The organism is Fructobacillus sp. CRL 2054, from assembly GCF_028764065.1.
Classification (GTDB): Bacteria; Bacillota; Bacilli; order Lactobacillales; family Lactobacillaceae; genus Fructobacillus.
The window spans coordinates 1-57,671 of record NZ_JACOFN010000008.1; the positions used below are offsets into that span (position 1 = coordinate 1).

General features: G+C 44.4%; 57 protein-coding genes, 1 pseudogene and 4 riboswitches. Of the genes and pseudogenes, 51 read left to right on the forward strand and 7 right to left on the reverse strand.

Going from position 1 to position 57,671, the window contains the following annotated elements:
- The first annotated feature begins 332 nt into the window (after positions 1-332).
- The 22 genes from H7198_RS04460 to H7198_RS04565 all read left to right on the forward strand — a co-directional run bounded on the left by H7198_RS04460 (position 333) and on the right by H7198_RS04565 (position 18,396).
- Complete coding sequence (locus tag H7198_RS04460; RefSeq protein ID WP_274458585.1) at positions 333-737, forward strand: MarR family winged helix-turn-helix transcriptional regulator; 405 nt, start codon at positions 333-335, stop codon at positions 735-737.
- Positions 738-882: 145 nt separating this feature from the next.
- Positions 883-1,470, forward strand: a complete 588-nt coding sequence (locus H7198_RS04465; RefSeq protein WP_274458586.1) for a hypothetical protein — start codon at positions 883-885, stop codon at positions 1,468-1,470.
- 80 nt (positions 1,471-1,550) lie between these two features.
- On the forward strand, positions 1,551-2,726 hold the full coding sequence (locus H7198_RS04470) for an MFS transporter (protein ID WP_274458587.1): 1,176 nt from the start codon (positions 1,551-1,553) through the stop codon (positions 2,724-2,726).
- Between the two features lie 107 nt (positions 2,727-2,833).
- Positions 2,834-3,022 carry a 30S ribosomal protein S21 gene (gene rpsU, locus H7198_RS04475; protein ID WP_010690912.1) on the forward strand — a complete coding sequence of 63 codons (189 nt, stop codon included), beginning with the start codon at positions 2,834-2,836 and terminating at the stop codon, positions 3,020-3,022.
- Positions 3,023-3,116: 94 nt separating this feature from the next.
- Positions 3,117-3,563, forward strand: coding sequence for a GatB/YqeY domain-containing protein (locus tag H7198_RS04480; protein ID WP_091501802.1), 447 nt, complete (start codon positions 3,117-3,119; stop codon positions 3,561-3,563).
- 83 nt (positions 3,564-3,646) lie between these two features.
- Positions 3,647-4,534 carry a CvfB family protein gene (locus tag H7198_RS04485; RefSeq protein WP_274458588.1) on the forward strand — a complete coding sequence of 296 codons (888 nt, stop codon included), beginning with the start codon at positions 3,647-3,649 and terminating at the stop codon, positions 4,532-4,534.
- 14 nt (positions 4,535-4,548) lie between these two features.
- Positions 4,549-5,421, forward strand: a complete 873-nt coding sequence (gene xerD / locus H7198_RS04490) for a site-specific tyrosine recombinase XerD (RefSeq protein WP_274458589.1) — start codon at positions 4,549-4,551, stop codon at positions 5,419-5,421.
- 8 nt (positions 5,422-5,429) lie between these two features.
- Positions 5,430-5,786 carry a riboflavin biosynthesis protein RibT gene (locus H7198_RS04495; protein ID WP_274458590.1) on the forward strand — a complete coding sequence of 119 codons (357 nt, stop codon included), beginning with the start codon at positions 5,430-5,432 and terminating at the stop codon, positions 5,784-5,786.
- Positions 5,761-6,552: a segregation and condensation protein A gene (locus H7198_RS04500; RefSeq protein ID WP_274458591.1), complete on the forward strand. Its 792-nt coding sequence runs from the start codon at positions 5,761-5,763 to the stop codon at positions 6,550-6,552. The genes H7198_RS04495 and H7198_RS04500 overlap by 26 nt, the downstream gene beginning before the upstream one ends.
- On the forward strand, positions 6,530-7,189 hold the full coding sequence (gene scpB, locus H7198_RS04505; protein ID WP_274458592.1) for an SMC-Scp complex subunit ScpB: 660 nt from the start codon (positions 6,530-6,532) through the stop codon (positions 7,187-7,189). Before H7198_RS04500 ends, scpB begins: the two co-directional genes overlap by 23 nt.
- 14 nt (positions 7,190-7,203) lie before the next feature.
- On the forward strand, positions 7,204-7,953 hold the full coding sequence (locus H7198_RS04510) for a pseudouridine synthase (RefSeq protein ID WP_274458593.1): 750 nt from the start codon (positions 7,204-7,206) through the stop codon (positions 7,951-7,953).
- 96 nt (positions 7,954-8,049) lie between these two features.
- Positions 8,050-8,185, forward strand: a riboswitch (FMN riboswitch).
- Positions 8,186-8,261: 76 nt separating this feature from the next.
- Entirely contained in the window at positions 8,262-8,846 is a 585-nt protein-coding gene (locus H7198_RS04515) for an ECF transporter S component (protein ID WP_274458594.1), read from the forward strand.
- Between the two features lie 71 nt (positions 8,847-8,917).
- Entirely contained in the window at positions 8,918-9,436 is a 519-nt protein-coding gene (locus H7198_RS04520; protein ID WP_274458595.1) for a peptidoglycan-binding protein LysM, read from the forward strand.
- Between the two features lie 20 nt (positions 9,437-9,456).
- Positions 9,457-10,137, forward strand: a complete 681-nt coding sequence (cmk, locus tag H7198_RS04525) for a (d)CMP kinase (RefSeq protein WP_274458596.1) — start codon at positions 9,457-9,459, stop codon at positions 10,135-10,137.
- 192 nt (positions 10,138-10,329) lie between these two features.
- Positions 10,330-11,520: a 30S ribosomal protein S1 gene (gene rpsA, locus H7198_RS04530; RefSeq protein WP_091501786.1), complete on the forward strand. Its 1,191-nt coding sequence runs from the start codon at positions 10,330-10,332 to the stop codon at positions 11,518-11,520.
- Positions 11,521-11,582: 62 nt separating this feature from the next.
- Positions 11,583-12,893, forward strand: a complete 1,311-nt coding sequence (gene der, locus H7198_RS04535) for a ribosome biogenesis GTPase Der (RefSeq protein ID WP_274458597.1) — start codon at positions 11,583-11,585, stop codon at positions 12,891-12,893.
- A gap of 180 nt (positions 12,894-13,073) precedes the next feature.
- Entirely contained in the window at positions 13,074-13,349 is a 276-nt protein-coding gene (locus H7198_RS04540) for an HU family DNA-binding protein (RefSeq protein ID WP_010690891.1), read from the forward strand.
- Between the two features lie 145 nt (positions 13,350-13,494).
- Entirely contained in the window at positions 13,495-14,835 is a 1,341-nt protein-coding gene (locus H7198_RS04545; protein WP_274458598.1) for an FAD-dependent oxidoreductase, read from the forward strand.
- Positions 14,836-14,978: 143 nt separating this feature from the next.
- The gene (locus H7198_RS04550) at positions 14,979-15,500 is read left to right on the forward strand and encodes an HdeD family acid-resistance protein (protein WP_274458599.1); all 522 of its coding nucleotides are present in this window, start codon (positions 14,979-14,981) and stop codon (positions 15,498-15,500) included.
- Positions 15,501-15,569: 69 nt separating this feature from the next.
- Positions 15,570-15,659, forward strand: a riboswitch (TPP riboswitch).
- Between the two features lie 93 nt (positions 15,660-15,752).
- Positions 15,753-16,328: an ECF transporter S component gene (locus H7198_RS04555; RefSeq protein WP_274458600.1), complete on the forward strand. Its 576-nt coding sequence runs from the start codon at positions 15,753-15,755 to the stop codon at positions 16,326-16,328.
- Between the two features lie 11 nt (positions 16,329-16,339).
- Positions 16,340-17,734 (forward strand): ABC transporter ATP-binding protein, encoded by a 1,395-nt coding sequence (locus tag H7198_RS04560; RefSeq protein ID WP_274458601.1) that lies wholly within the window; start codon positions 16,340-16,342, stop codon positions 17,732-17,734.
- Positions 17,731-18,396, forward strand: coding sequence for an energy-coupling factor transporter transmembrane component T family protein (locus H7198_RS04565; RefSeq protein ID WP_274458602.1), 666 nt, complete (start codon positions 17,731-17,733; stop codon positions 18,394-18,396). Before H7198_RS04560 ends, H7198_RS04565 begins: the two co-directional genes overlap by 4 nt.
- 40 nt (positions 18,397-18,436) lie before the next feature.
- On the opposite strand, the gene H7198_RS04570 is transcribed toward H7198_RS04565, so the two are convergent.
- On the reverse strand, positions 18,437-19,312 hold the full coding sequence (locus H7198_RS04570) for a LysR family transcriptional regulator (protein WP_274458603.1): 876 nt from the start codon (positions 19,310-19,312) through the stop codon (positions 18,437-18,439).
- Positions 19,313-19,438: 126 nt separating this feature from the next.
- On the opposite strand from H7198_RS04570, the gene H7198_RS04575 reads away from it, so the two are divergent.
- The 8 genes and pseudogenes from H7198_RS04575 to H7198_RS04610 all read left to right on the forward strand — a co-directional run bounded on the left by H7198_RS04575 (position 19,439) and on the right by H7198_RS04610 (position 29,671).
- Positions 19,439-20,782, forward strand: a complete 1,344-nt coding sequence (locus H7198_RS04575) for an amino acid permease (protein ID WP_274458604.1) — start codon at positions 19,439-19,441, stop codon at positions 20,780-20,782.
- A gap of 317 nt (positions 20,783-21,099) precedes the next feature.
- Positions 21,100-22,008, forward strand: a complete 909-nt coding sequence (locus tag H7198_RS04580) for an ROK family protein (protein ID WP_274458605.1) — start codon at positions 21,100-21,102, stop codon at positions 22,006-22,008.
- Positions 22,009-22,062: 54 nt separating this feature from the next.
- A complete protein-coding gene (locus H7198_RS04585) occupies positions 22,063-23,412 on the forward strand; it encodes a glucose-6-phosphate isomerase (protein ID WP_274458606.1) in 1,350 nt (449 codons plus the stop codon).
- 112 nt (positions 23,413-23,524) lie between these two features.
- On the forward strand, positions 23,525-24,295 hold the full coding sequence (locus H7198_RS04590; RefSeq protein WP_274458607.1) for a pyrroline-5-carboxylate reductase family protein: 771 nt from the start codon (positions 23,525-23,527) through the stop codon (positions 24,293-24,295).
- 106 nt (positions 24,296-24,401) lie between these two features.
- Complete coding sequence (locus tag H7198_RS04595; RefSeq protein ID WP_274458608.1) at positions 24,402-24,872, forward strand: PH domain-containing protein; 471 nt, start codon at positions 24,402-24,404, stop codon at positions 24,870-24,872.
- A complete protein-coding gene (locus H7198_RS04600) occupies positions 24,862-26,391 on the forward strand; it encodes a PH domain-containing protein (protein ID WP_274458609.1) in 1,530 nt (509 codons plus the stop codon). The genes H7198_RS04595 and H7198_RS04600 overlap by 11 nt, the downstream gene beginning before the upstream one ends.
- Before the next feature lie 339 nt (positions 26,392-26,730).
- Positions 26,731-28,068: pseudogene (locus H7198_RS04605) on the forward strand (MFS transporter).
- 259 nt (positions 28,069-28,327) lie between these two features.
- A complete protein-coding gene (locus H7198_RS04610; protein WP_274458611.1) occupies positions 28,328-29,671 on the forward strand; it encodes an MFS transporter in 1,344 nt (447 codons plus the stop codon).
- A gap of 43 nt (positions 29,672-29,714) precedes the next feature.
- Here H7198_RS04610 and H7198_RS04615 read toward each other — a convergent pair whose 3' ends face one another.
- Entirely contained in the window at positions 29,715-30,152 is a 438-nt protein-coding gene (locus H7198_RS04615; protein WP_274458612.1) for a MarR family winged helix-turn-helix transcriptional regulator, read from the reverse strand.
- 129 nt (positions 30,153-30,281) lie between these two features.
- A riboswitch (TPP riboswitch) is annotated at positions 30,282-30,372 on the forward strand.
- A 92-nt stretch (positions 30,373-30,464) separates the two neighbouring features.
- On the opposite strand from H7198_RS04615, the gene H7198_RS04620 reads away from it, so the two are divergent.
- From H7198_RS04620 to H7198_RS04640, 4 genes are all read left to right on the forward strand, one after another.
- A complete protein-coding gene (locus H7198_RS04620; RefSeq protein WP_274458613.1) occupies positions 30,465-31,127 on the forward strand; it encodes a TenA family protein in 663 nt (220 codons plus the stop codon).
- Positions 31,111-32,658 (forward strand): bifunctional hydroxymethylpyrimidine kinase/phosphomethylpyrimidine kinase, encoded by a 1,548-nt coding sequence (gene thiD, locus H7198_RS06950; protein WP_345945866.1) that lies wholly within the window; start codon positions 31,111-31,113, stop codon positions 32,656-32,658. The genes H7198_RS04620 and thiD overlap by 17 nt, the downstream gene beginning before the upstream one ends.
- Complete coding sequence (locus H7198_RS04635; protein ID WP_274458614.1) at positions 32,648-33,439, forward strand: hydroxyethylthiazole kinase; 792 nt, start codon at positions 32,648-32,650, stop codon at positions 33,437-33,439. The genes thiD and H7198_RS04635 overlap by 11 nt, the downstream gene beginning before the upstream one ends.
- A gap of 90 nt (positions 33,440-33,529) precedes the next feature.
- Positions 33,530-33,922, forward strand: a complete 393-nt coding sequence (locus H7198_RS04640) for a tautomerase family protein (RefSeq protein WP_091501708.1) — start codon at positions 33,530-33,532, stop codon at positions 33,920-33,922.
- Between the two features lie 62 nt (positions 33,923-33,984).
- Here the strand turns inward: H7198_RS04640 and H7198_RS04645 are convergent, their stop codons facing one another.
- Complete coding sequence (locus H7198_RS04645; protein WP_274458615.1) at positions 33,985-35,670, reverse strand: glycoside hydrolase family 13 protein; 1,686 nt, start codon at positions 35,668-35,670, stop codon at positions 33,985-33,987.
- 85 nt (positions 35,671-35,755) lie between these two features.
- Complete coding sequence (locus H7198_RS04650; RefSeq protein WP_274458616.1) at positions 35,756-37,096, reverse strand: SLC45 family MFS transporter; 1,341 nt, start codon at positions 37,094-37,096, stop codon at positions 35,756-35,758.
- A gap of 579 nt (positions 37,097-37,675) precedes the next feature.
- Between H7198_RS04650 and H7198_RS04655 the strand changes: the two genes are divergently transcribed.
- The 14 genes from H7198_RS04655 to H7198_RS04720 all read left to right on the forward strand — a co-directional run bounded on the left by H7198_RS04655 (position 37,676) and on the right by H7198_RS04720 (position 51,645).
- On the forward strand, positions 37,676-38,536 hold the full coding sequence (locus H7198_RS04655; protein ID WP_274458617.1) for an alpha/beta hydrolase: 861 nt from the start codon (positions 37,676-37,678) through the stop codon (positions 38,534-38,536).
- A 115-nt stretch (positions 38,537-38,651) separates the two neighbouring features.
- Entirely contained in the window at positions 38,652-39,374 is a 723-nt protein-coding gene (locus H7198_RS04660) for an ABC transporter ATP-binding protein (RefSeq protein WP_274458618.1), read from the forward strand.
- Positions 39,371-40,468: an ABC transporter permease gene (locus tag H7198_RS04665; protein WP_274458619.1), complete on the forward strand. Its 1,098-nt coding sequence runs from the start codon at positions 39,371-39,373 to the stop codon at positions 40,466-40,468. The genes H7198_RS04660 and H7198_RS04665 overlap by 4 nt, the downstream gene beginning before the upstream one ends.
- Before the next feature lie 33 nt (positions 40,469-40,501).
- The gene (locus tag H7198_RS04670) at positions 40,502-41,137 is read left to right on the forward strand and encodes a TetR/AcrR family transcriptional regulator (protein ID WP_274458620.1); all 636 of its coding nucleotides are present in this window, start codon (positions 40,502-40,504) and stop codon (positions 41,135-41,137) included.
- A 100-nt stretch (positions 41,138-41,237) separates the two neighbouring features.
- Positions 41,238-41,336: riboswitch (TPP riboswitch) on the forward strand.
- A gap of 76 nt (positions 41,337-41,412) precedes the next feature.
- Positions 41,413-41,985 (forward strand): energy-coupled thiamine transporter ThiT, encoded by a 573-nt coding sequence (gene thiT / locus H7198_RS04675; protein WP_274458621.1) that lies wholly within the window; start codon positions 41,413-41,415, stop codon positions 41,983-41,985.
- A gap of 284 nt (positions 41,986-42,269) precedes the next feature.
- Positions 42,270-43,613 (forward strand): branched-chain amino acid transport system II carrier protein, encoded by a 1,344-nt coding sequence (brnQ, locus tag H7198_RS04680; protein ID WP_274458622.1) that lies wholly within the window; start codon positions 42,270-42,272, stop codon positions 43,611-43,613.
- A 315-nt stretch (positions 43,614-43,928) separates the two neighbouring features.
- The gene (gene brnQ, locus H7198_RS04685) at positions 43,929-45,272 is read left to right on the forward strand and encodes a branched-chain amino acid transport system II carrier protein (protein WP_274458623.1); all 1,344 of its coding nucleotides are present in this window, start codon (positions 43,929-43,931) and stop codon (positions 45,270-45,272) included.
- Positions 45,273-45,412: 140 nt separating this feature from the next.
- The gene (locus H7198_RS04690; protein WP_274458624.1) at positions 45,413-45,754 is read left to right on the forward strand and encodes a PadR family transcriptional regulator; all 342 of its coding nucleotides are present in this window, start codon (positions 45,413-45,415) and stop codon (positions 45,752-45,754) included.
- Positions 45,744-46,586 carry a hypothetical protein gene (locus tag H7198_RS04695; protein ID WP_274458625.1) on the forward strand — a complete coding sequence of 281 codons (843 nt, stop codon included), beginning with the start codon at positions 45,744-45,746 and terminating at the stop codon, positions 46,584-46,586. The genes H7198_RS04690 and H7198_RS04695 overlap by 11 nt, the downstream gene beginning before the upstream one ends.
- A 121-nt stretch (positions 46,587-46,707) precedes the next feature.
- Positions 46,708-47,988 carry an MFS transporter gene (locus H7198_RS04700; RefSeq protein ID WP_274458626.1) on the forward strand — a complete coding sequence of 427 codons (1,281 nt, stop codon included), beginning with the start codon at positions 46,708-46,710 and terminating at the stop codon, positions 47,986-47,988.
- 166 nt (positions 47,989-48,154) lie between these two features.
- Positions 48,155-49,186, forward strand: a complete 1,032-nt coding sequence (locus H7198_RS04705; protein ID WP_274458627.1) for a zinc-binding dehydrogenase — start codon at positions 48,155-48,157, stop codon at positions 49,184-49,186.
- Positions 49,187-49,325: 139 nt separating this feature from the next.
- Complete coding sequence (locus tag H7198_RS04710; RefSeq protein ID WP_274458628.1) at positions 49,326-50,630, forward strand: MFS transporter; 1,305 nt, start codon at positions 49,326-49,328, stop codon at positions 50,628-50,630.
- Complete coding sequence (locus H7198_RS04715) at positions 50,627-51,016, forward strand: MerR family transcriptional regulator (protein WP_274458629.1); 390 nt, start codon at positions 50,627-50,629, stop codon at positions 51,014-51,016. The genes H7198_RS04710 and H7198_RS04715 overlap by 4 nt, the downstream gene beginning before the upstream one ends.
- Entirely contained in the window at positions 51,013-51,645 is a 633-nt protein-coding gene (locus H7198_RS04720) for an NAD(P)H-binding protein (protein WP_274458630.1), read from the forward strand. The genes H7198_RS04715 and H7198_RS04720 overlap by 4 nt, the downstream gene beginning before the upstream one ends.
- 52 nt (positions 51,646-51,697) lie before the next feature.
- Here the strand turns inward: H7198_RS04720 and H7198_RS04725 are convergent, their stop codons facing one another.
- Positions 51,698-52,435, reverse strand: a complete 738-nt coding sequence (locus H7198_RS04725; RefSeq protein ID WP_274458631.1) for a DUF1003 domain-containing protein — start codon at positions 52,433-52,435, stop codon at positions 51,698-51,700.
- 75 nt (positions 52,436-52,510) lie between these two features.
- On the reverse strand, positions 52,511-55,036 hold the full coding sequence (locus H7198_RS04730) for an excinuclease ABC subunit UvrA (protein ID WP_274458632.1): 2,526 nt from the start codon (positions 55,034-55,036) through the stop codon (positions 52,511-52,513).
- Positions 55,037-55,199: 163 nt separating this feature from the next.
- On the opposite strand from H7198_RS04730, the gene H7198_RS04735 reads away from it, so the two are divergent.
- Complete coding sequence (locus tag H7198_RS04735) at positions 55,200-55,448, forward strand: type II toxin-antitoxin system Phd/YefM family antitoxin (RefSeq protein WP_274458633.1); 249 nt, start codon at positions 55,200-55,202, stop codon at positions 55,446-55,448.
- The gene (locus H7198_RS04740) at positions 55,448-55,708 is read left to right on the forward strand and encodes a Txe/YoeB family addiction module toxin (RefSeq protein WP_274458634.1); all 261 of its coding nucleotides are present in this window, start codon (positions 55,448-55,450) and stop codon (positions 55,706-55,708) included. Before H7198_RS04735 ends, H7198_RS04740 begins: the two co-directional genes overlap by 1 nt.
- Before the next feature lie 63 nt (positions 55,709-55,771).
- Here H7198_RS04740 and H7198_RS04745 read toward each other — a convergent pair whose 3' ends face one another.
- The gene (locus H7198_RS04745; RefSeq protein ID WP_274458635.1) at positions 55,772-57,325 is read right to left on the reverse strand and encodes a multicopper oxidase family protein; all 1,554 of its coding nucleotides are present in this window, start codon (positions 57,323-57,325) and stop codon (positions 55,772-55,774) included.
- Positions 57,326-57,499: 174 nt separating this feature from the next.
- Here H7198_RS04745 and H7198_RS04750 point away from each other — a divergent pair, with 174 nt between their 5' ends.
- The gene (locus H7198_RS04750; RefSeq protein ID WP_274458636.1) at positions 57,500-57,631 is read left to right on the forward strand and encodes a hypothetical protein; all 132 of its coding nucleotides are present in this window, start codon (positions 57,500-57,502) and stop codon (positions 57,629-57,631) included.
- The last annotated feature ends 40 nt before the right edge of the window (positions 57,632-57,671 follow it).

Sequence of the window (57,671 nt, forward strand, 5' to 3'; positions counted from 1 at the left end):
GAGTAAATTTGAGCTGGTTACGCGAATATCACGCTATATCCATCGATATAATCATGAACGGATTCATACCTATGAATCGAACCTAGTGATGTAAAAAAAGTGTCTAACTTATTGACATACGAGCATAGGCCTCTTTATCGGTTGCGTCCAGGTCAGAATACTTGATCCCTTGTTCGACCACGAAAGTATCGAGGCGTAGCTTTTCACAAGCGTAAAATTCGTCGACCGTTAGTTCTTCAAAAGATTTTGCTATCCACATATTTCTACATCCTTTTCATTTTTTAGTATACTGGTGGTTGCAGATGCAACATTAAATCACCGAGGTAAGCATAATGCTTGAATATGATATCTTCCGTCAGATGGGTGCCATTTCCCGTCGTGCCATGATGATGATGAACCATGAGGTCCAAGAATTTGGATTAGCGAATAATCTTTTCTTGTACCTGGTTCGTATCGTCGAGCATGAGGGATTGACACAGTCGGAGTTGGCGACGCTCATTCAAATTGATAAAACCACGTTGAGTCGGGCTTTGAAGAAGCTCGAGGACCGGGGCTACATTGAAAAAGTCGCTGGCGAAGCCAACCGTAATTTCAAACGGCTCTATCCCACCGAAGCGGGGAAGATGATCTACCAAAAAGTTATTCAGATTGAACACGACGATGTCTTTGATAAGTTAGCCGCTCTGAACTCGGAAGAGAAGGAGCAACTGATGGCCTTGCTCTCAAAAATAAATTAATGGTTAAAAATAGTTTAACACAAACAGTTGCAAATGCAACTGTTTGACTTTATACTTGTTCATTATCAAGAAAAGTTTGGGAGACGAAGACGTGAAGAATCGATTAATAACAAGGTACTGCTTTTTTCTACTGGGCCTCTTTTTAGTGACACTTGGGAATTCCTTTACCATTTTGTCAGGAGCAGGCAATGGTATCTGGACCGCTGCTTCGCTTGGTATTGACCGGGTTACGGATTTACCATTGAACGTGATTTTGTTCAGTATTGGCTGTCTTGTTATTTTGGCAAACATCCTATTGCAGGGCCATTTTTCCTGGTTCTATTTGGCTGGTGAACTACTCTTTGTTTTCTTCTTCAGTGAATTGATTCAGTTCTTTGTTCGTCATTTATCTTTTTTGCATGGTTATATGACGAGTGAAGGCGCCAGAATTGTATTAGTTGTTTGTGGTATTGTCGTTGTTTGTCTGGGAACTTCCTTTTACCAGCGGGCTAACCTCTGGATGTACCCAACGGATTCGTTAACCGATATTTTGGCTCTTCGATTCTTTGCTGGTAACGTCTGGAAGGGGCAGTTACTGGCCTTTCTCCCGGCAGTGTTGATCATTGTTCTGGTCTTCTTTAAAGAGGGGCAGTGGGTTGGTATTCAAATTGGAACGGTGCTGGCACTGATTGCGAACGGTGAGTTAATTGCTTTCTTCCACAAGCATGCTTTCCCATTTTTGAAACACAATTAAATATTGAATGAATATAAATTAGAACTTTTCCAAAGTAGCGTTACAATAAAAGTGATGAATACTTTGGAGGAGTTTTTTTAATGTCGAATAAAAATAAAACTTGGGATCCAAAAAAAGTCTCACATCGTTTTTGGATTTTAGCTGTTTCCTTAGTGATTACATCGGGAACAGCGATTTCGCCGGCTTTACCCGCTATGCACGAAGCCTTTATGGACTATCCAACGACGCTAATCGACATGGTGGCGACTGTTCAGCAGATTCCAGCCTTTATTGTCCTCTTATTTTCTAGTCGGTTGGCCAACCGTTTTGGCATTAAGCGGATTGTTTTAAGTGGAATGCTTTTGATGGCCATTGCCGGTGTGGCACCTGTCATGATGGATAATATTTGGTTAATTTTACTGGCACGAATCGTCTTTGGTATCGGAATTGGAATGACGAACTCCTTGGCCATCACACTGGTTAACCTTTACTACGAAGGGGACGATCAAGCACAGATGCTTGGGAACCGTTCCGCCTTTGAGCCAATTGGTGTTTGTGCCATTAACTTGCTAGCTGGGTTCTTGCTGAACATTAATTGGCAGGCAGCCTTCTTGGCATATGGCTTTATCTTTATTGTTTTGCTTGGTTTCTGGAAAGTCGTGCCCGAATACCACATGCCAAAGCAGGAGAAAAAGAAGAAGGCCAAGTCCAAGCTCTCTTGGAAAATCATTTGGCCCGCTCTCTTCTGTGGCTTTTTGACGATTGGAATGGCCATTGTCAACGTGCTCACACCATCGGTCGTTGTGATGAATGACATCGGAGATGGCACAACGGCCTCCTTAATTATTACGGGATACACGATTGCTTCGATGTTAATGGGCTTCCTCTTTGGGGCAGCCTTTAAGGCTTTTAAGCAGTATGTTTTAGTTGCTGGTCTTCTTTGCATGTCTGTTGGAACGATTTTGATGAACTTTGCCACGGATATTTGGTCTTTGAGTTTGGCAGTTGGTATTATTGGATTGGCCTATCCACTGGCTGGTACCTATATCTTTGATATGGTGGACAGCCATGTGGCCAAGTCTGAAGACGGCCTGGCTAATTCGATTTTGCTAGTCGGTTGTAACGTGGGAACGGCCTTTGCGCCAGCCATTGTGTCCTGCTTGGAAGGGTTTGCCCCATTTTCCGGTAGCCAACCTGGAATTGGTGTCTATGGTTTGATTACAGCAGTTCTCACGGTGTTGACTTTGGCAGTCTTGCTTTTGAAGAAGAAAAGCTAAAAATATTCTGTGAAATTCTTGACTTTTACAGATGCCCTTGAGATAATATTAAGGTTCAAGTGCATATCGTATTGACGAAATAAAATGCCGGAAAGGAGGGGAATCGCATGGCAAAGGTCATTGTTCGTAAGAACGAATCTTTGGATGATGCATTGCGCCGTTTCAAGCGTGGTGTTTCTAAGGACGGTACTCTCCAAGAATACCGGAAGCGTGAATTTTACGTAAAGCCTTCAGTTGAACGTAAGTTGAAGTCTGAAGCTGCACGTAAGCGCAACAAGAAGAAGAACAAGCGTTAATTCGTTTGTAAAAACGCCACTTTGTGGCGTTTTTTTTGTGCCCTCGTGGTAAACTATAAATAACTATAGATACTTTTTAAAAGGAGTGGGTGTAATGAGCTTATTAGCACAAGTACAAGAAGATATGAAGACGGCGATGAAGGCCAAGGATAAGAAGACTTTGGCCGTTGTCCGCCAGATTAAGTCCGCTGTGATGAACGAACAAATCAACTTGGGTCACGACTTGACTGAAGAGGAAGAATTGAGCGTTTTGTCACGTGAAGTGAAGCAGCGTAAGGAATCAATTGCTGAATTCAAGGAAGGTGGCCGTGAAGATTTGGCTGCTGATACGCAAGCTGAATTGGACGTTTTGGCAAAGTACTTGCCAGCCCAACTCTCAGAAGATGAAATCAAGGAAGTGGTTGCAGCTGCCATCGAAAAGACTGGTGCTACTTCACCTAAGGACATGGGTAAGGTTATGGGCATTGTTTCTGCTCAGACTAAGGGTCGCGCCGATGGTAAGGTTGTCGCCGACACAGTAAAGAAGGCATTGGCCAACTAAGGCCCGCCTCGAGGAGTCAGACGGAAAAGCAGGGGAGACCCCGCTTTTTTGACTTTTATAGAATAAGAAGTTTGGAGAAAATCATGAACGAACAATTAGGACAGATTATTAAGGCCAAAGTGACCGACGAAAACGGTGAGTATTTCTACGCTCAAACCGACGGTGGTCATACTTATGAAATCGATAAGGACGAGTTGATGAAGCCTTTGAAGATTGGTGGCTACGTCACTGGTTTTGCTTATCAAAACGAAGACCACCGCTTGCAGATTACAAAAGCGGTACCAGACGTTCAAAAGGATCAGTATTCTTGGGGAAAAGTCGTGCAAGCACGATCTGACCTTGGTATCTTCGTTGATATCGGTTTGGCCAACAAGGACCTAGCTGTTTCGTTGGATGATTTGCCAACGATGAAGGAACTCTGGCCAAAGAAGGGCGACCGTCTGCTTCTTTCAATCAAGGAAGACAACAAGGGCCGTCTCTGGGGAAAGCCAGCCCAACAAGACATCATCCAGGCTGTTTCCCGCCAGGCCCGTTTGGGTGCTGGTATTAAGAAGGGTGATAAGATTAAGGCAACCGTTTACCGGAACAAGCTGGTGGGAACGCTGGTCATTACTGATGACTACTGCCTGGGCTTTATCCATCCTTCCCAGCGTGAAGTGGAACCTCGTTTAGGTGAAGTGGTTGAAGCCCGTGTCTTGGGTGTTAACGACCGCGGCATCATCAACCTCTCCTTAAAGCCTTTGGCTTACAAGGTGATGGACGAAGACGCCCAGTTCCTACTCTTGCAGTTGCAACGTAAGCCTGAACACTTCCTGCCATTTAACGATAAGTCTGCTCCTGAAGACATCAAGATGCAGTTTGGCTTCTCAAAGTCCCAGTTCAAGCGTGCCTTGGGCCGCCTGTACAAGGACCACCTAATTGAGATGGTGGATGGCGGAATCAAGTTGACCGATAAGGGATTGGGCAAGTAATGTTACCCCAGGAAATGGCCGACTACTTACGGGTCATTCAGGTAGAACGAGGGCTGTCCCAAAACACGGTCAAGGCCTACCAGCAGGACTTAACGACTTTTACAAAGTTCTTAGAGGAACAAAAAAAGTCGGTCCAGCAGGTCGACCACGTTTTGGTTTTGACTTTTTTGAACCAATTACGTGCCAAGGGGCGTGCGAACACTTCGGTTGCTCGGATGGTCACCACCTTGCGGAAGTGCTTTGCCTATTTGAAAAAAGAAGGCATCGTTGCACATGATCCGATGCAAAATATTAAGCCACCTAAGAAGGCTCAGCACTTGCCAGCGGTCTTAACGATTGAAGAAGTTGACCGTTTATTGGATGTGCCGGATTTGACCAAAACACTGGGAATTCGTAACAAGGCCATGTTGGAGTTAATGTACGCAACGGGACTACGTGTCTCGGAACTGGTGAACTTGACTTTAGCGAACCTGCACCTGGATCTGGCCTTAATTCAAACGATTGGAAAAGGGGACAAGGAACGGATTATTCCGGTGGGTGAAGTGGCCGTTGACTGGTTGAAGACCTACCTACGTGATTCACGTCCGAAATTGTTGAAAGACCAAAAGGCTGACCAAATCTTTTTAAATGACCACGGTCGTCCGATTAGTCGTCAGGGTGTCTGGCAGTTGATTAAGAAGTTGGTGAAAGAAGCGGGGATTGAAAAGGATGTCTCACCCCACACGCTGCGCCATTCCTTTGCCACGCACATCTTAGAGAACGGTGCAGACCTACGAATCGTTCAAGAACTCTTGGGCCACTCCGACATTTCAACCACACAAATTTACACCCACATTTCAAAGGGACGTCTGACTCAAGTTTACGATCAGTACCACCCACGAGCATAGGAGGACATATGTTAGTTCAGCCAAGACCAGATGATGAAAAGACCATTATGGGTCTCTTTTCATTGGTACCAGACTTAAGGAACGTGAAGTACCTTAACGAGACCATGGAAGCTTACAAGCAGGATGGCTACTATCTCTATTTCTTTCAAGATGAACCACATGATCCAATTACTGGTTTGTTGGGCTACGAATTGTATGAGGAAAAAGTCGTTTTGGTCCGTCACGTGGTGGTGACCCCTGGCTCGCCAAAGAAGGCAACGCAGGCCCAAATGCTATCCGACCTCCAGGAGCGTTATCCTGACCGTACCTTAGTTGGAACTTTTGATACACAGACTGCCATTGATAAGTGGAGAAAACATTATTAAGCCGGCTGATTTAACAATTAAAATCACAGACTTTGAGGGACCACTGGACCTGCTCTTGCACCTGATTAAAAAGCATGAGATGGATATTCTATCCTTGCCAATTGCCCAGGTGACCGAACAGTACCTGGATTTCATTAAAAAGCAGCAGGCCATGCAGTTGGATGTGGCTGCTGAATACCTGGTCATGGCGGCGAAGTTGATTCGAATTAAGTCCAACGATCTCTTACCTCAACCAGAAATTGAGGATGAGTTAACGGATGAAGGCGAACTTGACCCAAAGCAGGAACTGATTAACCGTTTGTTGGTTTACCAACGTTATCAGCAGGCGACCGGTTTCTTTGATGAACGGCAGGAAGTGGGGATGAAGTCCTTTGGGCGACCAGCCCTGGTGGATGAAACGCCGGAAGAAGAGCGTCAACTGACTTTGGCACCGGGATTGTCTTTGGTTGATTTGCAGTTGGCCTTTGACAACGTGATTGCTCGTCAAAAGGACTTAGTGCCTCGAACCCGTCAAGTCCGTTCGGACAGTTATACGATTGGGGATGGGATTAAAACCATTGAGTCCAAGTTGGCGGTATTGCCAGATGATGAGTCCTTGACTTTTACAGAGCTATTTGACGGTTTGTACTATGCCGACCGATTAGTGATGACCTTCTTGGGACTGTTAGAAATGTCCAAAGAGAAGAAGTTAGTAATTTGGCAGGCGGATTTAGAAGACGAAATTTTAATTAAAGCGGTGAAACATGAACGCGATATCGCAAATTGAAGCCCTGCTCTTTGTAGCAGGTGAAGATGGCCTTTCAGCAGCTGAATTGGCTAAGTTAACTGATTATGAAAAGGGTGCTATTCCAGGATTAGTGGATGAACTTTGGCAGAAGTTAAATGATGCTGAGGACCCCTTAACGATTCGCTCGGCCGATGGACGTTATGTCTTGGTGACGAAGCCGGCCTACGGCAAGTTAGTATCGAAGTACTTTGATTTACCTGTTAACAGTAAATTGACCCAGCCTCAGCTCGAAACCCTGGTAATTGTTGCTTACCAGCAACCCATTACCCGAGTGGAAATTGATCAGATACGTGGTGTCCGTTCAGCCGGAACACTTCAGAAGCTGCAGCTCCACCAGTTGATTGAGGCGGTTGGCCGAAAGGAAGAAGTGGGACGTCCCATTTTGTATGGAACAACAGCAGACTTCTTGGACTACTTTGGTCTTGGTTCGCTTGCCGATTTGCCAGAACTCCCAGATATTCACGATGTGATTCTTTCAGATGAACAGCGAGATGAATTGGCACTCTTTGATGAAATTGATGAAGAGGGCGATACGGTTCATGATGAGAATGAAAGCGAAGATGGCGAAGTTGCCGGTCAAAAGCGCGTTGATTTAAACGATAAAGAAGATAAATAAGAAAGAGGAACAACATGGCAGAAAATGGTGAACGATTACAAAAAGTAATGGCCCAAGCCGGTGTTGCTTCACGACGAGGGGCTGAAAAGATTATTCTTGAAGGCCGAGTAGAAGTGAACGGTGAAATCGTTTCAAAACTTGGGACGAAGGTTCAACCAGGTGATGAAGTGAAAGTCGACGGGGTTCCAATTGATGGCTCTGAAAAGAAGGTTTATTACCTGTTGAATAAGCCCCGTGGCGTTGTGACGACTGCCTCAGATGATAAGGGCCGTCAGACGGTTGTGGATCTTTTGAGAGACGTTGACGCTCGTGTTTATCCGGTTGGCCGTTTGGATTACGACACAACAGGTGTCCTAATCATGACTAATGATGGGGAATTAGCTAATCAGTTGATGCACCCTAAGGGTCGTGTCGATAAAGTCTATACGGCGAAGGTCAAGGGAATTGCGAACATGGCTGACTTGGCTCCTTTGAAAAAAGGAATCATGTTAAAGGGCCGTCGTACGGCACCGGCCAAGGTGGCGATTGAACAAGTTGATCACGATCGTAAGGTATCCTTTATCACATTGACGATTCACGAAGGACGTAACCATCAAGTGAAGGACATGCTCTTTAAGATGGGTTATCCAGTTGAAAAGTTACGCCGTGATCGTTATGCTTTCCTTGATTTGGTTGGTTTACAGCCTGGAGACTACCGTGATATTTCACACGACGAGGTGAGGCGCTTGAAGGCAGGAGATTACCGTTTCCTACGTCGCAAGTAATTGATATTTTAGATTGGAGCGCTGACAGCGTTCCTTTTTATTTGATTTTGTATTGTAATTACGACTACCTGTGCTAGAATAAAAAACGTTAACTTAATAAAACTTCGGGGTCGGGTGAAAATCCCAACCGGCGGTGAAGCAGTTTTTCTGATAAGCCCGTGACCTGTTTTCTAACAGCTGATTTGGTTCGAATCCAAAGCCGACCGTAAAGTCGGGTATAAAGAAGTTTAAAGACAGCTCTTTTTAGCTGGCCTTTATTTTGCCCCGCGTGAGATATCGGCCTTTTTTTATGGCCAAAAGGAGTAAAAATGACACATCACGCGACAAAACGTTTAACAATCTTATCGGTTCTCACAGCAATTTCCTTTGCTTTGACGATTTTTCCTAAGATTGCGATTTTACCAGCAGCATCCTTTTTGAAAATCGACTTCTCCATTGTGCCGGTTTTCTTGGCACTATCCTGGTATGGATTCGGATCGGCCGTTTTAGTTTTGGTGGTTCGAACTTTATTGAAGATTATCCTTTTCAACGAGGGGGTTAATACCTACATCGGGATGCCGGTGAACCTAATGGTGGCGATTGCCTTTGTTCTGGCTGTTACGATTGCTTGGCAGGTTGACTGGTTTAAGCGTTATCCGCTTGTTAAGCAGGGTCTGGCCCTTGTCTTAGCGATGGGCTTGATGACTTTGGTAGCTATTTTAATGAATATTATTTGGGCAATCCCACTCTATTCATCAATGGCACATTTTGACATTGAAAAGTTCATTGGAATTAAAACGTATTTGTGGGGCATGGTGCTGCCATTTAATTTGATTGAAGGTGCGGTTTGGTATTTGGCTAGCCTTGCGACTTTATCGGTTTTAGCACCTTTTAAGAAAGTCTTTCAACCTTAAGAAAAGGTTATCAATTTACCTCGTTGATTCGTGTTAGACTGAAAATACGAATGAAATTGGAGGCATACCCAATGAATAACGAAGGTGTCGTTCTATCACGTAAGAATCGTTTTGATGGACCTAAAAAAGAAAATAAGCCAAAGCAGGAGAAGAACCATGGTGGCCTTGTCGTCTTCTTGGTTTTCCTTTCCTTGTTCTTGTTGGCCTCTGCGCCAGTCTACGGTATGATGAAGAATCAGCCAAAGTTGACGAAGACAAGTACTTCTTCTTCAGATAAGACGAAGCATAGCAAGCAGGCAAGCACAGCCAGCTCTTCATCCGATACAGCTAGCCAGGCTACGTCAGATACTGCTGATAGCAGTTCATCAACTGCAAGCTCAGCTTCATCATCTGCTGCAGCTGCTTCATCTGATCAACAGGCTGCTGCAACCGCAGCGAATGCTGATACTGCTGTTCTAGCAGCTAATCAGACTTTGTACAACTTTGCGATTACACACAATACGTCACCAGCCAACATTTGTGCATTGAACCCTGGCGTAACCACGACTAATTATTCTCAATATGCTGGACAAGCATTGAAGATTAAGTAATTGAAGGTAGTAAATTAATCATGACAAAACCCGCTTTTTTCCAAGTTGCCATTGACGGACCAGCATCAGCCGGAAAGTCGACAATTGCAAAGATTTTGGCTAACCAGTTACATTACGTTTACGTTGATACTGGTGCCATGTACCGAGCAATTACCGTCGCTGCTAAGAAGGCGGGTCTTTCTTATGATGACGAAGCCGGAATTACGGCTTTACTGCCTGGTATTAGCATTGACTTCAAGCCGGGTACACCCGTTCAAAGGGTGTTCTTAAACGGCGAAGAAGTAACGGAAGAGATTCGTTCAACTGAAATTACCAATAACGTTTCTTTGGTTTCTTCTTACGCAGACGTTCGAGAGGACTTGGTGAACAAGCAGCGTGAAATGACCGAATCAAACCCAGTGATTATGGATGGCCGTGACATTGGAACAACCGTTCTTCCAAACGCCCAGGTTAAGATTTTCTTGATTGCATCGGTTGCTGAACGTGCCGAACGTCGTTACAAGGAAAACAAGGCTAAGGGCATGGATGTTGATCTTGAAACGCTCAAGAAAGAAATCGAAGAGCGTGATTACAAGGATTCACACCGTGCCATTTCACCACTGGTAAAGGCAAAGGATGCCATTGAAGTTGATACAACCGGTATTAGCATTGACGGTGTCGTTTCTAAAATCAAAACAATTATTGAAGAGCACCAAGCATAAAGCTTGGGGCTTTTTTTCTTGCTAAAACAGAGAAAAATCTGCTAAAATGTAAGTAATAAGTGTGTGGTTCGAGCACGAGTTTTGATGAATTATTACGAATCAGTTAATTTTTTTCTAATTAATACTAGGAAAAGTCTCGAAGCTCTGATAAAATACCCTTATAAGTGTAAATGTAGGAGGACGTTTGACGTCATGAGTGATACAAACAGCGAATTACTAGCAGCTCTTGAAAGTGCTGATCAAATTAAGGTAGGGGATGTCGTAACTGGTGAAGTTTTGGCCATCGACAACGATAACCAAGCAGTTATCGGTTTGCATACCGGTGAAGAAGGAGTTGTGCCAGCGCGTGAGTACTCTGACGATCGTAGCGTCAACTTGGCCGACGACTTGAAGGTTGGAGACACAATTGAAACTGTTGTTGTTTCTAACGTAACGTCAGACAAGGAAGGGGTTGCATACCTCTTGTCAAAGAAGCGTTTGGAAGCCCGCAAGGCATGGGAAAAGCTCTCATTTGCTGAAGGCGATGTAGTTGATGCAACTGTTTTGAACGCCGTTCGCGGTGGTTTGATTGTTGATGTACAAGGAATCCGCGGATTCGTTCCAGCATCAATGGTTGCAGAACGCTTCGTTTCTGATTTGAACCAATTTAAGGGACAAGACATCAAGGCCGAAGTTATCGAAATCGACCCAGCCAAGGCTCGTTTGATCTTGTCACGTAAGGCTGTTGCCGCACAAGAACGTGCTGAAAAGTTGCAAGAAGCCTTCTCACGTTTGACTGTTGGTGAAGTTGTTGAAGGTACTGTTGCTCGTTTGACTGACTTCGGTGCATTCGTTGATTTGGGTGGCGTTGACGGTTTGGTTCACGTTTCTGAAATCTCACACGACCGTGTTAAGAACCCAGCTGACGTATTGTCAAAGGGTGAAAAGGTTAACGTTAAGATTTTGGCCTTGGATACTGAACGTGGACGTATTTCATTGTCAATCAAGGCCACTCAACCAGGACCTTGGGATGAAGTTGCTGAAAAGGCCCCAGCTGGTACTGTTCTTGAAGGAACTGTTAAGCGCGTTAAGGACTTCGGTGCTTTCGTTGAAATCTTCCCTGGTATCGAAGGTTTGGTTCACGTTTCACAAATTTCACACAAGCGTGTTGAAAACCCAGCTGACGTTTTGAAGTCAGGTGACAAGGTTAAGGTACAAGTCTTGGACGTTAAGCCACAAGAAGAACGTATCTCATTGTCAATGAAGGCTTTGGAAGAAAAGCCTGCTAACAAGCGTGAAGATAACCAAGATTCAAACGGTGCTTCACGTGCCGATGTTGCAGCTTACCAACAAGAAGATGAAGGTGCCGCTACTTTGGGCGACCTCTTCGGTGACAAGTTGTAAGATGACATAAAAAGGCTGGCTTGCCAGTCTTTTTTTATATTTAAAAAAGAAAGGAGCAGATTATGGCAGCACCAATTGTAGCTGTTGTCGGCCGACCAAACGTCGGTAAGTCAACGCTCTTTAACCGTATTGTAGGGGAACGAATGGCAATCGTTGAAGATTTGCCCGGCGTTACCCGTGATCGTTTATACGCTCGTGCAGAATGGTTAAACTATGACTTCCGTGTCATTGATACGGGAGGTTTGGAAATGGGGAATGCCCCATTCCTTACAGAAATTCGTGGTCAGGTTGAAGTGGCCATTGATGAAGCCGATGTGATTATCATGGTGGTTTCTGGTCGTGAAGGATTAACAGCCGATGATCAGGCCGTCGCTAACTTGCTTTACGGAACGGATAAGCCCGTTGTTTTAGCAGTTAACAAGGTTGATAATCCCGAGATGCGTTCGGACATCTATGACTTTTACTCCCTTGGATTAGGCGATCCTTACCCAGTTTCTGGTTCCCACGGAATCGGATTGGGTGACGTCTTGGATCAGGTTGTTAAGCACTTCCCAGACGAAGCCGCCGTACAAGATGATGAAGCCGTTCGTTTCTCAATTATTGGGCGTCCTAACGTTGGGAAGTCTTCAATCGTTAACGCTATCTTAGGCGAAGACCGAATGATTGTGTCAAACATTGAGGGAACAACCCGTGACGCCATTGATACACGCTTTATGACTCCTGATGGTGACGAGTTCGTGATGGTTGATACGGCCGGAATTCGTAAGCGTGGTAAGGTCTATGAGAATACGGAAAAGTATTCCGTTATGCGTGCCATGAAGGCCATCGATGACTCTGAAGTGGTCTTGATGGTTTTGGATGCCGAAACCGGTATCCGTGACCAAGATACTCACGTTGCGGGCTATGCCCACGATGCTGGTAAGGCCTTGGTTATCGTTGTTAACAAGTGGGATGCCATCGAAAAGGATACGCATACCATGCAGGACTTTGAGAACATGATTCGGGATCGTTTCAAGTTCTTGGACTACGCCCCAATTGTCTTTGTTTCTGCGAAGACGAAGCAGCGTTTGGACCGTTTACCAGACCTTATTATGTCTGTTAACGAAAACCACCAGAAGCGTATCTCTTCATCAATGTTGAATGATGTTTTGATGGATGCTTTGGCAACCAATCCTGCGCCAACGGATAATGGTCGTCGTTTGCGTGTTTACTATGCAACGCAAGTTGCTGTGGCACCTCCAACTTTTGTTGTCTTTGTGAATGATGTTGAGTTGATGCATTTCTCATATCAGCGTTTCCTTGAAAACCAAATTCGTTCCGCATTTGACTTTTCAGGAACCCCAATTAAGCTAATTATTCGTCAACGTAAGTAAAAAGACTAGAAAGCCTATTAAATTAACGTTTCAAGTGTTAAAAATAGGGCATTTGGCTACACATTTTAATTTAGTTGTGCTAAGCTTGTCTTATGGAAGTTGCTACGGTAGCGTTCCCACCCCAACTGCGAGTATTTCGCCAGCGGGTATTCTAAATTAAGATTTGCAAGGAGATTAGGAATGGCAAACAAGCAAGAATTGATCGATTCAGTCGCAATGAAGACTGGTTTAACAAAGAAGGATGCTGACAAGGCTGTTGCAGCCGTATTGTCATCAATCGAAGACGCCTTGAAGAAGGGCGAAAAGGTTCAATTGATTGGCTTTGGTAACTTCGAAGTTCGTGAACGTGCAGCCCGTAAGGGACGCAACCCACAAACTAAGGAAGAAATCCAAATTCCTGCATCAAAGGTTCCTGCATTCAAGCCTGGTAAGGCATTGAAGGAAGCTGTTAAGTAATAAACTTTAAAGCACCCGCGAGGGTGCTTTTTTGTTACACTTTTTTATCTATGAAATGTTAGTGAAATTCTTGACAAATTAAATTAAAAAAAGTACAATAAATTCAACATTTAGAAAAGTAAGTGAGCAACTTAAGGAGTTATTCATGAAAGTAGCAGTTATTGGAGCCACCCACGCCGGCGTTTTCGCCGCTAAGCAGACGAAGGCAGAACATCCTGACGCACAGATTGATGTTTTCGAAAAAAATCACACAGTTTCATTCTTGTCCTGTGGAATCGCTTTGTGGATTGGGGACCATGTTTCTTCACCAAGTAAGATGTTCTACGAATCACCTGAATCATTGACCGAACAGGGTATTACCATGCACATGGGAACTGAAGTGACGGAAGCCGATTTGGCTGCCAAGCACTTGGTTTATAAGGACCTTGCATCTGGTAAGGAAACAGCTGCTGATTACGACAAGATCGTGATTACAACTGGTTCAAAGGCTATTAAGCCAAACTTGCCTGGTATCTATTCAGATAAGGTCTTTGACTCAAAGAACTGGGATAACGCCAACGAATTGAAGGAAGCAACTTCAGACATTAAGTCTGCTATCGTTATTGGTGCTGGTTATATCGGTGCTGAATTGGCTGAACAATTGTCAGTTACTGGTAAGAAGGTTACTTTGATTGACGGTTTGGACCGTGTCTTGGCTAAGAATACTTCAGCCGACTTTTCTTCACGATTTGAAGAAGAATACAAGAGCCACGGTGTTCAACTTGAATTGAACCAAATGGTTTCATCTTTTGAAGACACGGAAAACGGTGTGAAGGTAACTACTGATAAGGGAACCTACGAAGCTGATATCGCTATCTTAGGAATTGGATTCTTGCCTAACACTGGTCTCTTCAAGGGACAGGTTGATATGTTGAAGAACGGTGCCATTGAAACCAACGAATACATGGAAACTTCAGTTCCTGACGTATTTGCTGCTGGTGATGCCGCAACGGTCTTCTACAACCCAACTGAAAAGTACGACTACATTCCTTTGGCAACGAACGCTGTTCGTCAGGGAATCTTGGTTGGTAAGAACATCGAAAACAAGGCAGTTGCTTACCAGGGAACACAAGCAACTTCAGCCGTTGAATTGTACGACTTGGCTTATGCTGCAACTGGTTTGACTAAGGAATCAGCAGCCATGAAAGGTGTTGATGCAGAATCAGTAACGATTTCTGAAGACTACCGTCCTGACTTCATGTTGAGCACAACTGAGGTGCAAGCATCTTTGACTTGGGAAAAGGGAACTGGCCGCATCGTCGGTGGTGCCTTTATGTCAAAGCATGACATTTCACAGGCTGCTAACTTGATTTCATTGGCCATCGAAAACAAGATGACCATTGACCAATTGTCAATGACTGACTTCTTCTTCCAGCCAAACTTTGGTCAACCAATTAACTATGTATCATCTGTTGCAATGGCAGCTGTTGCAAAGGCTTCAAAGTAATATCAATATAAAAAAGAGACTTCGGTCTCTTTTTTTAATTTAGCTTAACAAAGTTAGATGGAAGACTTACAATAGGGGTGTAGAGAAGTGATTGTCTAGAGTCATTATAGATAATCACTAATAAATGAAAAAGGAGAATGATTATGCGAGAGTATAAAGGTGAACGAAACTGGTGGTCAATCGCTGTTGGGGCCTTATTTATTGTGATGGCCATTGCGATTTTTAGTCGACCACTATCAACTTTGGTTTCTTTGTCCTACCTGTTTGGGTTCCTTGCTTTGCTTCACGCTTTCATTGTTGGTTACGAAGCTTGGTCAGATCGTAAGATGGCACAGGCAAGTTCCGGCTGGTGGATTGTAACCGTTGTTTTGGATATTGTGATTGCCGTGCTCTTTATCGGTCATATCATGGCTGGTATTTCAGTAATCGGTGTTCTCTTTGCCATTTGGTTTATTTGGGATTCAATCTTTGAAATTTACATGGCTCGTGTCGTTCGTCCATTGAGCGGGGGAGCTGCCTTCTGGACAACCCTTCTTGGATGCATCTCTGTATTCTTGGGATTCGTGATGCTCTTCTCACCAATGTTAGCAGCGTCTGTCATGGTTTGGATGATTGCTTTCTATCTGTTGGCTTTCGGAATTTTGATTGTGGCACGCTCACTATAAAAAAGAGATTAATAAAAATAGCTTGCATTAACAGACGAATATCGTTAATATAATACTCGTATTTAATTGCATAAAGAACTGGGGTACCTTTTTGGTTGAGATAACACCCATTGAACCTGTCCGGTTAATACCGACGTAGGGAGTTCGCACAATAAAGCTATTTAGCAACCGTTTGTGTTAGACTCCGTCTAATGCAGACGGTTTTTTATTGCGATAAATCAATGGTTCCCCTTCAAAAAAAGGAGGAAAAGCATGAAAAATACAAACAAGTGGACACTTCGGGACGCCATCTTATTGGCAATGATTGGAATTATCTTTTCGGTCATTTACTTTTTGATGGACCCGGTATACCAAGTACTAACCGGTGCCTTTGCAGCGGTCGGCTTGCAGGCCTTTACCGGATCTTTCACCATCGGTGTTTGGATGATGGCAGGGCCTTTGGCCGCTTATATTTTAAAGAAGCCCGGAACGGCATTGCTAGCTGAAATGATTGGTGCAGCCGGTGAAATGTTCATGGGTGGTTACTGGGGAGTGGCAACCTTGCTTTCTGGTTTGATTCAGGGTGCTGGTTCTGAACTTGGTTTCACCTTAACGGGTTACAAGAACTGGAAGAATGGTTTGTGGTTATCAACGTTGACTGGAACAGTGGTGACCTTTATCTGGAACCTCTACCATTCTGGTTATATCAATTACTCAATTCCAATGATGGCTGCACTCTTTGTTGTTCGTTACCTATCCATCTTCTTCTTTGGCGGTGTTTTGGTGAACTGGATTGAGAAGCTTTTGGATCGTTCACACTTTATGTCTCCTGTTGAAGAAGCAGAATAGGAGTAGGGTATATGGCCTTACTTGCAGATCAGTTAGGCGTTGCTTACCGGAAGGAGCACATCTTTTTCAATCTCGACTTAGAAATCCACCCGGGGTCCTTGACCCTGATTATGGGAGAATCTGGTTCCGGTAAGTCGACCTTGCTGAAAGCACTGGCGGGACTATATCCGCAGTATGGTGGAAAGCTTTCTGGTTCTGTTAGCTTAGACGGAAGAAAGTTGACAGAGATACCGGCTAACAAGCGAGCTGCTGAATTAGCACTGCTTTTTCAAAATCCAAAGGAACAGTTTGCCATGCCAACTGTGGAAGAAGAGTTAGCCTTTGCTTTGGAAAACATTCAAGTTGATGAAAAAAACATCGAACAGAGAATTGACTTAGCTTTAAAGAAGGTTGGAATAGCTGAGTTTCGTAACCGTTCTTTACAAACACTTTCCGGTGGTGAGTTGCAGAAGGTGGCTTTGGCCGAAGTGTTGGCGCTGCGCGCACAGTATATTTTGTTAGACGAACCCTTTGCCTCGGTTGATCAACAGTCGCGTAAGGACTTACAGGAACTGCTATATGAACTGTCAAAAGAGGGCTACGCGGTTGTGGTTGCGGACCATGAGTGGGCTGGCTATGCTGATAAGATGAGCGACTTTTACCGCTTTGATGACGGTCAGCTGAACCAAGTCGCACAAGATAATTGGCCGGCGGAGGTTAAACCCATTGATTATCCACTATCCAAGCCAAAAAATAGCCATACCATATTTACAGCCGAATTTTTGAGGATTCGAAATGACCACCGTCTGCTAATCTTTCAAGAGGAGCTGGCCATTCACGAGGGGGAAGTGATTTTGATAACTGGGCCAAACGGTTCTGGTAAGTCTACTTTCTTAAAAGCCCTTGCAAAGTTACAGGAATACGAGGGAAGCATTCGCTTTGAAGGTAAAGTACTCAAGAAGTGGAAGGCGGCCAAGTATTACCGGCGGGTCGGCCTTGTCTTTCAAGAGGCGCTTGACCAATTTTTGTCCATTACGGTTGCAGAGGAAATTGAGCAGGTTCTAGCTAATTCCTATGAAGCGAATTACTGGACAAGGGACCGCGTTGATTGCCAACTCCATGAACTAGGGTTGGGCAATTTATTGAGACGGTCGGTTTATACGCTTTCGGGTGGGCAGCAAAAGAAACTGCAGGTAGTACTCATGCTAATTATGGCACCTCAGGTCCTACTATTAGACGAACCCCTGGCTGGCTTAGATGAGCATTCGGTGCAAAAGGTCTTAGCTTTGATTCATCACTGTCAAAGGGAGTTCGGCTTGACGGTCATTTATGTGTCCCATCAAGTTGAGCCGATTCTGCCTTACATCGACCGCCACCTTCAATTAGAACAGCATCAATTAGTTGAAGAGAAGGAGCTTGCACAATGAATGCCAGTCAGCGACTGTACTTATCACTACTGATTTCACTGGAGGTTGCCTTAACACAGTCTTTTACTTTAAATGTTGTTTTGTACGTTTTCTTTATCGGCTTACTGCTCTTCCAAGGGATTCGGATTCAGCGTATCCTGCGCTACCTTTTCATTGCGCTCTTACCTACGCTGGCTACTTTCTGGTCCTTCTACCTTTATTCGGTAGGAAACTTGTCAGAACGGCTACACACGGCTTATATGATGGGGTCACGTGTCGGCCTCTTCATCTTTGTGGGGGCCTGGTTAACCAACGTGGTGAGCCCCTCGGTTTTGCTAAAGTCATTGGAAGAGAATCTGAAATTATCGGCCACCTTTATTTATGGGATGCTAGCCGCACTCAATTTCATTCCGCGTTTTAAGCAGACTTTTCGGAGTATTCAAGCCGCTTCTTACATGCGGGGACAGGCTGTTCATTGGTATCAGCCCACGCTTTATTTTAAGGCCTTGATTCATGCCATTCGTTGGTCAGAAATGTTAGCGATGGCGATGACTTCCCACGGTTTCCAGGAGGGGGCCACGCGGACTCGCTATCGTTCATACCCATATCAGAAATTTGGTTTTGTCTGGATTGCCCTGATTATGTGTTCGACCTTTATTGTCCTCTATCTATCACAGTATTAAAAAAGTGCTCGAAAGATTGATTCTTTCGGGCACTTTTTTTTTATTTTGCTTCCGCAATGTACTGTAAAATTTCGGACTTCATTTCTTGTACCAATGGATCATCAGCAACCGAAGGATTGGTGACCAGGGTCAGGTGACGGAAGTAGGGTGTTTGGAAGGGGTAAGCCTTCACTTCACCCGAAAGACGGGTTAAAGCCAGGTCGGGAAGGATTCCCCAGCCAATTCCCGCTTCGACCATGGCGATGATTGACTGGTCATCGATGGAGTAGTTAATGGCTTGGGGCTGCACGTCTAATTCGTCCAGGGCGACTTTTGTATCGGCATCGTAGTCGGCACGCTGTAGGATGAAGTGCTGGTTCTTGAGGTCCGCTAGGCCAATTGATTGACCATTTTTAGGAATAAAATCGTTTTCGGTAATACACTTTAGTTCATCGTTGATGAGGTTAACAGAATCCAGCCGTTCGGATGATGGAAAGGTTGAAAAACCAATGTCGATTCGTCCCTGGGAGACGCCTTGATCAATTTCTTTAAAGGAACCCTGGATGATGTTGATGCTAACGCCTGGGTGCTTCTTCTTAAAACGGTGGATAATGGTTGGCAGCCAAGTAACACAGACGGATGAAAAGGCACCAATACGGATGCTCCCACCTTCTAATCCAGCAATTTTAGCAGCACGGGCATGAATTTGGCGGTCCTCGTTTAAGAGCCGTTCAACCATGGGGAGTAATTCCTTTCCAGCTTGAGAAAGAACCATTTCGGAGCGGTTACGAATCAGAAGGGGGAGGCCTAATTCATTTTCCATATTGGCAATGGCGTGGGAAACGGCGGACGGGGTGATGTTGAGTTCTTTGGCTGCTTTTTTAAATGATGCATTTTCTGCAACAGAGGCAAAAATTTGATAGGTAAAAGTTTTCATACTTAATCCTCAAAAGTGTTCAGTATCTAAAATGAGAAAAATTCACTTTAAATTGAAAAGGTTTAGTTTTACTTGTTTATGAGCATAGTATAAACTACTAGAGAGGAAATACAAAGGAGTATTTGTATGTCGAATGAACAACAGGGCTTTGCCCGAACACTATCCCACCGTCACGTGGCCATGATTGCCTTGGGTGGGACGATTGGAACTGGACTCTTCTTGGGAGCCGGTTCTTCCATTTCAAAGGCTGGACCAGCCATCCTTTTGGTTTACATCATTACCGGACTCTTTGTCTTTGCCATGATGCGAGCCTTAGGTGAATTGTTAATCTCTGATGATTCCAAGCCGGTCTTTATTGACTTCATGACCCAGTATTTGGGTAAGAAGGCCGGTTTCGTGCTCGGTTGGACCTACTGGATTGGTTGGATTGTCATTGCCATGACCGAACTAACGGCCATTGGAACCTACATGCACTACTGGTTTCCAGACATGCCAACCTGGCCATGGGAATTAGCCTTCTTGGTTGCTTTGTACTTGGTGAACATCATCGCTGTTAAGGCCTTTGGAGAAGCGGAATTCTGGTTCTCAATGATCAAGATTATCGCCATCTGTGCCATGATTGGTACTGGTTTGATTTTGGCCTTTGGACACGTTAAGACGTCCATGGGGACAACGGAATTCTCAACGCTTTGGTCACATGGCTTGGTTGCCAATCATGGGAACACTTTATTGGCCGCTTTCCAAATGGCTTTCTTCTCCTTCTTGGGAGTGGAATTCGTGGGAGTTACCGCTGCTGAAACAAAGGACCCATTGCAGACCATCCCACGTGCGATTAACTCAATCGTCTTCCGTATCTTGGTCTTCTACATCGGTGCCTTGTCAGCCATCATGATTATCCAGCCTTGGACCAACTACCAAGCCGGTGAATCACCATTCGTGCAGGTCTTCTCAGGAATTGGTGTGCAATCAGCCGCTGCCATCATTAACTTTGTTGTGTTGACGGCTGCTGCCTCAGCCATTAACTCGGCCTTCTTTACAACCGGCCGTATGCTTTACTCATTGGCTGGTCCAAAGTCTCGTTTCGGTCGTTTGGATCGTAACCACATCCCACGTGCTGCCATCAACCTTTCAACTTTGATTGTTGGTTTGTCTGTTATCGTGAACTATTTCTTCCCAACGGACGCCTTTAACTTAATCTCATCAACTGCTTCGGCAGCCTTCTTAATCATCTACATCGCCTTGATGGTGACTCATCTGGTTTATAAGAAGCAAGTTAAGAAGGGAAAGGTTGAAGGAACTAAGATGTTCAAGTTGCCATTCTCACCATGGTCTGATTACTTGACTATCATTTTCTTGGGTCTCATCTTTATCTTGATGCTCATTGCAAAGGCAACGATGTTTACGACGATTCTTTCAATCGTCTGGATTGTTTTCTTAACCATTGTGGCGCAAATTAAAATAAAGAAATAATGTTTTCGTCGGTTACTAACCATTTGGTTAGTGGCCGACTTTTTGTTTTTTACCAGCATTTTCGAACAAACAAGCTTATATAACTTAGAAAAAAAGAGAATAAAAAAAGAATTTTTGGATTCAATATTTTGAACTTCTTTAGGGACTTCCCGCGGATAGATTCAAGAAAGTCAAAAGTTTCTTTTTAATTCTTTTGATTCGGTCATTGATATGGCTCTTTTTCTTGATAAAAGGTTAATTATGCCAGTTTGTGAAAGCGCTTTCATTATCTTTATCATCGTGCTATTCTACCGGTACAGACATAGGAGGAAAATGTTATGTTACTTGGAAGTATTGAAGCTGGTGGAACGAAGTTTGTTTGCGCCGTTGGGAATGAAAAGTATCAAATTATCGAACAAGAAACATTTTCGTCAAAGGTACCAGAACAGACGCTAAAAGAAACAGTTGAATTCTTTAAGCGCTTTCCGGAATTGGACGCGATTGGGATTGCCGCTTTTGGACCCGTTGAGGTTCGTTTGGACCAAGCAGATTATGGGGTGATTACAAATAACACGCCAAAGATTGCTTGGCGAAACGTTAACTTGGTAAAAACCATTAAAGACGCCATCGACGTTCCAGTCTTTATCACTTCGGATGTTAACGGTTCTGCATACGGTGAGTATGTGGTCGCCAAGCAACGAGGCGAGAAAATCGACTCCGTTGTTTATTACACCGTTGGTACTGGAATTGGTGCTGGAATCGTGATTGATGGCCACTTTATTGGTGCATTAGGTCTGCAAGAAATGGGGCACGTGAAAGTCAAACGTCATCCTGATGATTTGGCTTTTGGTGGTCTATGCCCACATCACGGTGACTGTCTTGAAGGTCTGGCCTCAGGTCCGACTTTTGAAGCTCGTACCGGTAAAAATGGTAAGGATGTACCGCTTGATGATCCAAGCTGGGATATTATGGCTTACTACTTGGCCCAAGCTGCGGTGCAAACAACATTGACTGTTCGTCCAAACAAAATCGTATTCGGTGGTGGGGTACTTTCACCAAAGTTCTTAGATATGATTCGGAAGCACTTCGATCAAGAACTAAATGGATACGTTGACATTCCTCCTTTGGATAAGTACTTAATGATGCCTGAAGCTGAAAATAACGGTTCAGCCACCGTTGGGGACTTTGAATTAGCCCGAAAGGTCTTGATTGCTGGTGAAGGTCACGCCTTTGCCATTGATCGATAAGTAGCACTTATTGTACGTGAATTAAATTGAGTTCGAATAATTAAAGGAAGTAAAATGGCATACATTACATTTGATAGTGAGAACGTAAAAAAGTTTGTATCTGAAAATGAATTAGATGAGATTCAACCACTGGTAACGGTTGCTGATGAACAGCTAAAGAACCGTTCTGGTGCAGGTTTTGAGTTTACCGATTGGTTGACTCTACCAGCTGATGTTCACCAAAATGAACTAACACATATTAAGCAGGCAGCTGAGAAGATTCAGTCTGACTCCGATGTTTTAATTGTGATTGGAATCGGTGGGTCTTACCTTGGGGCAAAGATGGCCATTGACTTCTTGAATCCCGTCTTTAACAACGAATTAGCAAACCAACAACGTTCAGGCGTTAAGGTCTACTTTGCCGGTAACTCGATTTCATCAGCCTACATAAACGACTTAATTCGTACGATTGGCGACCAGGACTTTTCAATTAACGTCATTTCAAAGTCTGGAACAACGACGGAACCAGCCATTGCCTTCCGTGTCTTTAAGCAATTGCTGGAAAAGAAGTACGGTAAGGAAGAAGCAGCCAAGCGCATCTATGCGACGACTGATGGTAAAAAGGGTGCCTTACATGATGAAGCCGAAAAGGCAGGATACGAAAGCTTTGTCATCCCTGACGGTGTCGGTGGTCGTTTCTCAGTCTTGACGCCGGTTGGACTTTTGCCTTTGACGGCCGCAGGTGCTAACGTTGATGCTTTGATGGAAGGTGCCAAGGCTAGCCAAGGCGATTTTACTGAAGCGGATATGAAGAAGAACGCGGCTTACCGTTATGCCGCTATCCGACGTATTCTTTACGACAAGGGCTACACAAGCGAAATTCTCGCGAACTGGGAACCAAGTATGCAGTACTTAGCAGAGTGGTGGAAGCAGCTCATGGGTGAATCTGAAGGAAAGAACCAAAAAGGTATTTTCCCATCATCTGCTAACTACTCAACTGACCTTCATTCACTAGGCCAATACATTCAGGAAGGTCGTCGCGATCTCTTTGAAACAGTGGTCAAGTTGGACAGCCCAAAGGTTGATCGTGACCTTCCTAAGCTAAGTGATAACAATGATGGCTTGGGCTACTTAGAGGGCAAGACAATCGACGAGATCAATACAAAGGCCTTCCAAGGGGTTGTGTTGGCTCACGTTGACGGTGGTGTACCAAATATGGCCATCCATTTGCCAAAGCAGGATGAATACACCTTGGGTTACCTTATCTACTTCTTTGAAAAGGCCGTGGCAATCTCTGGCTACCTCTTTGCGGTTAACCCATTTAACCAGCCTGGTGTCGAAGCTTATAAGACAGCCATGTTTGCTCTCTTGGGTAAGCCTGGCTATGAGAAGGAAACCGAAGAATACCAAGCTCGTTTACGATAATTGAAGTGTATTGAAAATAATAGCTTTCCTGGCGACGGGAAGGCTATTTTCTTTAATGCTAGTGGGCTTTCTCTGTTAAAATACAAGGAAGAAAACATCTTGGAGGTTGCACATGAAAGTCGGAATTGTTGGATTAGGTCACATGGGTTCAGCCCTAGTGAAGGGAATGGTAAAACAGGACTCATTGAAGGAAGTAGAAGTTGTGGCGCTTTCTTCAAACACTGATAAGGCAGCCAAGCTCAATATTTCAGGAATGTCTGACAAGGCGGCCTTTGCTGCTCAGGACTTTGATATCTTGATGCTCACCGTTCCAGCGAAGGTGACAGTTTCGGTATTGAAAGGGCTGGCTGAAGCGGGTCTTTCAAAAAGGACAGTTGTTTTGTCAGCTGCTGCGGGTGTGGCTAGCGAGGATTTGGAGGCAGTTACTGCAGGTAATACGGTCTTTACCTTTATTCCAAACATTCCTGTTGCTGTGAATGCTGGAACGATTGCCTTGGCTAAGTCTGAAAAGGCTAGTGACGAAGAGAAACAAAACGTGCACACCTTATTGGCTGCCCTTGGGGATGTTGTCGAAGTGAAGCCAGATCAAATTGGGATTGCTGGTGTTGTCGGCGGTTGTTCACCAGCCTTCATTGACGTCCTGATGGATGCTATGGAAGACGCAGCCGTATCGAAGGGGATGGACCGAACGGTCGCAGCTGATTTGATTGCCTCCGTTGTACGTGGGACAGCTAGTCTGGCACAGCAGTCCGATTTATCATTTTCTGACCTAAAGGGGCAGATTACTTCCCCTGGAGGGACCACAATTAAGGGTGTACTGGCCCTTGAAGAGAATGGTTTCCGTCATGCGGTACATGAGGCGATTTTGTCTGCAAATAAGTAAATATGTTATACGTTTACTTATAAAAATTGAGGGATTTTACTACTATAAATAGTTAAAAAGCCAGAACAAGCGAATACCTGTTCTGACTTTTTATTTGGGAGAGAAGATGAAAGCATTACCAAAAGAGATAAAGACGATTTGGTACATCGTTGAAGCGATTGGAACAGTTATTGGACTGGCTATTGTAATCGGGTTACAGTTGTTTTTGCCAAAGTGGTCGGATTGGACTTTGCCGGTTTGGGTATTGGTCGCTTTGTATGCGGCAATTGCGATTCTGACGATTGGCGGCTTTGGATTGGTCCATTATCGATACGCCATTTATCATTACCGTGTGAATGAAACAGATATCGAAATTCAGAAGGGCTTCTTCTTCCGACGTTTGACGGCCATTCCGATTGACCGGATTCAAAACGTCGACCTTGATCAGGGACCTTTACTTCAGCTCTTTCATTTGCAAAAAGTTGTGCTGGTAACCGGTGGTTCCCACTACGAAGTGGAAGCGTTGAGCCATGATGAAGCAATTGCTTTTAAAGACCAGGTGATGCTCCTTGCCAAGGAGGCCCGTCATGAAGCATAAGCACTTTCATCCCTTTGCCCTAATCGAGCATATTCTTTTGGATGGGAAGGCGCTGGTTGTCACCTTATTTTCATTGATTGTCTTTTTCCATTTAAAGCCCTGGCAGTGGGCCTTGGCTTTTGCTCTATGGATGGCCTATGAACTATTAGACTACGTCATGTCAACTTACCAGTTGACGGAGAGTGAGCTGATCCTTTCAACCGGTATAATTAACCGCAAGGTCCGCCATCTGCCTTATCAAAAGATTCAAAACATTCACGAGTCGCAGTGGTTCTTTTTAAAGCCCTTTCAATTGGAAAAAATTTCGGTTGATTCAGCAGGACAGGGTGGGGAAAAGGAGAATCAGATTCAATTGCCTATCGTGCCAACTTGGTTGACCTGGGTGTTGAAGGAAAAGCAGGCGAACCAGTCCGAGCACTTATCTGAATTATTGGCCATTGTTGATAAAGGTGTTCAGTCAAAGCGACAGGACTGGGAGCGAGTGCGTGCTGAAGAGGCACCACTGGTTGAACAATTAACTCGGAAAGATGCGGATAGTGTTCCAACTAGGGAAGATTACGTGGCCGAACTGCCTGCTTTGTTGTTGTATGCAATGACAGCACCAGAATTGTTAGCACAATTCTTTGTTCTTTGGGGGATATGTTCTCACTTTGATCATGATGGGAAACTGTATGAGGCCGTCTTTTCAGAAGCAACGGCCCATGGCCTAGCCATGGCATCGGCAATGGCTTTCTTATTTATTATTCTGCTTTTTGCCTTTAACGTCGTTAAGACAGTCGTCGTTTATTATGGCTTTTCGGTGAAACAAGAAAAGCAGCAGCTACTCATCCAGCGCGGACTTTTTGAACGACGTTCGCTTTCTTTGACTGAATCACGGATTCAAAGTGTCCAAGTCAATCAATCATGGATTCGTCGCCTGTTTGGTTATGCCAGTGTTCGAATGTTAATCATCACGGATCGAAATGGCGATGATGATGTGACAAAGGCGATGCCAACGTTAATGCCAATTGTAAAGACAAGGGAAGTTACAAAGTTAGTACGTGACTGGTTACCAAGTATTGTGCCTAACGAAGAGGATATTGCTGGCCCCATTGGACACTACCAGTCCTTGACAATGGCGCGAAACGGAATCTTCCTCCTTTGGTTCTTTTCCGGTTGGACGCTGTACTTCGTGCATTCTTGGTGGGCAATCAGCTTGGCTTTCTTGCTAACGGTTTTGGTTGCCGTAAACGGCTGGTATAAGGGTTCTTGTACGGCGGTTCAGCTACATGCTGATGAAGGTATTCTGGTAGTGCAAGATGCCCGTTTCTCTACTAAGGAAACGTTCTACATCCCCATGGATAAAATTCAAGCAATGTCCGTTCAACAGTCCCTTTGGTTAGCTCATTCGAATAAGAGAGCCCATTTAGTGGTGACTGTTCGTTCAGATAATTCTTTTTCTGAGATTTCTGCGCGATATTTAAAACTTTCAGAAGCGGAAAAAGTCTACCAGGAATACAAGACTTTTTATAGCAAATAGTAATTATATCTCAATTATTTTTTAGACGAGCTGTTCGAAATATTTCGAAGGGCTCTTTTTATGTATTTAAAAAACTTAGGGAGTAGGAGCCATATATTTTGGAGATTTATTTTAAAAGAATTCAAACTGTGCTGTTTTAAATCAAATGGGTACGCTTTCATTAAAACGTTTTTAATCAATATTTTTAAAATTAGGCTTTGACAGTTTAAAAATATCTATATAAAATTTAATTAAAGTCATGAAAAGAATGCATTCTGACTAATCCCGGGGCTAGAAGCCGGTCAGCATCGAATCGACCAGCCCAAGCCTCATTCCACATCTTGAAACGAGGACGAGATTATGTTTGAAGGAAAGAAGCTTTATCAAGGAGTTTCAAAGGCTGGAATCAATGCAGCCTACAAGCGTCGACAGGCTGGTGTTTTGCTAGCAACGTCGTTTTCATACATCGGTTACTACATTATCCGATTAGTGTTTACGACCGAACAGGTCCATATTATGAAGGCCTACGACTTTGATATTGGACAAATTGGGTTGATACTGTCAACCTTCGGAGTAGGATACGGCATTGCCAAGATTTTTATGGGTGCCTTAGTCGATCGGTTAAACGCCCGTTGGTTCTTAGCAATCGGATTATACCTATCAGCTTTCTTTAACTTGCTGATTGGTTTTACCCAGAACTTCTATGTCATTCTGGCACTGATGCTCTTGATTGCCGTCACGCAGTCAATGGGGGCACCGGCCTGCCAGCGACAGATTTCCCTCTGGTTCTCTTAGAAGCACCGCGGTTCCATTTTTTCAATTTGGGCATCCGCCCATAACGCTGGCGCCTTTCTCTGTGTAGCGTCCATTCAGTTGGCTATCTTCCTGTTTTCAGGTTCTTTGACGATGGTCTTTGTGGTTGCCTCCGCCTTTTCGGCCTTGATTGCTACATTGATGCTTTTGATTAACACGGATACACCAGAAAGTGTTGGCCTACCAGACATTGCCACACACTCTGGTTATGTCGAAGTGGACGGAAAAGGGCAGGCACGGACAGAAAAGACCACGGATAAGTCCTTTGGCCAAATCTTCATACACAGTATTTTGATGAACCGGGTGGTCTGGTTAGTAACCCTGACTTCGATGTCAATTTACATCGTTCGTTATGGTATTCTTTCCTGGATTCCATCTTACTTGCCAACGAAGGGCTTCTCCGTTACCTGGGCCAAGTGGTTTGTTGGAATCTTTGAATTGTCAGCGGTGCCAGGGGTGATTGCCTTAGGAGCACTGTCGGATGTACTAAACGGAAGGCGAGCCTTGATTTGTTTAGTATCAGCATTAGGTATGCTTGGCTGTTTGGTGGTGTACTTCACAACGGAGAACCACGTCGTACTGATTATCGTGCTCTTTTTACTTGGAACGCTGATTTACACGCCACTTTCTCTGGTAGGCTTGATGGTTAATGAAGCAGTACCAAACTATGCTTTAGGGCTATCAACTGGTTTCATGGGATTCTTCCAGTATATCTTCGGTGAAACAATTGCCACTGCCTTGATTGGTATCTTGGTTAAGGCTTACGGTTGGCAGATGGGATCCAACGTGATTTACCTTGCGGCCATTGTAGCGATTGCACTTTTAATTGCCTTAGTCTTTAAAGAAAAGCAATTGCGGGTGATGGAAGAGGCAGCAAATCGTTAAATGTGGAAAAGAAGTTTTAGAATATTGCTAAAGCTTCTTTTTATTTGTTCTTATATTAATGTATATTTTTAAATAAAAATAAAAAATACAAGGGAATTATGATTTAAAAATATAAAATGAAAAGGGTTACAGACAGTAAAAAGTGGCAAAAAGAAGGTTGACAGTATCTTATCTCTTATCTAGAATAGTATTTTGTTGTGTAAGCCTTTACATTTTTGTAATGGTTGTTTTAGAGAGAGTTTTACAGTGAGGATGAGAGATGTTTTCTTTTAACAGCAAGAAAGCTGACCGTACGTTGTCGCAGGATCAGATTAAATCTGAGTACAAGCGTCGTCAGCTGGGAGTGCTTTTAGCAACTTCCTTTTCGTACATTGGTTACTACATTATTCGTTTGGTCTTTACCACGGAACAAGTATCCATTATGGACCACTACGGTTTTGACATTGGTCAAATCGGATTGATTTTATCAACCTTTGGTGTTGGTTATGGAATCTCAAAGATTTTCATGGGAGCCCTGGTTGACCGTCTGAATGCCCGTTGGTTCTTAGCAACAGGTTTGTACTTGTCTGCTTTCTTTAACTTAATTATTGGTTTTACCAAGTCATTCCCAGTGATTTTGGTATTGATGACTTTGATTGCTATTACACAGGCCATGGGAGCACCGGCCTGTCAGCGTCAAATCTCAATTTGGTTCTCAAAGAAGAGCCGTGGAACTGCCTATTCAATTTGGTCATCTGCTCACAACGCAGGGGCCTTCTGCTGTGTTTTGTCAATTGAAATGGCGACTTTCCTATTCTCTGGTTCATTGACTGCTGTCTTTGTAACAGCTTCAGTGATTTCAGCAATCTTGGCCACGTTGATGCTTTTGATTAACACGGACAAGCCTGAAAGTGTTGGTCTTCCCGACATCGGAACCTTCTCTGGTTACGTGGAAGTTGATGCTAAGGGTGAGAAAACGACGGCGGACACGACAAACGTGCCATTCCTTCAGACTTTCCTTCACAGCATCTTGCTGAACAAGGTTGTTTGGATGGTGACTTTGGCATCAATGTCCTTTTACATCATTCGTTACGGTGTGATGTCATGGATTCCTTCTTACTTGCCAACAAAGGGCTTCTCAGTTACTTGGGCAAAGTGGTTTGTCGGAATTTTCGAAGTTTCAGCGGTACCAGGTGTCATTGCTTTGGGTGCATTATCAGACTTCTTCGATGGACGTCGTGCCATGATTTGCTTGATTTCAGCTCTTGGATTGTTGGGATGTTTGGTCCTTTACTTCACAACTGCTAACCAAGCTGTTCTTGTTGTTGTGTTGTTCTTGATGGGAACGTTGATTTACACACCAATCACTTTGGTTGGGTTGATGATTAACGAAGCGGTGCCTCACTATGCGGTTGGATTGTCAGCCGGATTTATGGGATTCTTCCAGTACATCTTTGGAGAAACAATCGCGACTGCTTTGATCGGTTCATTGGTTCGTAAGCACGGTTGGTCAATGGCCTCAAACGTCATTTACTTTGCTTCTGCCTTTGCAATCGTCTTGTTGATTGCCTTGGTGTTCCAAGAACGCAAGGTTCGTGCTTTGGAAGCATCAGTTAACAAATAAGCTAAATAAAAACCGTTGAGAAATTCTCAACGGTTTTTTCTTTTTAAAGTGATTTTTTAGCAGCTTCGATGAGTGCCTGGCGGTTGGGGTTTTGATCTTTCCAGTAGTCCTTTTCAAAGTCGGCTAGGATGGCTAAGGCTTTGTCCAAGCGTTCTTGACCATTTGCGTTAATGCTAAGAGCTTTTGTACGGGCTTTCTTTTTACCAGGGAAGCGGTCGAGGTAATCTTCGCGGGCTAACTTAGTGATGATAGCCGAGGCGGTCATTGGGTCGATGTTTGACTTTTTAGCCACCATGACTTGGGTCACTTCATCTTCCTGATGATTTAGTTCCTGCAGAGCAGCGAGCACTTGAACTTGTGGGTGAGTGAGGCCAATACGTCGCAGTTGGCTCTTAATTTGTCGAAACCAGTCCGTATAAAGGGCGAAAAAGGTTTGTGAAGTCGAGTTTTGGAAAGCTTGTAATTCTTCATTCGATGCCATGAGAATCATCCTTTTTTATTGATAAGTATACTTATTATTTTAACTATTTTTTTACATCTGACAAGGGAAATGTTTAATAAATTTTCTAGTTGTCTAATTTGTTCGGGCTATGCTATACTCTTTTCGACAATAGAAATCTTGGGGTGCCTTTGTGCTGAGATTATACCCATTGAACCTGAAGCCGTTAGTACGGACGCAGGGAACGATTTGGCAGGATACTGTCTTTTTTAACGTTCATGACGTCCTTGGCTTTTAGCCGGGGACTTTTTTTATTGTCAAAAATTTCTGGCAGAAACGCCATAGGAGGATGTCATGGGAACATATGTTGAGCAAATGGAAGGTGTGATGAAAGAGGCGTTACCAAGCTTTTACGAGAATGACTTTATTCAAGCTTGTGAGCGTGGCGAGGTACTGCCGGGTCCCTTGTTGAACTATATTTATCAGGACAACATTTATTTAGACCACTTTTTGCCAATGTTCACTAAGGTCTTGCAGTCTTACAAGATTGAAACAAAATCACTTTTGCAGTTTCAGGGGGATCAGGATACAGAGCCACACCAGATGATGGATATTTTGGCAAAAGAGATGGCCAATGTTGACAAAGTAAAGGTTGTGAAAGACTGGCTGCCAGCCACGACTGGCTATTTGAATCACTTGGATGAATCGGACAAGAAGGAAAACTTCATTTCACTATCCGCCTTGGCTGGTTGCCCCTATGTTTATGGTTACTTGGCGGAACGTCTGATTACAGATGGCAAGATGAAGCCTGATAATCCATTCTTCAACTGGTTTGATTTCTATAAAGGAACGGACGGTCAGGTGACCCGGGACTTACTAGCTGCATTGGATAAAGAGGCTGAAAAAGTCTCAGAAGATGTTCGCCAGCAGGGCCTGACTGCCTTTTACCAGTCCGTTCAATTTGAAAACGACTTCTTTGCCCAGGCCATGGAGGTGGAAGATGACAAGCGGGGATGATTTGGAGTTTGAGAATCAAGCCATTCTTGATGCTAGCGCGCGCTTTGATTTTACGGCCAGTGACCAGCAGTACCCGATAGCGCTCACGATTGCCGGGTCTGATTCCGGTGGTGGAGCGGGACTTCAAGCTGATATGAAGACCATGGAGGCTCATCAGGTCTTTTCGACGACCGTGGTCGTCGGACTAACGGCCCAAAATACGTTGGGTGTCGACGCTGCCATGCCTGCTTCGGTTGAGATGATTGATGCGCAATTTGCTTCGTTGATGGCGGATTTCGATGTACGTGCGGCCAAAACGGGCGCGCTCTTTGATGCGGAGACGGTGAGAGCGGTGGCACGTAATGTTCGCCAGCACAAAGTTGATCATCTAGTGGTAGATCCAGTCATGGTGGCTAAAGGTGGCGCTGCTCTATTAGACGAGGCGGGCGTTCAGACTTTGAAGGAGGAATTGCTACCGCTTTCGGAATTGGTAACGCCAAACATCCCCGAAGCCGAATTGCTGTCGGGGATGACCATTGATAACTTGGATGACATGAAACATGCAGCAGCAAAGATTCAAGCGCTGGGTATTAAAAACGTCATGGTAAAGGGCGGACACCTAGATGGCGATACAGTAGTCGACTACATCGCTTTAGGCGATGAAGACTTTGTTTTAACCGGGCCAAAAGTCCAAGGTAAGCGTAAGCATGGAACTGGGGACACCCTATCGGCGGCGATTACTTCTCAGCTTGCGAAGGGCATGTCTTTGAAGAATGCAATTTTGATGGCCCACCGTTACATGAACCAGATTATCGGCCAGCCCCTCTACATCGGTCACGGACACGGTCCACTGAACCATGGGGAATGGACTGACCCAAATATTTTCCGTAAGGAACTGAGAGCAGACGCCTGGTCCTGCCAATTTGTAGTGGGGCTAGCTAACGTTGGGGGTTCGGAGCAGGCCTTGTTTGAAACGGTTCGGAATGCCTGTGCTGCAGGTATTACCTTAGTTCAATACCGTGAAAAAGGTGGGGCAGAGAAGACTTTTGAAGAGCGGTTGAGAATTGCAAAGAAGCTAACTAGTATTTGTCGGGCCTACCAGGTCCTCTTCTTTATTGACGACGATGTTGATTTAGCGATTGCGGTCAATGCGGATGGGGTTCACGTTGGACAGTCAGACAGCAATGTGGCTGATATCGCAAAGCAGGCCCCTCAGCTTTTGGTGGGCCTTTCGGTCTCCAACCTAGCAGAGGAGCAGGAGAATAGGAAAGTCCAACAGTATTTGTCCTATATTGGCGTTGGGCCAGTCTTTGCCACAACAACTAAGAAAGATGCCAAGACGCCGATTGGGTTAAAAGGCTTGGCAGCGGTCAAGCAAGCCAGTAAATTACCAGTTGTGGCTATCGGTGGCGTGACTGAAAAGAACGTCAAAGCAATTCGAGCAGCTGGTGCTGATGGACTAGCTGCAATTTCGGCCTTTACTAAGAGTCAAAATTTAGAGAAAACGGTCGCCCAATTCACTGGAAAGGATGTAAAAAATCATGAAAAATAATAAAATTCTAGAAACCATGCACCAGCAACCTGCCATGGTCATGATGAACGGAAACCACGTGACGGAACAGTTAGTTGCGGATGTGATTTCCTATTTAGGTGGTTCACCTTTGGTAGGAGATGACGAGCGCGATGATGACAACCTGGTTGCTTTGGCTTCTGCTGTCGTCATTAACATGGGGACGATAACGGCTGCCGGGCACGAGCGTCTGATTCATTTGGGAGCAGCAGCCAAAAAGTTTTCAAAGCCGGTTGTTTTTGATCCAGTTGGAGCAGGTGCTTCAATCCACCGTCGTAAGCAAGCCTTAGACCTCGTTGATCAAGTCCAGCCAGCCGTTATGCGTGGTAACCTCAGTGAAATAGCAGCCTTACTATCGGGCGAGACTTCTGCCCTTGGAATCGATTCGACTAGTGAAGCTGATGCACTGTCAACCGCTGAGGCCTATGCGAAGAAAACGGGTGCCATTATCGTCATTTCCGGTGCGGTCGATGTTGTCACGGATGGTCAAACGGTTTATCAAATTGATAACGGGCACCCTGACTTAGCGGTCAACGTTGGTATGGGGGATGCTTTAGACGGTATTTTGGCACTGGGTTTGGCCCAGGGACATTCGCTTGAACAGGTGGTTCAGGCTGCTAGCATTTTGCCGGTAGCAGCAGACTTTGCGGTTAAGCACCCAGGTGTGGAAGGACCTGCGACTTTTAAAAACGCTTTAATGGACAAATTGGCTACTTTAACAGATGAAGAACTTATAAAACAAGCAAACATCAAAAAGTCTTAATCAAAACGATTAAAATTGAAATTTTATAAGACGATTCTTTCTTGTTTGTGCTAAGGTAGAGATATTGTATTAGACAAAAGGAGTCGGATTATGCCACTTATGAAAATTGATATGGTGAAGGGGCAATATTCACCAGACGAAATCAAGAACTTGATGCAAGTTTCTTTTGACGTTGCGAAGGAAACGTTGTCACTACCTGACCGCGATCGTTTCCAAATCGTGACACAACACGAAGACTACGAACTATGCTTGCAAGATGTTGGTTTGGGTTATGACCGGACAAAGAAGGCCTTGTTCTTCACTGTTTTGTCAACGCCACGTCCAATGCCAGCAAAGAAGGCCTTTACGAAGCAGTTGGTCGCCGCACTTTCTGAGAAGGCGGGTGTCCGTCCAGAAGACGTGATCATTACCTTTGCAACCAATCATGCCGAAGACTGGTCATTTGGTATGGGTCGCAACCACTTCATTAATGGTGACCTCTAATTAGTAAAGCAATCCAGATAAAAAACCGTTGAGTCTGTTTAGACTCAGCGGTTTTTTCTTACTTACTTTTGAATACGGTAAACCTTTGATTCGTATGGACGTAATTCTCTGCCCATGTCATCTTGGTAGTTTGAGATTAGGAGTTCAGCGTTTGCTGGCACTTGGTAATCACGTTCAAGTGTTTCTTCAGCAAATGAGTTAATGATAAGTAACTCTTCGCCTTCACCAACACGCTTGTAGGCGTAAACCTGTTCGTCTTCTGGGTCGAGGAGTTCGTAGCTACCCGTTGTCACGATATCCAAGTCGTGGCGGAACTTGATGAGTTGTTGGTAGTGGTAGAAGATTGAGTTTTCATCATTCAATGCTTGATCAACGTTAATCTTGTCGAAATTATCATTGAGCTTCAACCAAGGAGTGCCTTCGGTAAAGCCAGCGTTTTTACCGTTTGTCCATTGCATTGGGGTACGTGCATTGTCACGACCCTTGTAGTGAACATAGTCGAGGAGGGTATCAGCATCAATCAAGCCATCGCGTTCCACCAGGTACTTACGGGCGTTTTTGATTTCGATATCGTTAAAGTCTTCCCAGGCCAAGTTGTTGGCATTGGTCATTCCAATTTCTTGTCCCTGGTAGATGTATGGTGTTCCCTGCATAAAGTGCAAGAGGGTTGCTAACATCTTAGCGGACTTCACACGGAATTCTGGTGCATCTGAACCGAAGCGGGAGACAGAACGTGGTTGATCGTGGTTTTCCCAGTAAAGAGAGTTCCATGCAACACCAGCTAACTCTGTTTGCCACTTGGTCAAGTTTTCCTTTAACTTAGGAAGGTAAAGAGGGGCGTTGTCCCATTTACCAAGGTTAGGATTAGGGTTTTGATCCAAATCCATGTGCTCGAACTGGAAGACCATGTTTAATTCGGAACCATCGGCTGCTGCATAACGCTTCGCATTTTTAATATCAACGTTTGATGCTTCACCAACCGTCATGATGTCCGCGTTATTCAAAACCTTTTGACGCATTTCTTGAATGTAGTCGTGAATCTTAGGACCGTTGGCAACCATGTCGTTTGAGCTAGCGTATTCTGCACCCTCGGCAACAGGACCATCAGGAAGACCTTCTGGTTTTGACAGAAGGGAGATAACATCCATTCGGAAGCCATCGATTCCCTTATCCACCCAGCGGTTCATCATGTCAAAGATGGTTTGACGAACTTTGTCGTTCTCCCAGTTCAAATCGGGCTGTCCTTCGGCAAAGAGGTGGAGGTAGTACTGACCGGTATTCTTATCATACTTCCAAGTTGAACCTGAGAAGAATGAACCCCAGTTGTTTGGCTCGTGTCCATCCACTGGGTCACGCCAGATGTAAAAGTCGCGCTTGTCAGAATCCTTTGAGGACTTTGACTCGATAAACCACTTGTGCTGTGATGAAGAGTGGTTAACGACCAAGTCCATGACAATCTTGATGCCACGGTCATGGGCTTCAGAAAGTAATGAATCGAATTCTTCCATGGTACCGAATTCTGGGTTAATGGCATCGTAGTCTGAGATGTCATAACCGTTATCTTCGTTTGGTGAGTCATAGACTGGATTTAACCAGATGACGTCGGCTCCTAATTTCTTAACGTAGTCGAGTCGTGATTCAATTCCCTTCAAATCACCAATTCCATCGTTGTTGGAATCTTGGAATGAACGGGGGTAAATTTGGTAAACGACGGCCTTTTGCCACCACTTAGTTTGATTCGTTGTCATGATAAATCCTCCATATTAAGGTAATGTTTTGGGTTAGGTCATAAAAACAATTGAATGCCATTATAACGAAGTTTATTAGATGCGTCTACTTTTCGTCCTTGACTAGCCAAATAGCTAATCCACCGAGCAGGAAGCCACCGGCACAGATATAAAACATCTTGGCCATTGATCCGCCAACTGCAGGGAGAATCAAAAATGAGACTGAAGAAGCCACAATTTGAGGGATACAGATGAAGCAGTTAAAGAGTCCGAGTAACGTTCCGTCATGCTTACCATCAAGTGAATTGGTTAAAATCGTAAAGGGTACGGTAATAATGGCAATCCAGGCGATACCGAACAGAACGAAAGCTAGAATGGAAAGGCTCTTACTGTGGCCAAGGGCGATGAGCAAGAAACCGATTGCGCCTAAGAATAGGGAAATGGTATAGGCAGTTCGTCGTGTGCGCTTGGTTAGCTTAGTGAAGAACAGGCCAACGATGATGGCAACCGCACAGTAGACGGCTTGTAAGAGACCAAACCAGTTACCGGCTGCTTGGAAAGCACCGCTTGTTGGATCCGTTGTATGCCAAATGTTTTCTGCCAAAGCACCAGTCGAGTATGTCCACATGTAGGGGATGGCGACCCAAACGAAGAAAGCCGTAATTCCCAAGCGCCAAAAGTTCTTAGGTGCTGTTTTTAAAATTTGCCAGAGTGATACTTTTTCTTCCGTAGGGGCTGTTTCTGCCGTTTGGAAGCTACGCATTTCTTCTGGTGAATATTCTTTGACGTTCTTGATGGTAAAAAGTGTTGAAAGTCCTAAAACAGCAGCTGCTACATAAAAGGAAACTCGTACGGAAGCAGGAACTTCACCTTCTTTTGCAGTGTTTGCAATTCCTAATGCTGTTAAAAGGATTGGTGCCCCGAAGGCAGTCAAGGAACCGAGGGAACCCCAGACGTTTTGCATGGACCAGAGCGTTTGAGATTGCTCTTCGTTTGCCATGTCTGGAATAATCATTTTAAAGGGCTGCTGTGAAACATTACAGGCCAAATCCATGAAAAGGACGGCAATGGCTGCAAAGGCTAAAGCAGCTGCTGAACCATAGCCAAATCCAAGGGATCCAGCATTGGGAAGTAATAGCATGACCAGCATGGCCACAACGGTTCCACCAATTAGGTAGGGCATCCGGCGGCCGAAGCGGGGATGCCAGGTCTTATCTGAAAAGTAGCCAACGAGGGGTTGGACAACCAAACCAGCAAGTGGGGGTAGGATAAAGAAAAATCCTAGTTTGTTAGGGTCGGCTCCAATCGTTTGAAAGATACGACCCATGGTACCGGTTTGCATGGCAAAAGCAATTTGCGTCCCAAAGAAACCGAAGGTCATCATGAAGATTTGTTTTTGCGTTAATCGAGGTCGAGATTTTTGTGTAACCGAATTTTCTTGTTTCATTGCTCGCTCCTGTAGCTATTGATGAGGGCTACTTGACATGCTTGCCAATTTTTCTTAAGCGCCAGTAGCCTAGAAAAGGCAGGATTCTCAAAACCCTCTGAGAGAATAAATCTTACATATTCAGTTCCCTGAATTTCATGGTACGGACGACCATTTTGAAGGTCAGGCGGGGCATCAAGATGCTTGTTTGTTTCATCTTTTCTATGTGACATATTCTTTTCCTCCATGTCTGTACCGGTAGATTAGCACGTTAAAAAAGATAATGAAAGCGCTTACACAAATTAGGATAATTACGCTTATATCAAATAAAAAAGAAATATTCTCGTTTTCATAACAAGAATTGAAAACATGATTTTGACTTTATTAAATTGAGAAACGGTGAGCAAGGCAGAGATTGGAAAATATTGAAGGTGAAAATTCTTTTTTATTTTCGCCTTTTTCTAAGTTATTTGTACTTGTTTGTTCAAAAAAGACGGTTAAATATACAAATCGTTTTGCACAAATTGCTCGTTAGTCGAACAGTCAGATGGTCAAAATCGGAAACATGTATAATAGAAAACAGATAAACGGAGGATTGAGATGAAAAAACACAGCCATATTATGACAATTGTGATTGTGGCCTTGCTGATACTGATTGGCTATGCCGCCTACCAGACTTTGGCAGCCCACCGCGAGAGTACAAGGACGGAGAAAACGGATGTATCTGGAAAGACAGCAACTGTTTTCTTCCACGGTTATGGTTCTTCACGTAACGCCGAAAAATCGATGGCTCAGTACCTGGTTGAAGAGGGCTATTCGAACCGGCGCATCAACGTGACCGTGTCAGAAGATGGTCAGGTTTCGATGGGACGGACCATACAAAAGTCGGACAAGAATCCTTTGATTTTGGTGCAATTTGATAGTAATAAAAGCCAAGACTTTAATAAGACTGCCGACTGGGTCAAGACGATTATGACCAATTTAAAGAAGGAAGGGGTCGACAACGTGAACTTGGTCGGCCACTCAATGGGAAATATGGCCATTGCCTACTACTTAATGGACACGGCGAAGGCGGACAGCTCGTCATTGCCAGTTGTTAAAAAGCAGATTGATTTGGCCGGGACCTACAATGGCTTGATGCTGACTGAGCCAGACTCTAAGGCAACGGTTTACGAATCTGGTTTGCCAAGTGTTCAAACGGCTTATTACAAGCGACTTTTACCATTAAGGGACTACTATGAGAATCATCGCGTGCAGGTTCTCAACATTTATGGGAACTCGCAGGGAAGTGGTCAAAACGATACGACCGTCTATAATAACTCGTCAAAATCACTCAAGTACTTCGTCCAATCACCATCATCTTATGAAGAAAAGTTGATCACAGGGGCTGACGGCCAGCACTCAAAGCTTCATGAAAATAAGGAAGTTGATGCTGCTATGTTGTTATTCTTGAAAAAATAACCGACAAAAGGGGGACAAATGTCCTCCTTTTTTTGTTAGCTAATGTTGACAGTAAAGTTTAGGGGTGTATATTAGTGAGTGAGTAATCACTTACTTAAAATTAAAGGAGTCAATTATGGAAAAAGTTATCTCTTTGGAAAAGGTTGCCAAGTCATTTGGTAACTTAAAAGTACTAAAGGATGTTGACTTGTCGCTTGAAACGGGTGAAATCCTGGGCTTGTTAGGACCTTCTGGGGCTGGTAAGTCAACGGTTATTAATGTAACTTTGGGTGTTGAAAAGGCGGATGCTGGTACGGCCTATGTCTTTGGGGAAGCGATGCCCAAGCGCGAACTATTAGGAAAGATTGGCTACATGGCTCAGTCTGATGCCTTATATGAAGCGTTGACAGCCCGTGCTAATTTAAAGTTCTTCGCGGAAATGCGTGGTATTGATAAGAAAGACTTGGATGCGGAAATCGACCGCGTTGCCGGTGTGGTTTCATTAGGGGACTTCTTAGACCAAGCGGTTTCTGGCTTTTCCGGTGGTATGAAGCGTCGTTTGTCTTTGGCTATCGCCCTATTGGGCGACCCAAAGCTGCTTGTTTTGGATGAACCAACGGTTGGAATTGATCCAGCACTTCGTCGTCAGATTTGGGCTGAGCTTCATAAAATGAAGAAGCAGGGACACGCCATTTTGGTTACGACTCACGTGATGGATGAGGCCGAATTGGTTGACCGTGTTGCCCTTCTAATGGGTGGCCGTGTTATCGCTAACGACGGTCCAAAGCAGTTGGAAGAACAGTACGGTGTGCCAAGCATAGAAGACGTCTTCTTGAAGGCAGAGGAGGAAACAGAATGACACGAACACTTGCAATTGCAAAGCGCATTTTAATGGAATTGATGCGCGATAAGCGAACTCTGGCCATGATGTTTCTAGCGCCAGTCTTGATTTTGACTTTGCTAAACTACGTCTTTACTTTGAACACGACACCCTCCGTTGAAATTGGTACCGTTCGTGTGGAGCAAGTTGTGACTGATTCCTTGAAGGATACAAGCCATGTGCACACGAAGTCCTATGATTCCGAAGATAAGGCCAAGTCAGCCTTGAAGGATAAGGATATCGATGCCATCTTGACTCAGACTGGTACCAACCAGTATCAGATTCGCTATGGTAATACTGATGCTTCGAAGACATCAATGGCCCGTCAGGTCATTAATGCTACTTTCTCTAAGAACAAAGTCGAAGCGATGGCTAAGCAAAACGTTGTCCTAGCTACTCAGGCTGGACAGCAACCAGCTGCAACAAGCTCGGTTTCAATTTCTGAAAAGTATAACTACGGAGATAAGAACACAACCTTCTTTGATACGATTATGCCAATCTTCATGGGATTCTTCGTCTTTATGTTTGTCTTCTTAATTTCTGGAATTTCACTCTTGAAAGAGCGTACAACCGGAACGTTGTCCCGCTTGTTGGCAACACCAGTCCGCCGTTCTGAAATTGTCTACGGTTACATGCTCTCCTACGCGTTGGTTGCCATTTTGCAGACAGCGGTCATCGTATCCTTTACGATTACACTTCTACATGTTGAAGTGCTTGGTTCCATCAGCTTGCTTTTCTTGATTAACATCTTACTAGCCATGGTGGCCTTGGCACTTGGTTTGCTCGTTTCAACCCTTGCGGCCTCAGAGTTCCAAATGATTCAGTTTATCCCAATCGTGGTTGTACCACAGATGATTTTCTCAGGAATCATTCCATTCGATTCAATGGCTTCTTGGGCACAGGCAATCGGGGATATTCTACCAATGAAGTACGCCGCAGATGCGATGAACGCCGTTGTTCTACAAGGCCAAGGATTCTCAACGATTTGGGGACAGATTGTTGCCTTGCTCATCTTCCTAGTCGTTTTGACTGGCGCTAACATCTTTGGATTACGTCGTTACCGTAAGGTATAATAAAAAGCATTACGATTTAGAAGGAAAAGTCTCATGGATCAGATTGTTAGCGACTTTTTAGAACTATCAAAGGAAAAGAAAATAACGCCAGCACAGGTAAAAGTCCTGCAAGCAGCTATTCAACTCTTCGCTGAACAGGGCTATGCTAGTACCTCAACGGCAGCCATTGCCGAAGAAGCAGGGGTGAGTCAAGCGGTTATCTTTAAGTACTTCAAGAATAAAGAGGGTTTGTTGAATCAAATCTTGGACCTTGCCATTGGCAATATTTTGCCAAAGTATGGTGATGACTTTATCGATAAGTTGGAAGTTGAGTCTGGTCATGATTCCTTTGCCGAGTTCTTAACCTTCATGTTGCGGGATCGATATCAGTTTATTCTGCAAAATCGAAACTTGGTGACCATTGTTGTCTCTCAGTTAATGATTGATGACCAATTGGTCCAAAAGTTGATTAACAGTATGTCCGATAAATTTTGGACAATTACTGAGATTTTGGAAAAGTTGGCAGGTCCGGAAGCTAAGCTAGATGGTCAGGATATTCTCCGCCTGCTCGCTTCACAGCTCGTTTCGATTTTTATTGAGGTTGTCCGAATTGGCATTAAAATGACGGATGAGGCCGCTGATAAGCGGTTGAATCAAGTCAAAGAAATTATGTTAGCTTCAATTTATTAAAAGAATTCAAAAGGGTCAGTCGCTTTTCGGCTGACTTTTTTGTTTGTAGAACTTGTCAAAACTGACAGGTTTTCGCTATAATGTAGTCAACAAGAAAATAACGTCCGTTTAGGGGAGCCCGTCTGGGCTGAGAGTGCGCAAGCCGACCCTTCGAACCTGTTGTGTTAGAACACGCGTAGGGAAAACAGAAAAGATGAAACAATGGTTTCGTTCTGCTTTTGCTGTTCGGATCCGTTGTTTTTTTGTGGTCTGTGATGCAAAAAGGAGAGAAAAACATGCAGAACACAAAGTCGCAAAATTTGCGTTTTATCACTGAAATGGCTCTTTTTACGGCCCTGTCCGTCGTATTGAGCTTTTGGTCCATCCGCCTTTGGGGTGAGGGAGGATCGATTTCCTTCCAAATGGTACCAACGATGATTATGGCCTACCGTTATGGTTATAAAGGGGGACTAACAACTGGTTTCCTTTTTGGAATGATTAAGTTGATTCTGGGGGCCTACATTTTGACGCCCGTACAGGCCTTCTTGGACTATCCATTGGCCTTCACTGTGGTTGGCTTTACGGCCATCACGGTTCCCATGGTTAAGAAGGCCTTTGCTAAGAAAGAAAAGGGTATGGCCGCTTTTTGGTTGACAGTGGGAGTATTCTTCGGTTCCTTCCTTCGCTTCCTTTCACACACGGCATCAGCCGTTGTTTTCTTTGGTGACTATGCGCCAAAGGGGGAAAGCGTTTGGGTTTACTCAACCATCTATAACGGTTCCTACATGTTGCCATCTTTCATTGCTTCGGCTGTTGTCTTGGTGATTTTAGCTGAAGTTTATCCAAAGATTGTGACACCTGCTAATTAATTTGAGAAAGATTTCAAATAATTCTTGACAAGGCTTTCTCATTTTGTTTTAATTAAAACATCAAATGAAAAGAGAAAGACTATGAACAAGAACTTGACTATTATTAACTCAGCCGTCGTCGTCAGCGTCGTTATCCGTTAGGATAGGGTGCTGTATTTTGGCTTGCCTATCCGCTATCAGGGGTAGGCAGCTGAGTGAGTCAGGTTTCGACTAAAGCCAGTTGCTAATGCAGCTGGCTTTTTTCTTTGTTCTAATGATCAATTTTCATAAATAGGAGAAGTACTATGCAAGAACGTAAAGCGAGTAAGAAACAAATCTTACTCATCACCTCACTGATTTTCGGCCTTTTCTTTGGAGCCGGAAACCTAATCTTCCCAGTTCAAATGGGTCAGATGTCTGGTGGCCATTGGTTGCCTGCCGTATCTGGATTCTTATTGACGGGATGTTTGTTGCCATACTTAGCAATGCTTGGAATGGCCCTTACAAAGTCAACGTCAGTTTTTGACATTGCCAAGCCGGTTGCGCCATGGTTTGCAACCATCATGTTGATTGCCATTCACTTTTCACTTGGTCCTTTGTTTGCCACACCACGTACGGCAGCGACGGCTTTTACCATGGGAATCTCACCATTGGTACCAGCAGCTTACCAGCAGTTGGCCATGTTGATTTTCTCAGCTATTTTTTTCATCATGGTTTACTACCTGTCAATCAAGGAATCAAACTTGATGAAGTGGGTTGGTAAGTACTTGAACCCGCTCTTCTTGATTTTGCTTGCCATCATCTTGTTGGTTGCTTTGATCTTACCAATGGGTGGTTTGGACCAAAAAATTACCGGTGCGTACCAAGCATCAGCTGGCTTCCAGGGAATCTTGGAAGGGTACAACACAATGGACTGTTTGGCTCTTTTGGCCTTTGCCGTTTCCGTTGTTTACTCAGTTAAGAACATGGGATTCTCAGATAAGCAGGTTCCAAAGCTTTTGGCTAAGTCAGGTTTCTTTGCCATTTTGCTTGAATCAATCATCTACATTGCAACCACACTCCTTGGTGTTTCATCATTGGGTATCATGCCAATCTCTGCCAACGGTGGGGCAGCGCTTTCAAACATCATTAACCACTACACTGGTAACGTTGGAATCTTGTTGACGGCGGTTATCGTTACCTTGGCCGTTTTCACAACTGCCATGGGATTGTCAGCATCCTTCTCACAAGATTTGCACCGTATTTTCCCAAAGATTTCATACAAGAACTGGCTCCGTGTTATCACAATTGGTTCCTTCATTACTGCTAACGCTGGTTTGACGAAGATCATTGAATTCTCAACACCATTCTTGATGATTATCTACCCATTCGCTTTGGCTTTGACAATTTTGGCCGTTTTGAACAAGTGGGTTAAGCAGGATAAGATAATTTACCGTTTCATCATGGCTTTCATCGCCATCCCAGCCTTCATCGATGGTCTCTTGTCATCCCCATGGGCTAAGACGGACTTTGCTACATCCATTGCTTCTGCTTACCAGAACACCATTCCGCTTGCTAGCGAAGGATTCGGTTGGGTTATCCCAGCCATTATCGGTGCCATTGTTGCATTGATTTTCCGTGCCTTTCTTCCAAAGAAGGCGACAGCTTAATAAATAAGTAAAATAAAAAGGGTGACTGCAGTCATCCTTTTTTATTGTTAAGTAATAATTGACAATTTTTTCTCACCATGCTTTAATATAAACATCAAATAAAGTGAGTAAAGCAAATGACACATTCAATGACTAACAACCAAGCCATTATTATCAGCATTATTATTCCATAAGGATAGGTGCTGACTTTTTAAGTTGCCTATCTTTTACATGATAGGCAGCTGATGAATGTGTTTGAAACCAGCTGCGTTTAACGTAGCTGGTTTTTTATTTGCCTAAAAACGGTGTTTGAGAATTCTAAAGGAGTTTTTCATTATGGAAAAGCAAAAACTATCGACTAAGCAATTGTTCTTGATCGCCTCATTAATCTTCGGTATGTTCTTCGGTGCCGGAAACTTAATCTTCCCAGTCCAATTGGGACAACTAGCCGGACATAACTGGTTTCCCGCTGTAGCAGGCTTCCTTTTGACAGGGGCGCTTCTGCCATTCCTCGCCATGCTTGCGGTATCTTTGACAAACTCCAAGTCTGTCTATGATATTGCCAAGCCAGCGGCACCATGGTTCGGAACATTGTTCTTGGTTGTCATCCACTTTACGATTGGTCCGCTTTTTGGAACACCTCGTACGGCCGCAACTGCCTTTTCAATGGGGGTTGAACCATTTGTTCCAGCTGCCTACCACCAAGTAGCGATGTTAGCCTTTACAGCCGTTTTCTTCGGTTTGGCTTACTTCCTAACGGTTAAGCAGTCGAACTTGATGAAGTGGGTTGGAAAGTACTTGAACCCAATCTTTTTGGCCTTGCTCGGATTAATCCTTGTGCTTGCACTCTTCTTGCCAATGGGCGACCTGCATCAACACGCCACTGATGCTTACCAAAGTCAGGCCGCTTTCCAAGGAATCTTGGATGGTTACAACACAATGGATGGTTTGGCATTGCTTGCCTTGGCTGTTTCTGTTGTTTACGCCGTTCGTGGATTAGGTTTTGAAGGGGCAAACGTTTCAAAGGTCCTAGCTAAGTCTGGCCTTGTTGCCATCTTGATGGAATCATTAATCTATGTGGCTACTGTTCTTCTTGGTGTTACATCACTTGGAACGATGAAGGCTGCCGCTAACGGTGGAACGGCTTTCTCAGAAATCGTGACGCACTATACGGGTAACGTAGGGGTTTTGGCTACTGGTGTGATTGTGACTTTGGCCGTTTTCACAACCGCTATGGGACTCTTTGTTTCCTTCGCACAGGACTTGCACAAGGTCTTTCCAAAGGTGTCCTACCTTTTCTGGCTTCGTGTGATCGCCATCGGATCATTCGTCACTGCTAACGCTGGTTTGACGAACATCATCGCTTGGTCAGCACCCGTTTTGATGCTGCTTTATCCATACGCCTTGGCATTGACTTTGCTCGGTGTAACCAACAAGTGGGTCAAGCAGGACGCCGTGATGTACCGTGCCGTTTTGTTGGCCGTTACAGTACCAGCATTCTTGGATGCCTTAGGTGCATCCCCATTGGCTACTCAGTCATGGGCAGCATCTATGGCCACGGCTTACACCACACACTTGCCATTGGCAGCAGAAGGCTTTGGTTGGGTCTTACCTGCGCTTGGTGGGGTTATCTTTACCATGGGCTGGAAGACCGCTTCTAGAAAGCCTTACGGTGAATAAGTAAACGTACAAAATATAGCCAAATGTATAAAAGTCGGGCCAGAGGTTCGGCTTTTTATGTTGCATTCACTAACTAGTAGGCTTTACAAACTAGTCATTCTCCTGTAGACTGACCATATTGAAAGTAGGAGGACGAATAAATGGCACAGACAATTTCCAGTCAGCTGTTGAAGGGCTTCTTACAGGGTATTTTACTGGCGATTTTAAAACGGGAGCCAAACTATGGCTACGGGATTGCCCAGGAAATGAATCGAATTGGGTTAGGGCAGGTACCAAAAGGAACGATTTACCCTCTACTTGCTACAATGGAAAAGCGAGGCCTGATTCGAGGTGAAAGCCGGCCATCTGAAGGTGGACCTGATCGAAAGTATTATTTGCCAACGGCGGATGGCCTGGCGGCGATGGAGGACTTCTTTGGTCAGTGGCAAGAGCTTGAAAAGACGATGCAACTAATGATGAGTGGAGCAAAGCATGAAGATTGATGATCTAATTGAACGAAATAACGAATTACGTCCAGGATTGAATAAGGAAAACAAAGCCTTCTATGATGACTTTCTCGTCTATGTACGAACTACTTCCTGGCTGAAGGACGACGTTCAGGTGGAAGAACAGCTCTTGGCTATCCTGCAAGATATCTTGGAAGCTCAAAAGAACGGGGAGTCGGCCCGTGACTACTTTGGTCAATCGCCAAAATTAGTGGCGGATAACTTGTTGAAGAAGTTGCCAAATGACGGCATCTCTTTTGCCAAGATTATTCTCTACACCTTCTTCGGCTATTTGGCCATTACCTTCTTGCCAACCATTACCGTTCCTGGGAAGGCGATAGACGTCGGGGCCTATGTCGTATCGGCCATGTACATGACCATGGCGATTTTGTTAATTGTACGAACAATTGGTACTTTGGTTTATCGTTATAAGGTGTCGAAGTTAGCTGGTTGGTTGAAGAATATTCTTGGAATTTTAGCAGGAATGCTTTTGCTCTTCCCAACCTTTGCGATGACTTACTGGTTGAAGACTCCGGTCCGCATCAACTTGGATGGTACTTTAGGTATCTTCGTTATCATCTTGGTCTTGGTTGGCCTGGCTATTTATAACAGGACATCTCAGCACAGCTTCTTATCAAAGCCAATTTTCTTCTATATCATTTTCTCAGCAGTGATTGGCATCCTGACACGTTTACCAATTCTGGCAGGCCTATTGGAGACACAGAACGGACGTATTATCTTAGCCGTTTTGATTCTTCTAATTAGCCTGATTTCAATGGGCATGCTCTTTTGGCAGGCACATCGGATTAAGAAGGACGATGATCAATAAAATAATGGATACAGAGGGCTGTCCTTTTTAAAGAAAGGATAGCCTTTTCGATTGCATTTTTAAAGGCCTATCCCTTATAATATGAATGTTATATGAGAGAATGATTAAAAGGAGAGGGAGTTTGCAAACGATTGGAACATATTTAAAAAACAGGGGCTACCAGTCGCTGTTCTTTTCAAACCTAGCAGAGACTTTGGGGTCCAGTTTATTTAACATTGTGTTAGTAATCTATGCCGGAATGATGCCGAGTCATTCTCAACAGGGGTGGGCACTGACAGCCGTTGGAATTGCGAACTTTGTGCCAGGTATCTATCAGATGCTGACCGGTTATTTAGCGGACCGACAAAAGTCACCCCTTAAAATGTCTCGCAATATGAAGATGATTCAGGCTGCCTGTTACTTGGTATTAGCATGTTTCATCAACCAACCCTTTACCTGGTTGATTTTTTCGATCTTATTATTAATTAACATTTTTTCTGACTCAATTGGGAACTTTTCAACCTCTTTGCTTCTGCCAACAATGCGAGACCTTGTTTCTGATGAGGACCGGGAACGGGTCACTGGATTTTCATCTGGCATTTTGCAGAGTATTTCTTTAGCAGGGCAGTTTATTGGCTCCACTTTGATTGTAGTCTTTACCTATAACTACCAAATCTTTTCACTGGCAAATGCAGCACTCTTTCTCCTGAGTGCGATTTTCCTATTCCGAGCTGCCCGCTATATTACTGGTACGGTAAAGGGTGAAATCGCTGCGGATGAAGAGCAGGAACGTGTCAATCAGCACTTCTTTAAATCCTTGAAGTTAGCAATATCAGAAGTTTTATCGGTTCCAATGTTAGGTCGCTATATCTCAATTTATACAATTGCCGGATTAGTGGGGGCTGCTTTCGGTGAAGTGGCAATTTTAGCCTTTCTTAGGACACCATCCTTGCAAATTATTAGTTTTGGAATCTCGGTTGCAACCATGCAAACGGTTTTTGCGGTAGGTAGTATTCTTGGCTCAATCGTACCCATTCCGTTTTTAGAGAAACGATCTCTAGCAACTGTTTTATTGTTACAAATATCCTTTGTATTTCTTCTAGTTTTAGCATTCTTAACAGCCTGTCCATTTTACATTGGTTTTTCGGTGATGTTCTTTACAGCTTTGGTTCAAGGAAAGGTTCAGCCAAAGTTTTCAGCTTGGGTCATGAATCATACGGCAAATAAAAACTTGGCCTTTGCAATGAGCATTATTTCAACGGCAACTACCATTACACTGCCACTTGGCCAATTAATTTTTATGACCATTGCCAATGTGTTCTCAATTACCATTTCATTTGCCTGCATGGCAGTTTACATTCTTTGCCTACTCGGCTACATTTTCTTTGTACGGGTAAAGGAGCAAAAGCAACAACTTTTATAAACGAATTCCTAGAAGGGCGACCGTCGTTATGTTGACGGTTGCTTTTTTACATTTTCTTGACCTGGACCGGACTCCAGGGTTTATGATGGGGACCATATTAAATGACTTTGCAATGCTTAGTTATTTGGTTCAAAATTAATATGAAAAGTCGAAAGGGGATTCATTGATGAAAGCAGCAGTTTTTGTAGAACCAGGAAAAGTGGAAATGCAAGAGGTGGAAAAACCTACGATTAAAGGACCCAAGGATGCCGTGATTAAAACGGTTCGGGCCTCTGTTTGTGGTTCTGACCTCTGGTTTTACCGTGGAATTGCCAAGCGCCAATCTGGCGACCAAGTTGGGCACGAAGCCATTGGGATTGTGCAAGAGGTTGGGGCAGCCGTGAAGAAAGTAAAGCCTGGCGACTTCGTCATCGCGCCATTCACCCATGGCTGTGGCGAATGCCAAGCTTGTTTAGCTGGATTTGATGGAGATTGCTTAGACCCGGGAAAAGCCGGGTCAACTGGTTACCAGGCCGAATACATTGGTTACAAGAACGCTGATTGGGCCTTGGTTAAGATTCCTGGCCAACCAGAAGATTATACGGACGATCAGTTGAAGTCCTTCATGACTCTGTCAGACGTGATGGCAACCGGCTACCACGCTGCAGCAACTGCCGAAGTGAAGGAAGGCGATACCGTTGTTGTCATGGGTGACGGTGCCGTTGGACTCTGTGGTGTGATTGCCGCAAAGTTACGTGGGGCAAAGCGCATCATCTTGATGTCCCGTCATTCAGACCGACAGGCGCTTGGTAAGGCCTTTGGTGCGACAGACATTGTCGAAGAACGTGATGATGCAGCAGTTAAGGCTGTGATGGAACTGACGGGTGCTGGTGCAGATGCTATTTTGGAATGTGTTGGCTCTGAACAGGCAGTTCAAACGGCTGTTCAATTGGGACGTCCGGGTGCTGTTGTTGGCCGTGTTGGGATTCCACAGAATCCAATGATGAATACCAATAACCTGTTCTGGAAGAACATTGGCTTGCGCGGTGGCATTGCAGCCGTGACAACTTACGACCGCGAATTGTTATTACAAGCGGTATTAGATGGACAGATTAATCCTGGTCAGGTCTTCACGAAGGAGTTCGAATTAAAAGACATTCAGAAAGCCTATGAGGCTATGGATAAGCGTGAGGCAATTAAATCGTTGCTGGTATTTTAAGCAGTATTAAAAGGAGTGCCCACTGAGCACTCCTTTTGTTTGCTATTTATTTTTATCTTTTTTCTTGACTTGGATTGCACTCCAAGGTGTTTAATGTTTTTTGTACTGAATAAGTTATAAAATAAAGGAAAGCAGAAATATGAAAAAAGAAAAATTTGGAATGATTTTGCCCATTACCTTACTGGGCTACTTTCTCATTTTAATGGATAATTCGATTATCTTTACGAGTGCAACAGAAATTGGACAGAGCCTACACTTATCGCAGGCTAGTTTATCCTGGATTTCAAACGCCTATACGTTGACCTTTGGTGGCTTCTTGCTGCTATCAGGACGGCTCTCGGATTTGCTAGGACGAAAGCGGGTCTTTATCACGGGGATTACAATTTTTGGGTTGAGCTCCTTGTTAATTGGCTTATCGGATAATGCGAACTTCGTGATTGCGATGCGGGCCGTTCAGGGTATCGGTTCTTCGGTCATTGCACCATCGACTTTGGCACTGATGATGGATAGCTACCAGGGGGAGATGCGTGAGCGAGCAATCGCTTATTACGGTGTGACTGCTGGAATTGGTTCGAGCCTAGGCTTGTTGATTGGTGGTGGCTTAACGACCTTCTTTTCATGGGAAGCTGGCTTCTTAATTAACGTACCCATCACGGTCATCTTGCTATTATTGTCGATTCAATTCATTCCCAACAAGCCTGGTCAACACAGTAAGGTCGATTACCTTGGTTCTTTGCTATCAGTTTTGGGATTAGCAGCATTGATTGATGGGCTAACGGGGAACAAGCTTTGGATGATTGCCATCGGGCTCGTTTTACTCATCATTTTTATTCGCTTTGAAAGTCGGGTGAAGAACCCCATTTTGCCACTAAGTCTCTTTCAGAACCGGGTCCGTTCAGGGGCATACGCCGCTCGATTACTCTTTATGATGGCCATGCTGCCATACTGGTTCTTTTTGCCACAGGTCTGGCAAGAAGAATATCACTTCACTGCCTTGCAGTCCGGTTTTGCCTTTTTGCCACTGACATTGGTGCAGTTTGTAGTATCCTTCCTTTTACCAAAGCTCACAAAGCGGTATGGTAATAATAAGGTATTGCTTGCAGGAGAGTTCTTCCTTCTACTAGGACTCCTTTGGACCGCCTTAGCTGATCTTTCGGCAGGTTACTGGTTTGCCTTTGCATTACCAATGCTAGTGATTGGCTTTGGACAGGGTATGGTGCTGGCACCTGTCACATCTGCTGGTCTTTACCAAGCACCAGATGAACTGGCCGGCATTGCTTCCGGATTAACCAATACAGCTCATCAAATTGGCGGACCGATTGGACTATCGCTCATTGTTGCCACAACCAGCTCCTACCATGTCGAAGTTGGTTCGATGGCCCTGTTTACAGGAATTGCTTTGGTCATTGTTGCTTTTTTTGTTACGAGAAAGGTGAAGTCATGAACATTAAAGAAGCTGCTTTAAAAACCGGCTTAAGTAACGATACCATTCGTTACTACGAGCGGATTGGTTTGATTATGCCGGTTCCCCGTAGGGAGAACCACTTACGAGACTTCAACGAACGGAGTATTCGCCAATTAAATTTTGCTAAAACGATGCGAAACGCGGGGATGTCGGTGGAGCGACTCCGTGAATACGTGGGGATGGTTTTTGAAGATGACAATCAAACAATCCCCGCGCGAAAGGCACTTTTGGCTGAACAGGCCGAAGAGATGCAGGAGCGAATTAATAAAATGCAGGCCGCACATGACCACCTGCTTTTCAAGGTTGAAAACTACGATAGTCATATGCGGCAGGCTGAAGATCGATTGGAAGGGGAAGATAAATGAAGATTTTGATTTTAGGTGCAGCGGGTCAAATTGCTCGTCTACTGACCGAGCGACTTTTGAAAGAGAGTAATGATCAACTAACGCTTTACGCACGACGCGCTAATGAACGACTCAGTCAGTATCAGGGCAATCCCCGTGTCAAAGTCGTTGATGGTGACTTTTCAAATGAGGCGCTTCTCGAAGAAATTATGTCCGGTCAAGACGTTGTCTTTGTTGATTCAGACCATGATACGGAACCCATTTTAAAAGCGATGAAGGCTACCGGCGTTAAGCGTATTATTATTGCAGGAGTCCTCGGTGTCTACGGTGAAGTAGCCGGTAAGTTCGGTGAGTGGAACCGTTCGATGATTGGGAATGTTTCACCAGAACGCCGTGAAAATTTGAAGAAAATAGAAGAGTCTGGTTTGGACTATACCTACATGCGTATGACTTGGTTATACAATCAGCCCGGGAATGTCTCCTATGCAACGACACAAAAGGGCGAACCTTTTGTTGGTGCCCAGGTGAGTCGGCAAGCCATTGTTCAGTATGTCTTTGATTTGTTAGCTAACCCTAAGAAAGACATTCAGGCAAGTGTTGGTATTTACGAACCCGGTTCTGAAAAGATGGATAAGCCAAGCTTCTATTAATAAAAATGAATACAAAAAAAGCCATTCAAGTATTATTTGAGTGGCTTTTTGTTTAGTCTTTTTCTTCTTTTTTGTTCAACAACGCCAGCTCTTCGTTGATGGAAGCCAGCATCTCCATTTGCATCTTTTGAATTTGCATGGAGTTTGGTTGATCTTGTTGAATCAAGTGGTCGACTTTGGCGTGGAGAAGACGAATCTCTTCTTCGGACTTCAGGTTCACGTGGTAATCGTTTTGTGATTCCATACGGTCATAGTCCGAAGCACGGTTCTGAGCCATCATAATCAATGGCGCTTGAATAGCAGCCACCATGGATAGGAAGAGGTTCAGCAAGATGAATGGGAACGGATCAAAGTTAGCACCGAAGAGGTGGGTAACGTTTAGGATAATCCAAATAATCATAATGGCAACGAAGGAAATCACGAATGGCCAGGAACCACCGAAGTGGGCGACGCCGTCGGCGACTTTTTGACCGAAAGTCAATGTGCTATCCAACTTCTTTCCAACATCGATAATCTTGTAGTTATCGTCTTCTAAGACCCGGTGCATCTTTTGGTGGATTTGTTGATTCTTACGTTGATCTTCGCGAATCATCTTATCGAGCTTGCGTAAGCGGTAAGCAACCAAGTGTTCGGAACAGATGAAATCGTGGTCGGATGCCTTTGGACGATCCTGTTTAATCATCTTACGGGTTTGAGGGTCCAAGTCATGAAGAAAAGTACCGGCACCGAAGTTGTAGCCGTCTTTGTTATCAATGAGGCATTGGTATTGGTTATCTGTGGGATTAGCCATTATTCATCTGCTCCTTATTGTTATAGCGGTTATAAGACACATTATAGTAGTTTTGCCTAAAAAATGCAGGGTAATTTAGATTAAGTCGAATTTATGAAGGTGTTCGGCCAGGTATTTAGTCGTCAGGGAGTTTGGCTTCTTGGCTAAATCGAATGGTTTCCCCATGGCCATTAACTGTCCACCTTGGTTACCACCGCGGGGACCAAGGTCAATTAACCAGTCGGCGTTGGTCATCATGTCCAGGTCGTGCGTGATAAAGATGATGGTGGCTCCTTTTTCCTTGAGACGGTTGAAGACGCCGAGTAAGGTTTGAACGTCTAAGGGATGAAGACCAATGGTTGGCTCATCGAAAACAAAGAGTGTGTGCTTTTGACTTTTATGTAAGTGGCTCACGAGTTTTAGACGTTGTGCTTCGCCACCGGAGAGCGATGGCGTTGCTTGTCCAAGGTGCAAATAGTTCAAACCAATTTCGTTGAGTAACTGTAGTTCACTTTCAATTTTTGCTTCGTCCTTGAAGACGGGAAGGGCCTCTTTAACGGAGAGGTTTAACAAGTCAACGATTGACTGGCCATGCCACTTAATTGATTGAACCTTTTCACTGAAACGAGCACCCTGACAGGTCGGACAAGTTTCGACAATGTCAGGTAAGAATTGAATGTCCTCCGTGATAACACCGAGGCCCTGACAGGTTGGACATGCACCTTCTTTATTATTGTATGAAAAGGCTGAAGCGGTTAGCTTTGCCTTCTTGGCCTCTGGAAGGTTTGCAAAAAGTTGTCGCAGCTCATTCATGATGTTCGTATAGGTTGCTAAGGTGGAACGGGTGTTGCGTCCAATGGGTTTTGCATCGATTGTGACTGCCTTAGCTATATTTGTTGTAAGTTTACTTACAGTTTTTATACTATTTTCTTTATTTTGTATAGCTGGAATAAGGTTATCTAGAATGAGAGAGGTCTTTCCGGCACCTGAAAAACCAGTCACGGCCGTCATTTGGTGTTCGGGAATGGTGACTTGAACGTCCTTTAGATTATGGTAGTTTTGAACACGTAATGTGGTTTCGCCGGTACCTACCGGAGTGACCGAATCATGAACAATGTTGGCAGAACCCTTGATGAAGGGGCCAATTAAGGACTGGGAATCGTTGGTTAGCTTTGCTGGTGTTCCTTCATCGATGATACGACCGCCGGCTTCGCCAGAACCGGGACCGATTTCGATAATCCAGTCGGCTGCGGCAATTAAATCGACCTCGTGATCAACAACGACAAGGGAGTTACCCTGGGCAATGAGTTCACGGAAGACCTGGATTAATCCCTTGATGTTATCTGGGTGCAAGCCAATGGATGGTTCGTCCAAAACATAAAGGATACCGGTGGTCTGAGCGCGAATCGTTTTCGATAGTTGCAAGCGTTGTAGTTCACCTGTTGAAAGGCTAGCCCCTGCACGGGACATGGTGAGATAGTCGAGCCCGAGATTCAGGATGGGACGAAGGACCTGCTTCATGTTTGTAAATAAAGTGTTGGCCAGGTGCTCCATGCTGTCGGGTAGGGAAGTAACCGTTTGATCGGCCCAGTCGGTTAACTCGCCAAGGGTCAGGTCATTCACTTGCACGATGTTTTGGCCATTCACCGTTTGCTTCAGCAAGTCTGGGTTTAAACGTGAACCGTGGCAGGTTGGGCAGATTGAAAAATGGTAGAACTTGTCGAGCTTCTTGAGAGTGGCCTGACTTTTAACGTTGGCCAGGGAATCCGTCACGGCATCGTAGGCGTTTTCGTAGAGTGAGCCATCGGAATGGTAAACCCGTCCGGTAGAAGTATGAAAGTTGACGGGGTAGAGTTTCTTCTCCCCGTGTAAGACAATGTTCTTCTCTTTGTCCGATAAGTCCTTGTAGGGGACGTCGATGCGGACACCCAGACTTTGAGCGATTGATGGCATAAAGTTACGACCGGGCAAGTGCCAGGAAGCAATGGCGCCATCTTTAATGGACAGGTTGTCGTCTTTAATCAGCTTATCTTCGTCTAATTCACGGACTTGACCACTCCCGTGACAAGTTGGGCAGGCGCCGGTGCTGTTGGCTGAAAAGTCCTGGGCGGAGAAGGCGGTAAAGTGCACGCCACAGACCGGACAGGTGAGCTGCCCTTCGTTGTGATGCTCACCAGGTTTTTCGGCTTCATTCATTGCCTGACTAATGGCTAGAGATGGTTCTAGTCGGTGGCCGTTCGGACAGACTGGTGAGCCTAAGCGGGAAAAGATGAGTCGGGTAATGTTGGATAGTTCACTGATAGAACCAACAGTTGACCGTTCGCCAGGAGTGGTTGGCCGTTGCTTGAGGGCAATGGCGGAAGGAATGTACTGGATAGAGTCGACGTCAGCAGACGATTCTTGGCCCATGCGGTTGCGGGTGTAGGCGGAAAGGGCTTCTAGGTAGCGACGGGAACCTTCTGAAAAGAGGATGCCCATTGCAAGTGATGACTTACCAGATCCAGACCGGCCAGAAATGGCAACAAACTTGTTAAGTGGAATATTAACGTCAATGTTTTTCAGATTGTGGACGCGTCCGCCACGAACTTCGATTTGACTGGGGATGTTCGACTTTTCTACCATGAGTAAACTCCTTTATTTAGAGTGTTTCTTAAGTATGTAATAGCATAGTTTGGAGTGTGATTCAAAAGAGATTGTCATAGTTGGTAGAAGGAGTGGACAAATAAAAGGGAGCCTTTGATACTAATGTTAGTAGATAAATTATTTTTTACTGAGGAGGTTTATCATGCAAGTTATTGCTTATTCAAGTGTTCAAAATAATCTGATGGGTTTTATGAAAAAGGTTAACGATGATGAAGCAATTATCATTTCAACAAACCGTGATGACGATAATGCTGTTTTAGTTAGCCAATCGGAATATGAGAATCTGTTAGAAAATGCCTATATTCTTAGCTCAAAAGCAAATGTTGATCATATTAATCAATCACTGCAATCTCTGAAGGACGGTCAGGGAAAGGCTCGAGAGTGGGAATAATGGAGCTCCTATGGTCAGATGACGCATGGGCAGACTTTGAACGGTGGCTAGATAACGATAAACGTGTCGTCAAACGAATCCGGAAGATAATTAAAAGTATTCTACGTGAACCCTTTACTGGTATTGGAAAACCAGAACCATTAAAAGGAACTTATTCGGGACTTTGGTCCAGACGAATCAACGATGAGCACCGGATAATCTATTTGGTGACGAAAGATCATATCTCCATTGTTGCTGTTCGATTCCATTACAATAAATAAGAAAAACCACATCAAGAAGACTTCTTCTCAATGTGGTTTTTACTTTGTTTATTTAGTGCTCAATCAGCACATATCCATCCCCATCTTCTTATAGGAATCGAGTGGCTTGATGACTAATTCGTCAACCTTGCAGCCGCGCTCTTTGGCGATGGCATTCATCAAGGTATCCATTGGCATCAAATCGTACTTCTTGTTTGGCTCGTCAGACGTGTAAACCTGGAGTTGCGCCATCATACCACCGTCTTCGTGTTCGATGATGTGGCAGTGGTACATGAAGACACCGGCGTAGTTGAAGCGCATCTTGATGCGGACGGTTTCACCAGGGTTAACGCTGACCGTATCCTTCAAGCCCATTTCGTTAGGGTAGGGAGCGTGTCCGTTACGTGAAACAATCTGGAAGGAACCACCGTGCATGTGGTATGGGTGAAGCATTCCACCGCAGCAATCGTTGGTATTGGTAATGTCCCAGTACTCGGTCTTACCGATTTCTTGACGGTCATCAATCCGCATCATACCGAATTTCTTACCGTTGATTCCAACTTCTTCATCGGTACCAGACATGACAACTTGGTGAACCAATGAGTCTGGGTCAGAAACTTCAGGGTAGTTGATGTCGGCTAAGTGCTCTGGAATATCGGTGTTATCAGGGGCGAACTCTTTGATATTGAAAGTTAAGATTGGCACATCGTCGGAGTAGAGTGTGACTTTATCACCGGCCTTATACTTACCAAAGTCCAAGACGACCTCGGCACGTTCGGCACAGGTAATCATGAGCTTGGTCATTTGAACTGGTTCGGGAAGCAAACCACCGTCAGAAGCAATTTGGGTCATGACTAAGTCATCGGACAAGTGCAAACGCCATTCACGACGGTTCGAACCGTCCAAGAAACGAAGGCGGAGCTTTTGGGTGGTGACGTCAAATTCTGGGTTAACCGTTCCGTTAATGAGAGCAGTTGGTCCAGCAACACCATCGGGATCATAATCAGCATCGTAATCCCATTGGTTATTCTCGTGGAAGCGACGGTCTTGTAGAATAACGGGGATGTCATCGACACCGTAGTTGTGAGGGAGTGGTAAGCTCTCTTCGTGATTGTCTGTCACATAGACCATGGCAGCTAATCCGTGCCAAACGTCCCAACCAGTCAATGGACATGGGTGGGCGTGCAACCAAGTTGTGGCAGCGGGTTGGTCGACTTTGAAAGTAATCTCCTTACTTTCGCCAGGATAAACGGGGGCATGGCAACCACCGTCAATGAATGGACCGGGAACGTCCAGTCCGTGCCAGTGGAAAGTCGTTAACTCGGGTAGGCTGTTTTTCAGTGTGACGTGGTAGGTCTTACCGGATTTAAATACAATGGTTGGACCAAGAAGGCTTTGGTTGTAGCCCCAGGTCTTTGTCTTTGCTCCAGGTAGGATTTGTGTTTCACCTGCTTGGGCATGAACCGTTAACCAAACATCGGTATCGGTTTCCTTGTCGGGCTTTAAAATAGTTGGAATGCCAAGGGGCACTTCAGGCGAATCATACTTTTCCAATGGGACATAACCGCCATCATGGTAGTCATAGGCACTCTCATTAAAGAAGTAATCGTTATAGATTGGCTTTTTTGATTCTGACATGATTTTCCTCCTATATTTCTCGCCTCAAGTATACAATGTTATATCAAATATGTGTAATACTATGTTAAATATCTGCTATAACTATGTTATGATTTAGTCAAATAAGAATTGCAGTGATAACTGCATAGGGAAGGGTTTAAAATGCGAAAGTATAATCGGATTTTTCATTTGTTAATGATGTTTGTGTGGGCATACACAATTTATTTGGTTGCCACAATGAAGATGATGCCTGCAATGTGGGTAATGGCGGTGGGGATGTTCGTTGAATCTGCTTACGCCGTTATCAGCAATGACAAAGGATGCTAGTTTTTACCATTGATGTAATCATTAATGGACGTAAATAAAA

Excerpts from the sequence above, each read along its gene's own strand:
- H7198_RS04655 (WP_274458617.1), top strand. The coding sequence starts at position 37,676 with ATGAAAAAACACAGCCATATTATGACAATTGTGATTGTGGCCTTGCTG.
- H7198_RS04730 (WP_274458632.1), bottom strand. The coding sequence starts at position 55,036 with ATGGTAGAAAAGTCGAACATCCCCAGTCAAATCGAAGTTCGTGGCGGA.
- H7198_RS04585 (WP_274458606.1), top strand. The coding sequence starts at position 22,063 with ATGGCATACATTACATTTGATAGTGAGAACGTAAAAAAGTTTGTATCT.
- H7198_RS04735 (WP_274458633.1), top strand. The coding sequence starts at position 55,200 with ATGCAAGTTATTGCTTATTCAAGTGTTCAAAATAATCTGATGGGTTTT.
- H7198_RS04710 (WP_274458628.1), top strand. The coding sequence starts at position 49,326 with ATGAAAAAAGAAAAATTTGGAATGATTTTGCCCATTACCTTACTGGGC.
- H7198_RS04650 (WP_274458616.1), bottom strand. The coding sequence starts at position 37,096 with ATGAAACAAGAAAATTCGGTTACACAAAAATCTCGACCTCGATTAACG.
- H7198_RS04540 (WP_010690891.1), top strand. The coding sequence starts at position 13,074 with ATGGCAAACAAGCAAGAATTGATCGATTCAGTCGCAATGAAGACTGGT.
- H7198_RS04580 (WP_274458605.1), top strand. The coding sequence starts at position 21,100 with ATGTTACTTGGAAGTATTGAAGCTGGTGGAACGAAGTTTGTTTGCGCC.
- thiT (WP_274458621.1), top strand. The coding sequence starts at position 41,413 with ATGCAGAACACAAAGTCGCAAAATTTGCGTTTTATCACTGAAATGGCT.
- H7198_RS04690 (WP_274458624.1), top strand. The coding sequence starts at position 45,413 with ATGGCACAGACAATTTCCAGTCAGCTGTTGAAGGGCTTCTTACAGGGT.
- H7198_RS04750 (WP_274458636.1), top strand. The coding sequence starts at position 57,500 with ATGATGTTTGTGTGGGCATACACAATTTATTTGGTTGCCACAATGAAG.
- H7198_RS04550 (WP_274458599.1), top strand. The coding sequence starts at position 14,979 with ATGCGAGAGTATAAAGGTGAACGAAACTGGTGGTCAATCGCTGTTGGG.
- thiD (WP_345945866.1), top strand. The coding sequence starts at position 31,111 with ATGACAAGCGGGGATGATTTGGAGTTTGAGAATCAAGCCATTCTTGAT.
- H7198_RS04480 (WP_091501802.1), top strand. The coding sequence starts at position 3,117 with ATGAGCTTATTAGCACAAGTACAAGAAGATATGAAGACGGCGATGAAG.
- H7198_RS04665 (WP_274458619.1), top strand. The coding sequence starts at position 39,371 with ATGACACGAACACTTGCAATTGCAAAGCGCATTTTAATGGAATTGATG.
- xerD (WP_274458589.1), top strand. The coding sequence starts at position 4,549 with ATGGCCGACTACTTACGGGTCATTCAGGTAGAACGAGGGCTGTCCCAA.
- H7198_RS04575 (WP_274458604.1), top strand. The coding sequence starts at position 19,439 with ATGTCGAATGAACAACAGGGCTTTGCCCGAACACTATCCCACCGTCAC.
- H7198_RS04560 (WP_274458601.1), top strand. The coding sequence starts at position 16,340 with ATGGCCTTACTTGCAGATCAGTTAGGCGTTGCTTACCGGAAGGAGCAC.
- H7198_RS04715 (WP_274458629.1), top strand. The coding sequence starts at position 50,627 with ATGAACATTAAAGAAGCTGCTTTAAAAACCGGCTTAAGTAACGATACC.
- H7198_RS04695 (WP_274458625.1), top strand. The coding sequence starts at position 45,744 with ATGAAGATTGATGATCTAATTGAACGAAATAACGAATTACGTCCAGGA.
- scpB (WP_274458592.1), top strand. The coding sequence starts at position 6,530 with ATGAACGCGATATCGCAAATTGAAGCCCTGCTCTTTGTAGCAGGTGAA.
- H7198_RS04645 (WP_274458615.1), bottom strand. The coding sequence starts at position 35,670 with ATGACAACGAATCAAACTAAGTGGTGGCAAAAGGCCGTCGTTTACCAA.
- H7198_RS04510 (WP_274458593.1), top strand. The coding sequence starts at position 7,204 with ATGGCAGAAAATGGTGAACGATTACAAAAAGTAATGGCCCAAGCCGGT.
- rpsA (WP_091501786.1), top strand. The coding sequence starts at position 10,330 with ATGAGTGATACAAACAGCGAATTACTAGCAGCTCTTGAAAGTGCTGAT.
- H7198_RS04620 (WP_274458613.1), top strand. The coding sequence starts at position 30,465 with ATGGGAACATATGTTGAGCAAATGGAAGGTGTGATGAAAGAGGCGTTA.
- H7198_RS04670 (WP_274458620.1), top strand. The coding sequence starts at position 40,502 with ATGGATCAGATTGTTAGCGACTTTTTAGAACTATCAAAGGAAAAGAAA.
- rpsU (WP_010690912.1), top strand. The coding sequence starts at position 2,834 with ATGGCAAAGGTCATTGTTCGTAAGAACGAATCTTTGGATGATGCATTG.
- H7198_RS04600 (WP_274458609.1), top strand. The coding sequence starts at position 24,862 with ATGAAGCATAAGCACTTTCATCCCTTTGCCCTAATCGAGCATATTCTT.
- H7198_RS04520 (WP_274458595.1), top strand. The coding sequence starts at position 8,918 with ATGAATAACGAAGGTGTCGTTCTATCACGTAAGAATCGTTTTGATGGA.
- H7198_RS04495 (WP_274458590.1), top strand. The coding sequence starts at position 5,430 with ATGTTAGTTCAGCCAAGACCAGATGATGAAAAGACCATTATGGGTCTC.
- H7198_RS04740 (WP_274458634.1), top strand. The coding sequence starts at position 55,448 with ATGGAGCTCCTATGGTCAGATGACGCATGGGCAGACTTTGAACGGTGG.
- H7198_RS04555 (WP_274458600.1), top strand. The coding sequence starts at position 15,753 with ATGAAAAATACAAACAAGTGGACACTTCGGGACGCCATCTTATTGGCA.
- cmk (WP_274458596.1), top strand. The coding sequence starts at position 9,457 with ATGACAAAACCCGCTTTTTTCCAAGTTGCCATTGACGGACCAGCATCA.
- H7198_RS04635 (WP_274458614.1), top strand. The coding sequence starts at position 32,648 with ATGAAAAATAATAAAATTCTAGAAACCATGCACCAGCAACCTGCCATG.
- H7198_RS04660 (WP_274458618.1), top strand. The coding sequence starts at position 38,652 with ATGGAAAAAGTTATCTCTTTGGAAAAGGTTGCCAAGTCATTTGGTAAC.
- H7198_RS04615 (WP_274458612.1), bottom strand. The coding sequence starts at position 30,152 with ATGGCATCGAATGAAGAATTACAAGCTTTCCAAAACTCGACTTCACAA.
- H7198_RS04725 (WP_274458631.1), bottom strand. The coding sequence starts at position 52,435 with ATGGCTAATCCCACAGATAACCAATACCAATGCCTCATTGATAACAAA.
- H7198_RS04595 (WP_274458608.1), top strand. The coding sequence starts at position 24,402 with ATGAAAGCATTACCAAAAGAGATAAAGACGATTTGGTACATCGTTGAA.
- H7198_RS04720 (WP_274458630.1), top strand. The coding sequence starts at position 51,013 with ATGAAGATTTTGATTTTAGGTGCAGCGGGTCAAATTGCTCGTCTACTG.
- H7198_RS04460 (WP_274458585.1), top strand. The coding sequence starts at position 333 with ATGCTTGAATATGATATCTTCCGTCAGATGGGTGCCATTTCCCGTCGT.
- brnQ (WP_274458622.1), top strand. The coding sequence starts at position 42,270 with ATGCAAGAACGTAAAGCGAGTAAGAAACAAATCTTACTCATCACCTCA.
- H7198_RS04485 (WP_274458588.1), top strand. The coding sequence starts at position 3,647 with ATGAACGAACAATTAGGACAGATTATTAAGGCCAAAGTGACCGACGAA.
- H7198_RS04565 (WP_274458602.1), top strand. The coding sequence starts at position 17,731 with ATGAATGCCAGTCAGCGACTGTACTTATCACTACTGATTTCACTGGAG.
- H7198_RS04640 (WP_091501708.1), top strand. The coding sequence starts at position 33,530 with ATGCCACTTATGAAAATTGATATGGTGAAGGGGCAATATTCACCAGAC.
- H7198_RS04745 (WP_274458635.1), bottom strand. The coding sequence starts at position 57,325 with ATGTCAGAATCAAAAAAGCCAATCTATAACGATTACTTCTTTAATGAG.
- H7198_RS04515 (WP_274458594.1), top strand. The coding sequence starts at position 8,262 with ATGACACATCACGCGACAAAACGTTTAACAATCTTATCGGTTCTCACA.
- H7198_RS04705 (WP_274458627.1), top strand. The coding sequence starts at position 48,155 with ATGAAAGCAGCAGTTTTTGTAGAACCAGGAAAAGTGGAAATGCAAGAG.
- H7198_RS04470 (WP_274458587.1), top strand. The coding sequence starts at position 1,551 with ATGTCGAATAAAAATAAAACTTGGGATCCAAAAAAAGTCTCACATCGT.
- der (WP_274458597.1), top strand. The coding sequence starts at position 11,583 with ATGGCAGCACCAATTGTAGCTGTTGTCGGCCGACCAAACGTCGGTAAG.
- H7198_RS04590 (WP_274458607.1), top strand. The coding sequence starts at position 23,525 with ATGAAAGTCGGAATTGTTGGATTAGGTCACATGGGTTCAGCCCTAGTG.
- H7198_RS04570 (WP_274458603.1), bottom strand. The coding sequence starts at position 19,312 with ATGAAAACTTTTACCTATCAAATTTTTGCCTCTGTTGCAGAAAATGCA.
- brnQ (WP_274458623.1), top strand. The coding sequence starts at position 43,929 with ATGGAAAAGCAAAAACTATCGACTAAGCAATTGTTCTTGATCGCCTCA.
- H7198_RS04610 (WP_274458611.1), top strand. The coding sequence starts at position 28,328 with ATGTTTTCTTTTAACAGCAAGAAAGCTGACCGTACGTTGTCGCAGGAT.
- H7198_RS04545 (WP_274458598.1), top strand. The coding sequence starts at position 13,495 with ATGAAAGTAGCAGTTATTGGAGCCACCCACGCCGGCGTTTTCGCCGCT.